This window comes from Streptomyces sp. NPDC042259, assembly GCF_055582085.1.
The window spans coordinates 975,914-1,030,577 of the sequence record NZ_JBVJDW010000001.1; the positions used below are offsets into that span (position 1 = coordinate 975,914).

At 70.2% G+C, this 54,664-nt stretch carries 58 protein-coding genes, 1 tRNA gene and 1 riboswitch (1 of these 60 only partly in view); of the genes, 21 read left to right on the plus strand and 38 right to left on the minus strand.

The genetic code is table 11. From position 1 onward, the window contains the following. The first annotated feature begins 340 nt into the window (after nt 1-340). Nucleotides 341-1,183: a signal peptidase I gene (gene lepB / locus ACZ6MA_RS04390; protein WP_469430930.1), complete on the plus strand. Its 843-nt coding sequence runs from the start codon at nt 341-343 to the stop codon at nt 1,181-1,183. A 95-nt stretch (nt 1,184-1,278) separates the two neighbouring features. Here the strand turns inward: lepB and ACZ6MA_RS04395 are convergent, their stop codons facing one another. The 10 genes from ACZ6MA_RS04395 to ACZ6MA_RS04440 form a co-directional block, all read right to left on the minus strand. Then, on the minus strand, nt 1,279-2,727 hold the full coding sequence (locus ACZ6MA_RS04395; RefSeq protein WP_469430932.1) for an MFS transporter: 1,449 nt from the start codon (nt 2,725-2,727) through the stop codon (nt 1,279-1,281). 306 nt (nt 2,728-3,033) lie between these two features. Then, nucleotides 3,034-3,447, minus strand: coding sequence for a hypothetical protein (locus ACZ6MA_RS04400; RefSeq protein WP_469430933.1), 414 nt, complete (start codon nt 3,445-3,447; stop codon nt 3,034-3,036). After that, nucleotides 3,396-3,620: a 50S ribosomal protein L28 gene (rpmB, locus tag ACZ6MA_RS04405; protein ID WP_469430935.1), complete on the minus strand. Its 225-nt coding sequence runs from the start codon at nt 3,618-3,620 to the stop codon at nt 3,396-3,398. The genes ACZ6MA_RS04400 and rpmB overlap by 52 nt, the downstream gene beginning before the upstream one ends. A gap of 404 nt (nt 3,621-4,024) precedes the next feature. Further along, complete coding sequence (locus ACZ6MA_RS04410) at nt 4,025-4,630, minus strand: response regulator (RefSeq protein WP_469430937.1); 606 nt, start codon at nt 4,628-4,630, stop codon at nt 4,025-4,027. A 38-nt stretch (nt 4,631-4,668) separates the two neighbouring features. Beyond that, on the minus strand, nt 4,669-6,117 hold the full coding sequence (locus tag ACZ6MA_RS04415; RefSeq protein ID WP_469430938.1) for an MFS transporter: 1,449 nt from the start codon (nt 6,115-6,117) through the stop codon (nt 4,669-4,671). Nucleotides 6,118-6,430: 313 nt separating this feature from the next. Then, the gene (locus ACZ6MA_RS04420) at nt 6,431-7,675 is read right to left on the minus strand and encodes a HEAT repeat domain-containing protein (protein WP_469430940.1); all 1,245 of its coding nucleotides are present in this window, start codon (nt 7,673-7,675) and stop codon (nt 6,431-6,433) included. A gap of 66 nt (nt 7,676-7,741) precedes the next feature. Continuing rightward, nucleotides 7,742-8,380 (minus strand): LysE family translocator, encoded by a 639-nt coding sequence (locus ACZ6MA_RS04425; RefSeq protein WP_469430942.1) that lies wholly within the window; start codon nt 8,378-8,380, stop codon nt 7,742-7,744. Between the two features lie 394 nt (nt 8,381-8,774). Continuing rightward, entirely contained in the window at nt 8,775-10,733 is a 1,959-nt protein-coding gene (locus ACZ6MA_RS04430; RefSeq protein WP_469430943.1) for a polyprenyl synthetase family protein, read from the minus strand. A 45-nt stretch (nt 10,734-10,778) separates the two neighbouring features. Continuing rightward, nucleotides 10,779-11,159: a DUF6114 domain-containing protein gene (locus ACZ6MA_RS04435; protein ID WP_469430945.1), complete on the minus strand. Its 381-nt coding sequence runs from the start codon at nt 11,157-11,159 to the stop codon at nt 10,779-10,781. Next, a complete protein-coding gene (locus tag ACZ6MA_RS04440) occupies nt 11,156-11,779 on the minus strand; it encodes a DUF6230 family protein (protein ID WP_469430946.1) in 624 nt (207 codons plus the stop codon). The genes ACZ6MA_RS04435 and ACZ6MA_RS04440 overlap by 4 nt, the downstream gene beginning before the upstream one ends. Nucleotides 11,780-12,069: 290 nt before the next feature. Here ACZ6MA_RS04440 and ACZ6MA_RS04445 point away from each other — a divergent pair, with 290 nt between their 5' ends. The 6 genes from ACZ6MA_RS04445 to ACZ6MA_RS04470 all read left to right on the plus strand — a co-directional run bounded on the left by ACZ6MA_RS04445 (nt 12,070) and on the right by ACZ6MA_RS04470 (nt 16,618). Beyond that, the gene (locus tag ACZ6MA_RS04445; RefSeq protein ID WP_390154288.1) at nt 12,070-12,267 is read left to right on the plus strand and encodes a DUF3311 domain-containing protein; all 198 of its coding nucleotides are present in this window, start codon (nt 12,070-12,072) and stop codon (nt 12,265-12,267) included. Continuing rightward, nucleotides 12,264-13,772: a sodium:solute symporter family protein gene (locus ACZ6MA_RS04450; RefSeq protein ID WP_469430948.1), complete on the plus strand. Its 1,509-nt coding sequence runs from the start codon at nt 12,264-12,266 to the stop codon at nt 13,770-13,772. Before ACZ6MA_RS04445 ends, ACZ6MA_RS04450 begins: the two co-directional genes overlap by 4 nt. A gap of 51 nt (nt 13,773-13,823) precedes the next feature. After that, the gene (locus tag ACZ6MA_RS04455; protein WP_469430950.1) at nt 13,824-14,147 is read left to right on the plus strand and encodes a DUF6412 domain-containing protein; all 324 of its coding nucleotides are present in this window, start codon (nt 13,824-13,826) and stop codon (nt 14,145-14,147) included. Between the two features lie 106 nt (nt 14,148-14,253). Beyond that, nucleotides 14,254-14,994: a YidC/Oxa1 family membrane protein insertase gene (locus tag ACZ6MA_RS04460; RefSeq protein ID WP_469430951.1), complete on the plus strand. Its 741-nt coding sequence runs from the start codon at nt 14,254-14,256 to the stop codon at nt 14,992-14,994. Between the two features lie 151 nt (nt 14,995-15,145). Then, nucleotides 15,146-16,003 (plus strand): fumarylacetoacetate hydrolase family protein, encoded by an 858-nt coding sequence (locus tag ACZ6MA_RS04465; RefSeq protein ID WP_469430952.1) that lies wholly within the window; start codon nt 15,146-15,148, stop codon nt 16,001-16,003. Between the two features lie 186 nt (nt 16,004-16,189). Continuing rightward, the gene (locus ACZ6MA_RS04470; RefSeq protein ID WP_469430953.1) at nt 16,190-16,618 is read left to right on the plus strand and encodes a hypothetical protein; all 429 of its coding nucleotides are present in this window, start codon (nt 16,190-16,192) and stop codon (nt 16,616-16,618) included. 25 nt (nt 16,619-16,643) lie between these two features. Here the strand turns inward: ACZ6MA_RS04470 and ACZ6MA_RS04475 are convergent, their stop codons facing one another. Together ACZ6MA_RS04475 and ACZ6MA_RS04480 are read right to left on the minus strand one after the other, a co-directional pair. Next, nucleotides 16,644-18,359 carry an ABC transporter ATP-binding protein gene (locus ACZ6MA_RS04475; protein WP_469430954.1) on the minus strand — a complete coding sequence of 572 codons (1,716 nt, stop codon included), beginning with the start codon at nt 18,357-18,359 and terminating at the stop codon, nt 16,644-16,646. After that, on the minus strand, nt 18,356-20,194 hold the full coding sequence (locus ACZ6MA_RS04480; protein ID WP_469430955.1) for an ABC transporter ATP-binding protein: 1,839 nt from the start codon (nt 20,192-20,194) through the stop codon (nt 18,356-18,358). Before ACZ6MA_RS04480 ends, ACZ6MA_RS04475 begins: the two co-directional genes overlap by 4 nt. Before the next feature lie 226 nt (nt 20,195-20,420). On the opposite strand from ACZ6MA_RS04480, the gene ACZ6MA_RS04485 reads away from it, so the two are divergent. Beyond that, nucleotides 20,421-20,636 (plus strand): hypothetical protein, encoded by a 216-nt coding sequence (locus ACZ6MA_RS04485; RefSeq protein WP_469430957.1) that lies wholly within the window; start codon nt 20,421-20,423, stop codon nt 20,634-20,636. Between the two features lie 28 nt (nt 20,637-20,664). Continuing rightward, nucleotides 20,665-21,438 (plus strand): helix-turn-helix domain-containing protein, encoded by a 774-nt coding sequence (locus ACZ6MA_RS04490; protein ID WP_469430958.1) that lies wholly within the window; start codon nt 20,665-20,667, stop codon nt 21,436-21,438. Here the strand turns inward: ACZ6MA_RS04490 and ACZ6MA_RS04495 are convergent. From ACZ6MA_RS04495 to ACZ6MA_RS04505, 3 genes are all read right to left on the minus strand, one after another. After that, complete coding sequence (locus tag ACZ6MA_RS04495; RefSeq protein WP_469430960.1) at nt 21,391-22,053, minus strand: class I SAM-dependent methyltransferase; 663 nt, start codon at nt 22,051-22,053, stop codon at nt 21,391-21,393. The two genes, ACZ6MA_RS04490 and ACZ6MA_RS04495, sit on opposite strands and share 48 nt — an antisense overlap. Before the next feature lie 92 nt (nt 22,054-22,145). After that, a complete protein-coding gene (locus ACZ6MA_RS04500) occupies nt 22,146-22,364 on the minus strand; it encodes a DUF397 domain-containing protein (protein ID WP_469430961.1) in 219 nt (72 codons plus the stop codon). Beyond that, nucleotides 22,351-23,238 carry a helix-turn-helix domain-containing protein gene (locus ACZ6MA_RS04505; RefSeq protein ID WP_469430962.1) on the minus strand — a complete coding sequence of 296 codons (888 nt, stop codon included), beginning with the start codon at nt 23,236-23,238 and terminating at the stop codon, nt 22,351-22,353. The genes ACZ6MA_RS04500 and ACZ6MA_RS04505 overlap by 14 nt, the downstream gene beginning before the upstream one ends. Nucleotides 23,239-23,400: 162 nt before the next feature. Between ACZ6MA_RS04505 and ACZ6MA_RS04510 the strand changes: the two genes are divergently transcribed. Continuing rightward, nucleotides 23,401-23,721 (plus strand): hypothetical protein, encoded by a 321-nt coding sequence (locus ACZ6MA_RS04510; protein ID WP_469430963.1) that lies wholly within the window; start codon nt 23,401-23,403, stop codon nt 23,719-23,721. Further along, nucleotides 23,718-24,005, plus strand: coding sequence for a DUF6255 family natural product biosynthesis protein (locus tag ACZ6MA_RS04515; protein WP_469430964.1), 288 nt, complete (start codon nt 23,718-23,720; stop codon nt 24,003-24,005). Before ACZ6MA_RS04510 ends, ACZ6MA_RS04515 begins: the two co-directional genes overlap by 4 nt. A 717-nt stretch (nt 24,006-24,722) precedes the next feature. Here the strand turns inward: ACZ6MA_RS04515 and ACZ6MA_RS04520 are convergent. Beyond that, complete coding sequence (locus ACZ6MA_RS04520; protein WP_469431202.1) at nt 24,723-25,130, minus strand: peptidase inhibitor family I36 protein; 408 nt, start codon at nt 25,128-25,130, stop codon at nt 24,723-24,725. A gap of 347 nt (nt 25,131-25,477) precedes the next feature. Beyond that, nucleotides 25,478-26,761: a DUF445 domain-containing protein gene (locus ACZ6MA_RS04525; protein WP_469431204.1), complete on the minus strand. Its 1,284-nt coding sequence runs from the start codon at nt 26,759-26,761 to the stop codon at nt 25,478-25,480. Between the two features lie 344 nt (nt 26,762-27,105). Between ACZ6MA_RS04525 and ACZ6MA_RS04530 the strand changes: the two genes are divergently transcribed. Further along, nucleotides 27,106-28,431, plus strand: coding sequence for an SGNH/GDSL hydrolase family protein (locus ACZ6MA_RS04530; protein ID WP_469430965.1), 1,326 nt, complete (start codon nt 27,106-27,108; stop codon nt 28,429-28,431). Nucleotides 28,432-28,511: 80 nt separating this feature from the next. On the opposite strand, the gene ACZ6MA_RS04535 is transcribed toward ACZ6MA_RS04530, so the two are convergent. From ACZ6MA_RS04535 to ACZ6MA_RS04550, 4 genes are all read right to left on the minus strand, one after another. Beyond that, entirely contained in the window at nt 28,512-29,222 is a 711-nt protein-coding gene (locus tag ACZ6MA_RS04535; RefSeq protein WP_469430966.1) for a DUF1707 SHOCT-like domain-containing protein, read from the minus strand. 23 nt (nt 29,223-29,245) lie between these two features. Continuing rightward, nucleotides 29,246-30,223, minus strand: a complete 978-nt coding sequence (locus ACZ6MA_RS04540; protein ID WP_469430967.1) for an ABC transporter ATP-binding protein — start codon at nt 30,221-30,223, stop codon at nt 29,246-29,248. 8 nt (nt 30,224-30,231) lie between these two features. After that, a complete protein-coding gene (locus tag ACZ6MA_RS04545; protein ID WP_469431205.1) occupies nt 30,232-30,996 on the minus strand; it encodes an ABC transporter permease in 765 nt (254 codons plus the stop codon). Between the two features lie 85 nt (nt 30,997-31,081). Next, on the minus strand, nt 31,082-31,882 hold the full coding sequence (locus ACZ6MA_RS04550) for an ABC transporter permease (protein ID WP_469430968.1): 801 nt from the start codon (nt 31,880-31,882) through the stop codon (nt 31,082-31,084). 282 nt (nt 31,883-32,164) lie between these two features. Between ACZ6MA_RS04550 and ACZ6MA_RS04555 the strand changes: the two genes are divergently transcribed. Then, nucleotides 32,165-34,471, plus strand: coding sequence for a transglycosylase domain-containing protein (locus tag ACZ6MA_RS04555; RefSeq protein ID WP_469430969.1), 2,307 nt, complete (start codon nt 32,165-32,167; stop codon nt 34,469-34,471). Nucleotides 34,472-34,517: 46 nt separating this feature from the next. Here the strand turns inward: ACZ6MA_RS04555 and ACZ6MA_RS04560 are convergent, their stop codons facing one another. The 3 genes from ACZ6MA_RS04560 to ACZ6MA_RS04570 form a co-directional block, all read right to left on the minus strand. Next, on the minus strand, nt 34,518-34,838 hold the full coding sequence (locus ACZ6MA_RS04560; RefSeq protein ID WP_469430970.1) for a DMT family transporter: 321 nt from the start codon (nt 34,836-34,838) through the stop codon (nt 34,518-34,520). 32 nt (nt 34,839-34,870) lie between these two features. Then, nucleotides 34,871-34,934, minus strand: a riboswitch (guanidine-III (ykkC-III) riboswitch). A gap of 35 nt (nt 34,935-34,969) precedes the next feature. Then, nucleotides 34,970-35,272: a GroES family chaperonin gene (locus ACZ6MA_RS04565; protein ID WP_049719557.1), complete on the minus strand. Its 303-nt coding sequence runs from the start codon at nt 35,270-35,272 to the stop codon at nt 34,970-34,972. Nucleotides 35,273-35,442: 170 nt separating this feature from the next. Next, the gene (locus ACZ6MA_RS04570) at nt 35,443-35,763 is read right to left on the minus strand and encodes a DUF3618 domain-containing protein (protein WP_469430971.1); all 321 of its coding nucleotides are present in this window, start codon (nt 35,761-35,763) and stop codon (nt 35,443-35,445) included. A 162-nt stretch (nt 35,764-35,925) separates the two neighbouring features. Between ACZ6MA_RS04570 and bcp the strand changes: the two genes are divergently transcribed. Further along, the gene (bcp, locus tag ACZ6MA_RS04575; RefSeq protein ID WP_469430972.1) at nt 35,926-36,393 is read left to right on the plus strand and encodes a thioredoxin-dependent thiol peroxidase; all 468 of its coding nucleotides are present in this window, start codon (nt 35,926-35,928) and stop codon (nt 36,391-36,393) included. 225 nt (nt 36,394-36,618) lie between these two features. On the opposite strand, the gene ACZ6MA_RS04580 is transcribed toward bcp, so the two are convergent. Next, on the minus strand, nt 36,619-37,857 hold the full coding sequence (locus ACZ6MA_RS04580) for a sensor histidine kinase (RefSeq protein ID WP_469431207.1): 1,239 nt from the start codon (nt 37,855-37,857) through the stop codon (nt 36,619-36,621). Further along, nucleotides 37,857-38,387: a hypothetical protein gene (locus ACZ6MA_RS04585; protein WP_469430973.1), complete on the minus strand. Its 531-nt coding sequence runs from the start codon at nt 38,385-38,387 to the stop codon at nt 37,857-37,859. The genes ACZ6MA_RS04580 and ACZ6MA_RS04585 overlap by 1 nt, the downstream gene beginning before the upstream one ends. A 257-nt stretch (nt 38,388-38,644) precedes the next feature. Between ACZ6MA_RS04585 and ACZ6MA_RS04590 the strand changes: the two genes are divergently transcribed. From ACZ6MA_RS04590 to ACZ6MA_RS04605, 4 genes are all read left to right on the plus strand, one after another. After that, nucleotides 38,645-40,159, plus strand: a complete 1,515-nt coding sequence (locus ACZ6MA_RS04590; RefSeq protein ID WP_469430974.1) for an MFS transporter — start codon at nt 38,645-38,647, stop codon at nt 40,157-40,159. Nucleotides 40,160-40,253: 94 nt separating this feature from the next. Next, nucleotides 40,254-40,937 carry an HNH endonuclease signature motif containing protein gene (locus ACZ6MA_RS04595; RefSeq protein WP_469430976.1) on the plus strand — a complete coding sequence of 228 codons (684 nt, stop codon included), beginning with the start codon at nt 40,254-40,256 and terminating at the stop codon, nt 40,935-40,937. Continuing rightward, nucleotides 40,934-41,599: an HNH endonuclease gene (locus tag ACZ6MA_RS04600; RefSeq protein WP_469430977.1), complete on the plus strand. Its 666-nt coding sequence runs from the start codon at nt 40,934-40,936 to the stop codon at nt 41,597-41,599. Before ACZ6MA_RS04595 ends, ACZ6MA_RS04600 begins: the two co-directional genes overlap by 4 nt. A 49-nt stretch (nt 41,600-41,648) precedes the next feature. Further along, a tRNA-Leu gene (locus ACZ6MA_RS04605) sits at nt 41,649-41,731 on the plus strand. Nucleotides 41,732-41,795: 64 nt separating this feature from the next. Here the strand turns inward: ACZ6MA_RS04605 and rdgB are convergent. The 4 genes from rdgB to ACZ6MA_RS04625 form a co-directional block, all read right to left on the minus strand. Then, nucleotides 41,796-42,398 carry an RdgB/HAM1 family non-canonical purine NTP pyrophosphatase gene (gene rdgB, locus ACZ6MA_RS04610; protein WP_469430978.1) on the minus strand — a complete coding sequence of 201 codons (603 nt, stop codon included), beginning with the start codon at nt 42,396-42,398 and terminating at the stop codon, nt 41,796-41,798. Between the two features lie 47 nt (nt 42,399-42,445). After that, entirely contained in the window at nt 42,446-42,856 is a 411-nt protein-coding gene (locus tag ACZ6MA_RS04615) for a hypothetical protein (RefSeq protein ID WP_469430980.1), read from the minus strand. A gap of 125 nt (nt 42,857-42,981) precedes the next feature. Continuing rightward, entirely contained in the window at nt 42,982-43,713 is a 732-nt protein-coding gene (rph, locus tag ACZ6MA_RS04620) for a ribonuclease PH (RefSeq protein WP_469430982.1), read from the minus strand. Between the two features lie 84 nt (nt 43,714-43,797). After that, nucleotides 43,798-44,031: a PTS sugar transporter subunit IIB gene (locus ACZ6MA_RS04625; protein ID WP_469430983.1), complete on the minus strand. Its 234-nt coding sequence runs from the start codon at nt 44,029-44,031 to the stop codon at nt 43,798-43,800. A 225-nt stretch (nt 44,032-44,256) separates the two neighbouring features. Between ACZ6MA_RS04625 and ACZ6MA_RS04630 the strand changes: the two genes are divergently transcribed. Together ACZ6MA_RS04630 and ACZ6MA_RS04635 are read left to right on the plus strand one after the other, a co-directional pair. Continuing rightward, on the plus strand, nt 44,257-45,591 hold the full coding sequence (locus ACZ6MA_RS04630; RefSeq protein ID WP_469430984.1) for a PTS transporter subunit EIIC: 1,335 nt from the start codon (nt 44,257-44,259) through the stop codon (nt 45,589-45,591). 230 nt (nt 45,592-45,821) lie between these two features. Beyond that, on the plus strand, nt 45,822-47,114 hold the full coding sequence (locus ACZ6MA_RS04635; RefSeq protein ID WP_469430985.1) for a PTS transporter subunit EIIC: 1,293 nt from the start codon (nt 45,822-45,824) through the stop codon (nt 47,112-47,114). Between the two features lie 176 nt (nt 47,115-47,290). On the opposite strand, the gene ACZ6MA_RS04640 is transcribed toward ACZ6MA_RS04635, so the two are convergent. The 8 genes from ACZ6MA_RS04640 to clpS all read right to left on the minus strand — a co-directional run bounded on the left by ACZ6MA_RS04640 (nt 47,291) and on the right by clpS (nt 53,479). Beyond that, complete coding sequence (locus ACZ6MA_RS04640; protein ID WP_469431209.1) at nt 47,291-48,043, minus strand: MBL fold metallo-hydrolase; 753 nt, start codon at nt 48,041-48,043, stop codon at nt 47,291-47,293. Between the two features lie 559 nt (nt 48,044-48,602). Further along, nucleotides 48,603-49,553 carry a PLP-dependent cysteine synthase family protein gene (locus ACZ6MA_RS04645; protein WP_469430987.1) on the minus strand — a complete coding sequence of 317 codons (951 nt, stop codon included), beginning with the start codon at nt 49,551-49,553 and terminating at the stop codon, nt 48,603-48,605. Between the two features lie 5 nt (nt 49,554-49,558). Continuing rightward, nucleotides 49,559-49,846 (minus strand): MoaD/ThiS family protein, encoded by a 288-nt coding sequence (locus ACZ6MA_RS04650; RefSeq protein ID WP_469430988.1) that lies wholly within the window; start codon nt 49,844-49,846, stop codon nt 49,559-49,561. Between the two features lie 83 nt (nt 49,847-49,929). Beyond that, entirely contained in the window at nt 49,930-50,043 is a 114-nt protein-coding gene (locus ACZ6MA_RS04655; protein WP_311775264.1) for a putative leader peptide, read from the minus strand. A gap of 104 nt (nt 50,044-50,147) precedes the next feature. Continuing rightward, nucleotides 50,148-50,570, minus strand: a complete 423-nt coding sequence (locus ACZ6MA_RS04660; RefSeq protein WP_469430989.1) for a M67 family metallopeptidase — start codon at nt 50,568-50,570, stop codon at nt 50,148-50,150. Between the two features lie 78 nt (nt 50,571-50,648). Continuing rightward, on the minus strand, nt 50,649-52,130 hold the full coding sequence (locus tag ACZ6MA_RS04665) for an amino acid permease (RefSeq protein WP_469430991.1): 1,482 nt from the start codon (nt 52,128-52,130) through the stop codon (nt 50,649-50,651). Nucleotides 52,131-52,577: 447 nt separating this feature from the next. Then, entirely contained in the window at nt 52,578-53,177 is a 600-nt protein-coding gene (locus ACZ6MA_RS04670; RefSeq protein ID WP_469430992.1) for a DUF2017 domain-containing protein, read from the minus strand. After that, nucleotides 53,177-53,479 carry an ATP-dependent Clp protease adapter ClpS gene (clpS, locus tag ACZ6MA_RS04675; RefSeq protein WP_469430993.1) on the minus strand — a complete coding sequence of 101 codons (303 nt, stop codon included), beginning with the start codon at nt 53,477-53,479 and terminating at the stop codon, nt 53,177-53,179. Before clpS ends, ACZ6MA_RS04670 begins: the two co-directional genes overlap by 1 nt. Before the next feature lie 337 nt (nt 53,480-53,816). Here clpS and ACZ6MA_RS04680 point away from each other — a divergent pair, with 337 nt between their 5' ends. Further along, on the plus strand, nt 53,817-54,664 hold the 5' portion of the coding sequence (locus ACZ6MA_RS04680; protein ID WP_469430994.1) for a nicotinate phosphoribosyltransferase. The gene runs 493 nt beyond the window's last position; the window shows 848 of its 1,341 coding nt (coding positions 1-848); its start codon is at nt 53,817-53,819; the stop codon falls past the right edge of the window.

The window sequence follows — 54,664 nt, forward strand, 5'->3', positions numbered from 1 at the left end:
GTCGGGCGGAGTTCCGCATTTCAGACCGTTAACTCCCCGTGGTTTCCGTCACTTGGGCGAAGACCGTCACCGCACGAGGCGTGCACCACGCAATGTAGCCAACTCCTCGATCATCACCCAAAGTAACGGCTTGAATTCGCCCATGGCGGCGAGGGGCCGGGCGCCCGCGTCCGGTCGCGGTGACCGGCGTTCACGGCCCGTGCCGCCGGAAGTCGCAGGTCACCTAGGATCGGTTTCCGACGATCCGACTCCCTAGCTCGTGGAACTCCCGCTCGTTGTGGGAGTGGCGGGCCCGCGCCGGACACGGAGCGGGCGGGGAAGCACGAGTGAGGAGCAGAGCGTGGGGGACGTGGCGGTCGAAGCACGGCCGGAGCACGACGGGCCCGAGGACGGTCCGACGGCGTCGGACCGGCGCGGCACGAAGCCGAAGAGGAAGCAGCGGCCCCTCTGGAAGGAACTGCCGATCCTCATCGGGGTCGCCCTGGTGCTCGCCCTGCTGATCAAGACGTTCCTGGTGCAGGCGTTCTCGATCCCCTCGGACTCCATGCAGAACACCTTGCAGCGGGGCGACCGGGTGCTCGTGGACAAGCTGACCCCGTGGTTCGGCTCGGAGCCCGAGCGCGGCGAGGTCATCGTCTTCCACGACCCGGACGACTGGCTGAAGTACGAGCCGACCCCGCAGCCCAACGCCGTCCAGAAGGCGCTCAGCTTCGTCGGGCTGATGCCGTCCGCCGAGGAGAAGGACCTGATCAAGCGGGTCATCGGGGTCGGTGGCGACACGGTGGAGTGCCAGGGCACGGGCCCGGTCAAGGTCAACGGCAAGGCGCTCGTCGAGCCGTACGTCTTCGCGGGCAACACGGCCTGCACCCCGGCCGGGAACGGCCAGTTCAAGGTCAAGGTGCCCAAGGGCAAGCTCTGGGTGATGGGGGACCACCGCCAGGAATCGGCGGACTCCCGCTTCCACCGCAACGGCCCCGGCGGGGGCATGGTCCCGGTCGACAGCGTGGTGGGCCGCGCGGTGGTCGTCGCCTGGCCGGTCGACCGCTGGGCGACACTGCCGGTGGCGGACACGTTCGACCAGCGGGGCATCAACACGGCGGCCGCCACGGCCCCCGGCGCGCTCGCCCTCGTGGGCACGCTGCCTTTGGTATGGCTGCGTAGGCGCTCCCGCGCGGGGGTTTAACGGACTCATCATCCGTCGGCCGGGGGTTCGCCCGACGCCCCCGGAGATGGCAGCGGCCCCACCCCTGGTGATGGGGTGGGGCCGCCGGGTGTGGGTCAGGTGTGCTGTGCCGGCTTGGGCAGCCGGAACATCAGAGCCCACATCACCGCGAGGGCCGCGATGACGTACCAGATGCTGCCCGCGAAGGCACTGGTCACGGTGGTGCCGTGGCTGCCCGCGGGGGCGTGGGTGAAGAACACCACGGAGGCCAGCGCGATGCCCATGGCGGTGCCGAGCTGCATCGCGGTGTTGAACAACCCGGCCGCGGAGCCCGCGTCCTCGTGGCCGACCTGGCTGAGGGTGAGGCCCGCCAGGCCGGCGCCGATCATGCCGAAGCCGAATCCGAGCAGGACCATCGGAGCGACGGCGGCCGCGAACGGTGTACCGGTTCCCTGGCCGCTCACCAGCAGCTGGTAGCCGGCCAGGGTGGCGGCGACCAGGAGGGCGCCCGTCTGGGGCACCCGCCGCATATGGCGCGCGGCCCACTTCGAAGCGAGCATGGCACCGGCCATGCCGCCGATCGAGATGGCGACGGAGGCCGGAGCGAACTGCCCCGGGGACAGGCCGAGCCCGTCCTGCATGAACAGGGTCCACGTCAGCAGGAACACGCCGGAGACCAGGCCGAAGACCAGCTGGGCGGCGAGCCCGCCGGTGAAGGCCTTGCCCTGGAACAGGGAGAGCGCCATCAGCGCGGAGCCGCCCTTGGCGGTCCTGGCCCGCTGCTGGGCCACGAAAGCGGCCAGCACGAGGGCGCCCGCGACCAGCATGGCGAAGCTCCAGGCCGGCCAGTGCCGCTCGCCGCCCACGGTGAGCGGGTAGGCGATCAGCAGTACACCCGTGCTGGAGAGCACCATGCCCAGCGGGTCCAGACGCCGTGCCCGCTCTTCACGGGACTCGGCGATGAACCGGAGGCCGAGCAGCACCGTGGCCAGGCCGATGGGCAGGTTGATCAGGAAGATCGGCCGCCAGCCCAGTCCGGCGACGTCGGCAGCGGTCAGGACGGCACCCAGGACGGGGCCGAGTACACCACCGAGCGACATGATCATGCCGTACAGGCCGAACGCCTTCGCCCGGGATTCCCCGTCGAAGGTGACGTGGATGGTCGCCAGGACCTGCGGCACCATGGCCGCCGCCGCGGCGCCCTGGAGGGCTCGCGCGGCGATCAGCACGGCCGGGCTGGTGGCGATGCCGCACAACAGCGAGGCGAGGGTGAACACCGCGGTCCCGGCGAGGAAGATCCGCTTGCGGCCGTAGAGGTCACCCAGGCGCCCGCCGGTGATCAGGGCCAGCGCGAAGGCGAGGGTGTAGGCGGCGGGGATCCACTGCACCGCGGCGCTGGAGGCGCCGGTGTCGGCCTGGATCGACGGCAGTGCGGTGTAGACGATCGAGCCGTCGAGCGCGTTCATCAGCTCGGCGACCAGCACCACGATCAGCGTGATCATGGCGGTACGGCCCGGCCCGGCGCCAAGGCGCGGTCGGACGGAGGTGGAGGTGTCGGTAGACACGGAAACGAAGATTCCTGTTCGTGTGGAAGTGGGACACGGGCAAGCCTGGGCGTGCCCGTGTCGCCGCAAGCGAGACAGGAGCGGAAAAGGGCATGACGAAACCCAGGCCATCGGGTACACCGCGGTGGAGGTATCGCCGGAAACGCCGCCAAGGGGCGGACAACCGGCAACAGCGCCTCACAATGAGCGGTTACAGGGCCTGGGAGATACGTCATCACCTCGAAACGCGGAACAGAACAGTGGAAGCGCGAGCGCGCTTCGCAATCCATTCCAGAGTAGAGGAGGCTTCATCCTGAGCAAACCCATTTATTTCGACCGCCCTGCCCCGGCGGTCTGGGGCCGCAAACGACTGAGCAGTCGTTTACTGTGCCGCCCGTAGTCCGGATCATTGAGAGCGGCGGCAACGAAATCCGTAGGCCGCAGCCGACGGTCGAGGCGTGCCTCCAGGCAGCCGATACACAGGACGCTTTCCTCGCCGGCGCCGACGCGCTCCCATACGCTGTCGAGCACGGTGTACCACTCGTCCGGCCCGTCAAGGGGTGCGGTCAGCAGCCCGCAATCGTGACAGGGAAACTCATCCCGCTCGGCACGGCGAGGCCACCTGCCGACGACCGCGGCAAGGATGCGAAAGCTGCCCTTGAGGTGGCCGAAGCGACGGCCCGAAAGGCTTACGCCGAGACCCGGCGCTCCACCTTGCCCTTTTTGATGCACGAAGTGCACACCTTCATACGTACGGGCGTGCCGTCCTTGACCGCCCTGACCGGTTGGATGTTGGGGTTGAAGCGGCGGCTCGACCGCCCCTTGACGTGGCGGACTTGGGCACGGAGCCCCGCGCGCGCGACGCGCCTCCCGAAACTGGGCTGCTTGCCGCATACATCACATCGACTGGACATCGTGTCTCCCGGTTCTGCGACGGATGCCGTCGCCCTGTGCTCCCTTGACTGACCATGCGCGTGAAGAGCGGGCCTGACTGGCACTCAGCGGAAATCGCCGGCCATGGAGTCAAGGGCTCGTCTTCCTGGCATTCAGCACCGGCCAAGAGAAGGCCGTGCTGGAGGCGCCGGGCCGGCCAGCGGCCCGGCGCCGAGTTCAGATTCTTCCAGAACCGCTCGGAATGCGATCCACCGATTTGCTCTCCACATTTCCCCACGGGAGTGCGCTGACCTGCGGGTATATGAAATGAGGCGGCATCAGGGGACAGCACGGGAACTCATGCGGAGAGGCAAAGTGCATCGTTCTCCGTGCAGATTGCACGCCTCGATCGCGTGGTGCCCTGTTCGGGCGCCGGAGCCCTCCGTCAGATCCAGCCGTGCGTGGCGGCGGTACGTATCGCCTCGATGCGGTTGCGTGCTCCGGTCTTTCGGTTGATGGCGGCGAGATTGTTGCGGACCGTTCCCGGTGAGAGATGCAGCGTCCCGGCGATTTCCTGGGGTGTGTGTCCTTGCGCGGCCAGGCGGAGGATCTCGATGTCGCGTTCGCTGAGCGGGTTGTCGGGGGCGTGCAGGGCGTCGGCGACGATTCGCGGGTCCAGGACCCGTTCGCCGCGGGCTGCCGTGCGAACGGTGTCGGCCAGCTCTCTGACGGACGCGCCTTTGCTCACGAACCCTTCCACCCCCGTCTTGAGGGCGGTCCGCAGGACACCGGGGCGATCAGGAGCGGTCAGGATGATGACGCGGCAGGCGGGCAGGGCGGCTTTGAGCTGTGCCGCGGCCGAGATCCCGTCCAGTCCGGGCAGATCGGCGTCCAGCAGCGCCACGTTCGGGCGGGTGCGCAGGGCGCTCGGCAGGACGTCGTCGCCCCGCCGTACCTGCGCGACCACGTGCACACCGGGTTCGGACGCGAGGACGGCGGAGAGCGCCTCGCGGGTCAGTCGCAGACCATCTGCGACCAGCACTCGGATCATGGGGTGGTAGTTCCTCGTCAAGGACCTTGGGAAAGGTTTCAGCCCGTTCGCCGGCGTCCGGGCAGCAGGAGCATGAGAGCCCACATCGCCAGCAGGGCGCCGATGACGTACCAGAGGGTTCCGGTGAACGCCGTGGTGACGGTGGTCCCCCGGCTGCCGGCCGGGCAGCGGGCGAAGAACACCACGGAGGTCAGTGCCGTCCCCAGGGCGATCCCGAGCTGGGTCGAGGTGTTGAACAGCCCGGACGCGGAGCCGGCGGAGCCGTGGTCGGCCTGCCCCAGAGTCAGGTCGGCCAGAGCCGCCCCGATCAGGCCGAGACCGAGCCCGGCCACCAGCATCGGAGCGACGGTCCACCCCAACGGCAGACCGGTGCCCCGCTCCGCGATCAGCCACGCATAGCCGCCCAGCGTGGCGGCGGCCAGCAACGCCCCGGCCTGCGGCGCGCGTCGTCCCTGACGGGTGGCCAGGCTCATCGCCAGCCAGGCCCCGGCCATTTCCCCCAGAGAGGCCATCACGAAGCCCAGCGCCGCCCGGCCAGGAGACAGGGCGAGGCCGTCCTGCAGGAACAACGTCCACGCCAGGAAGAACACGCCCGACAACAAACCGAAGACGAGCTGAGCGGCCAGACCACCGCGGAAGGCCCTGCTCGCGAACAGTGCCGGCACGACCAGCGGGGCGGCCCCCCGCGTACTCCTGGCCCTCTGCTGGAACACGAACACCGCCAGGACCGCCAGGCCCGTCGCCGGCATGAACAGGCTCCAGGCGGGCCAGTGGCGTTCCGCGCCGACCGTCAGCGGACAGGCGATCAGCAACAGGCCCAGGCTGGACAGCACCATGCCCAGGGGGTCGAGGCGCCGGGCGTCGCGCTCCCGGGATTCGGGGACGCAGCGCAGGCCGAGGAGTACGGCCGCCAGACCGATGGGCAGGTTGATCAGAAAGATCGGCCGCCAGCCGAGGCCGAAGAGATCGGCGCCGGTGATGACGCCTCCCAGGACCGGCCCCAGGACGCTGCCCAGTGACATGACCGTGCCGTACAGACCGAACGCCCTGGCCCTGGAGCCCTCGTCGAAGGTGACGTGCAAGGTCGCCAGGACCTGCGGAACCATCGCCGCCGCGGCGCCGCCCTGGACGACGCGGGCCGCGATCAGCAGGGCCGGGGTGCCGGCGAGACCGCAGATCACGGATGCGGCGGTGAAGGCGCCGGTGCCCAGCAGGAAGACCCGCTTGCGGCCGTAGAGGTCACCCAGGCGCCCGCCGGTGATCAGCCCGAGGGCGAAGGTCAGCGCGTAGGCGGCGTGGATCCACTGCACCGCGGCGCTGGAGGCGCCGGTGCCGGCCTGGATCGAAGGAAGGGCGGTGTAGACGATCGAGCCGTCGAGCGCGTTCATCAGCTCGGCGGCCAGCACCACGATCAAGGTGATGGTGCGGGCCCGGCCCGGCCCGGCGGCGGGGCACGGCCGGACGGAGGGAGAAGTGTCGGTAGACACGGAAACCAAGATTCCTGTCCGCGTAGGGGAGGGAAAAGGGCAGGCCTGGGCATGCCCGTACGCCTACAGCGCGACAGGAGCGAAAGGTATGACGAAGCCCAGGCCATCTGGTACACCGCCGTCGAGGCATGCCTCGGCAGCCCGCCACGGCAGGCAACCGGAAAGAGCCTCAGAACGAGCGGCTACAGGGCCTGGGAGATATGCCATCACCTCAAAACACATCGTCGGACCCCCGAACGGGCACGACAGAGCTGCAACAGGCTAGAAAACACCGGGACAGTCCCGCAACCGAATATTCGGCCCACGACGCGGTTCAATCGGCGGGGCCCAGCGCTCGGTGGTGGTACCAGACGGCATGGAAGGCCCCGAAGTAGGGCGAGCCGTGTTCGACGGGGCCGAGGGCGCGTAGTACCCGGTCGGCCCGTGTGTCGTCGCGCAGGAACAGGGGGATCGCCGCCGCGACCCGTACCGCCTCGTCCTCGTCGTTCAGGCAGGTGGCAAGCGCTTCCGAGGAGCCGGGGTGATCCTTGGGCGCGGCGCCGAGCACCCTGCATGCCGTCTCGCGTACCCGGGCATCGGGGTCCCGGGTACACGTCATCATGACGGCCAGCGCCTCGGGGTTCCCCTTCGTGCCCGTCCAATGAAGGCCGGAGAGGGCCCGGCACCGGACCTCCGGGTCGTGGTGCCGGGTGAGCGCCGGCAGGGGCTGCTCGGCCCGGGGGTCCATGGCCTCGGCCAGGCCGGCGGTCAGTGCCCGCATCACCCGTGGGTCCTCCTCGCGTGCCGCCCAGGGGAGGAAGAGATCGACGAGCGGCCTGTCGAAGGGACTGTCGTCGCTTTCGTCGAAGAGGTTGACGAGCCGGAGCACCTCGGCACCGCAGTACCGTTCCAGCGGGTTCGGGCGGTCGCGCAGGGCGGCGGCCTCCGCCCAGACGGTGGGGGCGTGGCGCCCCTGGAGCGTGAGCGTCGTCGCGGACCACACCGGCTGATCGACGTCCGGCTCGCCCAGGGCGCGGCCCATCAACTCGGTGAAGGACGGCGTGATCCCGTATTTCGGCTCGAGCTCGGTGAGGATCGCGGTGTGCCCGTTGCGGACGGTCAGCCCACCGAGTGACAGTTCCTCGCAGACGTTCCCCCACCCGTCCACAGCCGCCTTGCGTACGACCGGCTCCGCCGTACCGCTCCTGCGGCGCAGCTCCGCTTCCGCGCCTGTGAGGTGCCAGTGCCGCGCCAGTTCCAGGGCGTTGCGCCCCTCGGCGTCAGTGATCCACAGATCCGCTCCGGCGCTGACGAGCACGGATACGATCTCGCAGGCGCCACGGTCGACGGCACGCAGCAGGGGCGTACGGCCGTCGGCGCCGGGGCGATTCAGCTGGACCGGCCGGTGCGCCATCTTCAGCTCTTCGATGACCGGAAGGTCGAAGTCGTCCACGGCCAGGCACAGTGCCGGAGTGCCGTGCCCGTCGACGGCGTCGGGGTCGACGCCCCCCGCCAGCAGCGCCGCCACCGCCTTGGCGTCCCCGCCCCGGACCGCGGTGATGAGCGGATCCTCACCCATGAATTCCCTACCCGCCTTTTCCTTTTCCTCAGCCGGTCGCGCTCTCGCGATGCCGCCGCGTTCCGTTCAGTCGCCGAGGGCGAGTTTCAGGCCGAAGCCCGCGATGACCGTGCCGGTGACGCGGTCGAGGACGCGGCGCGCTGCGGGGCGTTGGAGCCAGCCGCGCAGGGCCCGGGCGAAGGCGATCAGGGTCATCGACCAGACCAGGCCGAGCAGTATGTGCACGCAGGTCAGCAGGAGACCGGTCGTGAAGTGCGGGGCGCCGGCCGGGATGAACTGCGGCAGGACCGCGACGTAGAAGACGCCCACCTTGGGGTTGAGGAGGTTGGTGAGCGTGCCCTGGCGCCAGCCCTCGTACAGGGTCCCGGCCTCGTCCAAGGCCGGCGCTTCGTCCGCCCCCTCGGCCCGCATGCCGCGCCAGGCGTCGATCAGCATGCGCGCACCCATCCACAGCAGATACACCGCGCCCGCCCAGCGCAGGATCTCGTACGCCACCTGAGATGCCGTCAACAGCGCGGTCACACCGAGCGAGGTGAGCGCGCCCCACACCAAAATGCCGGTCTGGATGCCGAGCACCACGCCCCAGGCCCGCCGGCGGCGGCCGAGCGCCGCCGTGCGCAGAACGAGGGCGGTATCAAGGCCGGGGGTGAGGGTGAGGAGCCCCACGACCAGGGCGAAGGACCATAGCGCTGTGCTTATCGTCATGAATGTTCACCATAACCATGCCCGAATTCGGGCAGGATCACCGGGGTCGATCTCAGCCTCCTCGCTTTCTCGACCTCAAGCAATGTTGATGTTGGAAAGTGGTCACCACACCACGTCCCGGGGGGCGCATAGGCCCCGGGGGCGCACCGTCGGCCCGCACCAGCCGCCGGAACCGCCGCCGAGGCCGCGGCGGGTCATGTGCACGGCCTTCCTCAGGCAGAGCCCGCACCACTGCTGCGCGGCGGTGTCCTCAATCGCCGGACGGGCTGCCGGTACCAGCCCGTCCGGCGATTGAGGACGCGCCCGCAGGGCACCCGCCGCCGCAGGCGGCACGGACGGCCCGCGGCCGAAGATCCGCGGGCAGGTTCTGGTTCCATCCGCCCCGCCCCCGAGTTCAACTGATCCGCTGCGCGGCCCGGCAGGCCACGTGACGCAACCGCTCGCGGTAGGGGGAGTCGGGCAGCCGGTCCAGGTGGCCTTGGGCTCGTTCCGTGTACGCGACGGCCAGGTCCCGGGCCCGCGCCAGCGCATCCGTGCTCTGGAGCAGTCGCCGCACCCCGGGCAGGGCGCGCTCGCCATCGGCGTCGTTCCACAACGCGTGCAGCTCGGCTCGCTGGGAGGGCGAGGCATGGGCGTGGGCGAGCAGGAGCGGCAGCGTGGGGCGACGGTTGCGCAGGTCACTGGCCGCGTCCTTGCCGGCTGCCAGGGAGGTGCTGTCGTAGGGCAGGAGATCGTCCCGGATCTGGAAGGCCATGCCGAGAGCCAGCCCGTACTCGCTCAGCGCCCGGACCTGGTCGTCGCCGCCTTCGACGAGATACGCGCCGAGGCGGCAGGCGAAGGCGAAGAGCACAGCCGTTTTGAGTCTGATCATCTCCAGGTAGCTGTCGACCTCGCAGGCCAGGTCATCCGAGATGTTCAGTTCAAGCGCCGCGCCGCGCGCCAGGTCCTCCCCCATGCGCCCCGCTTCGGCGAAGGCCTGGGCGACGCGCTCGGCGCCGACCCCGCGCTCGCGGCAGCGGGAGAGTCCCTGGAGGGCCTTCATGACGAGACCGTTGGCGGCGAGGAGCGCGAGGTCCGCGCCGAAGCGGTAGGGGGCCGAGTCCCGGCCGCGCCGCTGGTGGTCGCCATCGATGATGTCGTCGTGGATCAGGCTCGCGACATGCACGAGTTCGGTGCTGACCGCGGCGGACAGCACCATGTCGGTGCGCCCGCCGACGGCCCCGGCGGCTTCCACGGTCAGCACCGGCCGCAGCAGCTTTCCGACCGGCAGGAGGGCGTGGCTCTGGATCGGCGCGAGAAGCGTGTCGTCCGCCCCTTCGCAGCAGCGCCTCAGTTCGGCGCTGATCGCCCGGTGCGAGGCCCAACTGCGGACGTCGTCGAGTTGTTCCGGCACGGCGGTGGCGGAGGGGCAGGCGGGGGCCATCTCGACACGGGGAGGGGGGACCGCCTCGAACACGGACCGCAGTGAGGAGACCGCCAGCCGTTTCAGGGAAGCCGGGCGGGGCTGGGGGCGCCGCCGCAAGGTGGCGGGCAGATCCTCGGTGACGGCCCGCAAATGCAGCCGGTACAGGGACTGCATGGCTTCGATCGCGGCTTTGCCATAGGGAGGCAGCTCCGCCGAGACGGTGTCGGCGCTGGACAGCAGAGCGGCGGCGCGGTCGGCTTCCCAGCGCAGTGCCCGCAGCACCGCCGGGGTCGGCTTGCGGTTGAGGAAATCCGACCGGTCCGCCGCGCAGTTGTCCAGCGTCTCCGTCGAGATTCCCAGCCAGCCGCGCGCCACGTCTTCCGAGATGTCCCGCAGGTTGTCCACCCTGTCCAGGCCCTCGCCGAAGGACAACACCGCGTGTTCGAAGGCGGGATCACCGGCCGGGCCGCCCAACAGCGGACAGCCCAGCAGGACGGGCGCGCCCACGGCGCTGCGGGCGAATTCCGACAGTTCCGCCTCGGTCGCGAACTCGCTCCTGCCGATGTCCCCCCGGGTCGTCGCGACGAACCTCTCCAGGGCCGGGACGGGCAAGGCGAACGTGACGATACTGTGCACGATCGCGGCCCGCACGGGGTGCGCCGAATATCCCGAGCGTACTTCCGTCAGAAGTTCCTGGGTCTCTTCGGAGAAGCGCGCGAGGCTGCCCTTTCGGTGGTCCGCCAAGTCGTCCACCCAGCGCACCACGGCTCCCACGGCGGCCATCGCGGGCCGGTATTGCGGCGGCAGGAACGCCCCGGCCATGGCCATGGCCCAGTCCGTCTTCAACGCCAGCTTGAAGCAGGCCCGGTACGATTTCCGCAATCCGGCGTCCTTGACGCCTGCCAGATCGAGGCATTCGTCGAACTTGCCCAGTTCCCAACGCGCCAAGGCATGACCTTTCTTGGGAGATGGTTTTCTTACGATGCCTTGCTGCTACGTGGCCTTGCCGCTACGTGGTTCGGGCGTCCAGGCCACGGTGATCGCTCCACCGGACGCCAGCAAGAGGAATCCGAGGAACAGGCCGCCCATATTGGCCGCGACCAGGCTGACCAGGGACAGCACGAGTGCGAGGACTCCCGGGAAAACCCGCCTCTCGGGGGCTTGCCAGGTGGCGAACCCGGACACGAGACACAGACTTCCCAGCAGCCACGCGGAGGCGCCGGCGGTTCCCGAGAACGGCAGCATGCCCAGGCCGTCCCAGGTGGTCAGCACGATTTCGACGCCGCCGAGGCACATCGACAAGCCGCCCCAGAAAGGGCGCGTGCGATACCAGGGCAGCCAGCGGGAGCGAGCGGTCGGCCACAGATCGTTCATAGTCGTTCACCGGAACCCCGGAGCGGGCTGGACGGGCAGCCTTGACGGCCGTGGACGAAGTCCGCGTGGAATCCCTTCGCGGCCAGACTCCCCGCGGAGAACGCCCGCGGTTGGACCCGGACCTTGAACGCGTGAAAAGAACCCGCGGTAAGCCGGAAGGGCTCTGCCGGATCCCGCGCGGTTTCCAGGCCGATCGGGGAAAGGGAAACACGTGACGAAGAAAGGGCGGAGGCCTCGATGGTGAACTTCGAGGCGGACAGCGTGTCGGCGTACAGACGGGCGGTGGTGACTCCGACAACCGGCAGCTCCACCACGGAGGTCACACAGACATCGTCGGCCCGAAAATCCTGGAAGAGCGACATGAGAGCCGCATCGGAATGCTTTCCCGACGACAGCCCCGGGTTGATCGACAAGCCGGAAACGCTGATCTTCTCCGCACTGATGACCATCGGCACCCGCCCCGCGAAGGCGAACTGGAGCGCGCTCGCGCTGCCGGTGGCCAGCAGGACACCGGCCGCCCCGAGAACACCCGCCATCAGCACTGCGCAGCGCCGTCGCCGGACATGCCCGGACGGCGCCGACGGGATATCCTTCGGTGTGCTTGGCGGGTCGCGACGCAAGGGCAACTCCCTTATTTCTGTGGTCGTTCACCGGTTCCGCAGAGCCAGGAAGAAGAAAACCGGAATCAAGTCGTTTACCGACCGGCACTGAATGGCGTCCATCTCTACACGCTGTGCCTGACGCACCTCGAAACGCACGGCGGGCGGATAGCGTTTACACCCGAAGGGGTGAGCGTTTCTACCGCCGACCGGTCCCCTGCCGAAGGGGCTTTTGAGCACGCGCCCGCCGCCTCGGGTGGCACAGCCGACCGGTAACCAAAGGCCGCCGGACACGGCTTATGGTCGACCCCGTGCTGAAACGTCCCGCCTTGCTCTGGCTGCTGGCCCCCTACGCGCTCTTCCTCGGCGCGCTCCCCCTCGTCGACCGCGTCCACCCGACGGTGGCCGGTCTCCCCTTCCTCTTCTTCTGGCTGCTTCTGGCGACCCTCCTGACTCCGGCGGCCGTCTTCCTGGCCTGGCGCGGGGACCGGAAGCGGGGCCGGGTGTGAACGCCACCGTCGCGACGTCGGTCTTCGGCGTCTTCATGGTCCTCACCGTCGCCCTCGGGCTCTTCGCCGTCCGGGGCCGGGGCTCGGGCGGCGGGCTCACCGAGTGGTCGGTGGGCGGTCGCAGCATGGGCACGGTCTTCATCTGGGTGCTGATGGCGGGCGAGGGCTACACGAGCTTCAGCTACCTCGGCGCGGCGGGCTGGGGCTACAACCACGGCGCGCCCGTCCTCTACGTCATCGCGTACATGTCCTGCGGTTACGCGATCGGTTACGTGGTCGGGCCGATGCTCTGGTCCTACGCCCGCGAACACGGCCTGGTCTCCATCACCGACATGGTCGCCCACCGCTACGGCCGGCCGTGGCTCGGCACGGCCGTCGCGATCCTGGCGACGGTGTGCCTGCTGCCGTACATCCAGCTGCAGATCACCGGCATGGGCGTGGTCGTCTCGACGATCTCGTACGGGGCGATCAGTCTGAACTGGGCGTACTTCATCGCCTTCGCCGTCACCACGGGCTTCGTGGTGGTGAGCGGGCTGCGCGGCAGCGCCTGGGTGTCGGTGCTCAAGGACGTGCTGGTCATCGGCACCCTGGGCTTCCTCGCGATCTACGTTCCCCTGCACTACTTCGACGGCTACGGGCCGTTCCTGGACCGCCTCGTGGCGGAGAAGCCGGACTGGCTGACCTTGACCGGGCACGGCGGCAGCGGCCTGGGCGGCAGCTGGTTCGTCACGACGAGCTTCCTCAACTCCCTGACCGTGGTCATCTTCCCGACGACCGTGGCGGGCTACCTCGGCGCGCGCAGCGCCGACGGGCTGCGCCGCAACGCGATGCTGCTGCCGTTCTACAACGTGCTGCTGTTCGTGCCGATGCTGCTGGGCATGGCCGCGATCTTCGTGGTGCCGGGGCTGGCCGGGCCGGGGTCGAACCTGGCGCTGTTCAAGCTGGTGGTGGACTCGCTGCCCGCGTGGGCGGTCGGTGTGATCGGGGTCGCGGCGGCCCTGTCGTCGATCGTGCCGATGGCGGTGTTCATGCTGGTCATCGGGACGATGTGGGGCAAGAGCGTGCTGGGCGTCATGCCCGGCCTGGCGGGCCGCCCGGACCGGCAGAAGACGGGCGCCCAGGTGGTGGTCGTGGCGGCGGGCGCTCTGGCTCTGCTGCTCACCTACACCGCGCCCAATACGTTGGTGCGGCTGTCGCTCATCTCGTACGAGGGCATGGCGCAGCTCGTTCCCATGATTCTGCTGGGTCTGGTGTGGCGGAAGCTGACGCTCTGGGGAGCGGTGAGCGGCCTGGTGGCGGGCGGTGCGCTGGTCTGCGCGCTGGTCTTCACCGGGAACGATCCGCTGTGGGGGGTGAACGCGGGGGCGGTCGCCCTCGGGTTGAACCTGGTGGTCGCGCTGGCGGTCTCCTGGCTGGGCCCGAAGACGGTGGACGAACGGCCGGACTCCGAGGTGCTGGCCACGGATCCGGGTCCGGAGGTGCCGGTTGTCAGTGGCACCGTCTAGCATCGGAACGAACGACTGAACGAACGGCCTGCGGGGAGGGGTGAGCACGTCATGCGTTACGCCATTGCCGAGAACAGGCGGCTCGTCCTGCGGACGTATCTGAGCGCGCTCCTCTTCGTGCTGGCCGAACTGCTGCTCGCGCAGAGCGGCTTGGTGAGCGTCGTGGCCCTGGCCGCGACGACCGCCGTGGCGGCGGCGTTGCTGGCCTGCGCCCTGCTCGCCGCCCGCGTCAAGGGCCCGCTCACGCCGACCCGCATACGCACCGCGATACGGGACCGGGAGCTGCGTACGGCGTTCCTCTCCCAACGCGATCCCGATGCCCAGGGCCGCCCCCGGCCCCGAGCGCCCGGCCGTCCCCTCCCGACGGCCGCGTAGGCGCTCCGCTTCCTTGCCACTGCCGCATTGAGCCGGGCCCGCGCGGCTCGTCACGCCGAAACCCCTTCCGTTTCCGGCACGACGAGACCCCGTGGAGGGCTCACCCATGTCCGTTTTCGCATTCCTCGGCACCCTGCTGTCCCGGCTCGCCGACGTCATCGACCCGCTCTTCGGTGCTTCGGCGACGGCCGCCGCGATCGTCCTGTTCACCCTGGGCGTCCGGCTCGCCCTGCACCCGCTGGCCAGGTCGGCGGCGCGTGGAGAGCGGGCACGGGCCGAACTCGCCCCCGAGCTGGCGAAGCTGCGCCGCAAGCACAAGAACAGCCCGGAGAGGCTGCACAAGGCGGCAACCGAGATGTACGCCGAAGCCGGCTCGTCGCCGTGGGCGGGCTGCCTGCCGTCCCTGGTGCAACTGCCCGTCTTCTACGTGATGTACCACCTCTTCACCACCGGCTCCGGCGGCGACGGCCTGCTCGATCACACCCTGCTGGGTGCCCGGCTCGGCGGCCGGTGGGCGGACGCGCTCGGCCACGGCGGGGCCTTCGGCCCGCAGGGCCTGGTGTACCTGGGCCTGTTCGCCCTCATCGCGGCCGTGGCGACGTGGACGTACACCCGTGGCCGCAAGGCGGCGGCCACGATGCCCGTTCCGGGCTCCGAGCAGGTGCCGGGCATGACGAGCCTGACCAAGCTCCTGCCGCTGCTCACCTTCGGCACGCTGGTCACCGCCGCGATCGTGCCGCTGGCGGCCGGTCTCTACCTGGCGGCCACCACGGCCTGGACGGCGGCCGAGCGGGCGTATCTGACGCCCCTTCGGACCCCGAGGGCGGCGGCCACGGTCCGCGTGTGAGGATCCCCGTGCGGGTCCGGCTGCCGGACACGGACTTGCGGAGGCAGCCGCCGTTCTTGCACGATCGGCCAGTTCGCTCGATGGCCGTCCCCCATCGGCCGGTCCGGACGAGACCGTCCGGGCCGACCCTTCGACCGTGGGAGTCGTACGGATGAAGCTGTTGCGTGTGGGACCGGCGGGTGCGGAACGCCCGGCGCTGCTGGACGAGGAAGGAACACTGCGCGATCTGTCGGCCCTGGTGGCGGACATCGACGCCGGACTGTTCGCGGACGAGTCGGCGCTCAGGCACGTGCGGGCCGCCGTCGGCGCCCGCGTCCTGCCGGCGCTCGACCCGTCCGGCCTGCGGATCGGCCCGCCCGTCGGCCGCATCGGGAAGATCGTCTGCGTGGGGCTCAACTACCACGCCCATGCCGCCGAACTCCGGGTGAAGGTCCCCACCGAGCCGGTCCTCTTCCTCAAGGCCCCGGACACGGTCGTCGGCCCGGACGACACGGTGCTCGTGCCACGGGGCAGCGTGAAGACCGACTGGGAGGTCGAACTCGCCGTCGTCATCGGCCGGACGGCCCGCTACCTGGACACGGACGAGCAGGCGCTCGCCTCGATAGCCGGGTACGCGCTGGCGAACGACGTCTCGGAGCGGGCGTTCCAGATGGAGCGCGGCGGCCAGTGGGACAAGGGCAAGAACTGCGAGACGTTCAATCCGCTGGGCCCGTGGCTGGTGACCGCCGACGAGATCCCCGACCCGCAGGACCTGCGGCTGCGCCTGTGGGTCAACGGCCGGCTGCGGCAGGACGGCAGCACGGCGGACCAGATCTTCCCGGTCGCGCGGATCGTGCGGTACGTCAGCCAGTACATGACCCTCCACCCCGGTGACGTCGTCAACACCGGCACCCCGGCGGGAGTGGCGATGGGCCAACCGGAGCCCAAGCCGTATCTGCGGGCCGGTGACGTGATGGAACTGGAGATCGACGGCCTGGGGCGGCAGCGGCAGGTACTCAAGGACGCGTGAGCGTCCGCCCCCAGGGCGCTTCGGTGCGGACCACCGCTTGCGGCGGCGAGCGGGAGCGTCCGCAAGCGCCGGACGGGCTCGCTGTGCCTTGTCCTCAATCGCCGGAAAGGCTCGATTTGAGCCCGTCCGGGGGAACGGGGCGTGTGCTGCCGGATCCCGCTCGCCCGTCCATGCATATTTTCGTACATGCGCAAGGAACAGGGCGGAAGGTTCCGTACGGCCGGTCTGGCGGTCCTGGCGACCGCGCTCGGCGGCGTGCTGCTCATGTGCGCACTCGCCGCCCTGAGCGCGACCGCCGCGTCGCGCCCCGGCCCGTGCGTGGTCCGGTGCGCGACGTCGCCCCCACCGGCCGCGGAGGCGTCGGGCACCCCGTCGGCACCCCCGGCCGGCCCTTCGCCGAGCGCGAAGCCGTTGCCCCGGCCCATGCCGCCCCTGCCCCGCCCGATGCCGCCGCCGAGCGTGCGCCCGCACGCGGGCCCGGTCGCGGGCGACGGCCACGAACTGGCCCACAGCGGCCCGCCGATGAGCGGGTCGATGGCGTTCGGCGGCGCGCTGGTCCTGCTGGGAGCGGGGCTGGCCCTGGTCGTTCTCTACCGGTCGCGGTACGAGGGGTGATCCGGCCCGGGGGCCGTGTTCCGGCTCATTCGTTCGCCGCCGGTGCCGGGGAGGCGTTCCAGAAGTCGGCGTAGCGGCCACCGCGGCGCAGCAACGCGTCATGGCTGCCCTCCTCGGCGATCCGCCCACCCTCGACGAAGACGATGTGATCGGCGCGTCGGACGGTCTTCAACCGATGCGCCACCATCACCACCGTCCGGCCCGCCATCAGGCGCTCGATTCCGTCGTGGACGGCCGCCTCGTTCACCGGGTCCAGCGCGGAGGTCACCTCGTCCAGCAGCACGACGGGCGCGTTCTTCAGCAGCGCTCGCGCGATCGAGACACGCTGGCGCTCACCACCGGACAGCAGGGCGCCGCCCTCGCCGACGTTCGTCGACCATCCGGCGGGCAGCCGCTCGATCACCTCGTCCAACCGTGCCGCGGTCGCCGCCGACCGCACCTCGGCCTCGTCGGCGTCGGGCCGGCCGAGCCGCACGTTCTCCTCGATCGTGCCGTCGAAGAGATAGACGTCCTGGAAGACGATGGCGATCCGCGCCATCAACTCCTCCGTGCTGATCGCGCGCACGTCCACGCCCCCCACGCGCACCGTGCCCGCGTCCACGTCGTAGAACCGTGCGAGCAACTGCAGCAAGGTGCTCTTGCCGGCACCCGACGGTCCGACGACGGCAAGCCGCTGTCCCGCCGGCACGGTCAACGACACGTCGTCGATCACTGTGCGGTCGCCATGCCGGAAGGTGACGGAGTCGAATCGCAGGTCATGGCCCGCCGGCCGGACCGGGTCGGCGGCTTCCGGCAGCGGCTCGGTGCGCAGTACCGCGTCGAGTCTCGCCAGCTCGGAGCGCGCACCGCGGAGTTTGCCACCGATGTCCGACAGCGACAGCAGCGGATCCGCGCAGCGGGCGGCCAGCACCAGGATCGTCAGAAGCTCCGCCGCACCGATGTTCCCGCCGAGCGCGAGGAAGGCACCCAGGGACAGCAACACGGTGAACATCGCCTGCACCGCGAGCGTCAGGCCCACCGCACCGGGCAGTGCCGACAGCGTGCCACGGCGGGACGCGCGCTCGACGTCCCGCAGCGAGTCGTCGAGCAACCGGAAGCGTTCGGCCGTCCGGCCGCCGGCGCGCAGTACCGGCTGGAGCTGCAGGTACTCGATGACCCGCCCGGTGGCCTCCTGGTCGCGTTCGGCGCGCTCCCCATCGGCGGCGGCCATCGAGCGTCCCGTCCGGATCTGGATCGCCGCCACGACCGGTACGGCGGCCAGCGCGGCCAGCCCCATCTGCCAGTGGAAGGCGAGCATCACGACGACGATCGTCAGGGGAGTCACACAGGCGGAAATGAACGGTGCCAGCAGATGCGCGATCACGCTCATCGCCTGCAGGACACCCCGACTGGCCAGGACGGACACTTCCCCGAGGCGGCCCGCGCCGTACCAGCCGAGGGGCAATCGGGCCAGGTGCTCGCCGAGACGGTGGTACACGCCACGCAACATCTGGGCCCCGACGCGGAAACCGAAGAGATCACTGATGTAGCGCAGGACCGCGTAGACCGCGAACACGCCTCCGAACGCGATCAGCCAGGGCCAGGCATCTTCGGGTGTGCTCCCGAACAGGGCCCGCAGCACGGGAACCAACAGTGCGTAGGACAGGCCCTCGACCACCGCGGTCGCCGTCATCAGGGCCACGGTGCGACGCAACGGCTGGGCGTACTCGCGCCCCAGCACGCGCAGCAGCATGCGGATCATCGGGACTCGTCTCCTCGCGGTACGCCGACGCGGGCTTCGATCTCATCGGCCGTCGCCGATCGGTGCGATTGCCAGAACGCGGCGAACTTCCCGTTTCGCGCCAGCAGTTCGGCGGGGCCGCCCCGCTCGACGATCGACCCGTTCTCCAGCATCACGACGGTGTCGGCGTCGGCGCCCGTCTCCAGGCGATGAGCGATGACCAGCAGGGTCCGGTCGCCCCGCAGCGTCACCAGGGCCCGGTGCACGGCCTGTTCGGTCTGCGGATCCGCGAAGGCGGTCGCTTCGTCGAGCACCAGGACGGGCGCGTCGGCGAGCAGTGCGCGGGCGATCGCGAGCCGCTGCGCCTCGCCGCCCGAGAGGCCGGCGTCCTCACCGATCACCGAATCGTAGCCGCGGGGCAGGGCGAGGATCCGGTCGTGGATGTGCGCCAGCCGGGCGGCGCGCACGATGTCATCGAGACCGGCGTCCGGCACCGCCAGCGCGATGTTGTCCGCGACCGACGCGCGCAGCAGACGAACGTCCTGGAAGACGAACGAGACCATGCGATGAAGCTCCTGGCTGCCGAGTTCGCGCAGATCGACACCGCCCAGGACCACGGAGCCCCGGGTCGGGTCGAAGAACCGCGGCAGCAGCCGGACCAGCGTGGATTTACCGCTGCCCGAGGGCCCGACGATCGCGGTGACCGTCCCCGGTTCGAGCACCAGGTCGATCCCGCGCAGCACCTCGTGATCGTCTTCGTAACCGAAGCGGACGTCACGCAGTTCCACGCGGTGGCCTTGCGGTGCGACCGGGTGCGCGGGTTCGGGCAGCGGCGGCACCCCGAGCACGTCCCGGATCCGGCCGACGGCGAGCCGGGCGGCCCGCAGCTCGTCGAAGCCGTGCCCGAGAGCCGCCACCGGAGCGGTCAGGCCCAGTCCGAGCAGCAGGAAGGGCAGCAGATCGGCCGGGGCCAGGCCACCGTCCGTGATCAGCAACGCGCCGCCGATCAGCACGACCAGCAGTACGAACGGTGGCGACAGCACCAGCTGCATCCCGGCGGCGGGTTTGGAGATGCCGCGCACCCACTGGCGGAAGACGCCGACGAAATCGTCCGCGGCGGTGCGGAACCTGCGGTGGGAGCGCTGGGCCCCACCGAACGCCTTGACGGTCGCGATGCCCTGGACGAACTCGACGACCGCACTGGACACGCGTCCCATGGCCGCGTCGAACTCTCCTTGCTCGCGCTCCCTGGCCGGGGTCATCATCAGCGGGACCATCGCCATGGCCAGCAGCACCGGTATCAGCGAGATCAGCGAGAGCCGCCAGTCGATGGTGAACAAGTAGACCAGCGACACCGCCGGCACCACGAAGGCGGAGACGAGTTCGCCGGGGGTGTGGGCGATGAACGGGTGCACCGCACTCACGTCCTCCCCCACCACCTTCGCCAGCTCGCCGGTCCGGCGCCGGGAGAACCAGCCGATCGGTGCGCGCCCCAGCCGCGCCGCCAGTTGCCGGCGCAGCGCCAGTTGCACCTGGCCGTCGACGATGTGCCCGATCCCGGATGACGCGGCCGTGAACAGCAGTCGGATGAACATGCCGACCGCACCCGCGGCCACGAGGATCCAGACGCGATCGTGATCGACCGAACCGGGCGCCAGCAGAGTGCGCCCCAATTCGACGACCGCCAGCAGCGGCGCCAGACCCGCGAGAGCGCCGATCACCTGAAGGATCACGACGGCCGCGAAACTCCGGACATAGGGGCGCAGCAGCCCCGTCAGGCTCTGTCCCGCGGCGGCACCGGCGTCCTGTGGTGGTGCGGGCCGCTCCCTCGCCTGGGCAAGGTCGGTGGTCGTCATCGCTCTCCCGTCTTCGTCGATCTCGTCGCGACCAGGCCCGTGGAGGAGGTGATGGCGGTATTCCGCGGGCCCCGCGCCGACGGAAGGAACGGGACGAATGCTTCGAGTTCGGGGTCCATGACGGCCATCCTTGTGGTCGGATCCCGTGAGTTCAGCCGACATCCGTCGCGCATCGGACCCTGATCACGCACCGCTCGGCGCGCCCGTGGCCACCTATCCTTGCGCCATGGAGGGACTGGCCGTTCGGCTGTCGGGACCGGATGCGCATGCCGAAGGCGCGATGCGCGTCGTCGCGTTCCACGACACGCTGATGCGTCGGCGGATGGATCTCCCCGCGCTCACCCGGGCCTCGGCGGGCCCGGCCGAGTGCGTGACCGGAATTGAAACGTCCGCGCCACCGTCACCCGCGTCCACCACGGTCCCGGTCACGCTCGATGGCTGAGCCGTGCGGGCCCGGCACCATCAACGAGGTGAGAGCCCAGGCGGAGGCGGAGGACGAGTCGGCGCCGCGAGCCGCCATCGGGGTCGGCTACGCGCTGTACCGGGGGCCGTCGGCAGCCGGCCCCTTCCACCGGCACGCCGCCTTCCAGGTCGCCATCGCGGTCGGCGTCGGGGGCGGGTCCGGGGGCGGCGGCGAGTTGGCCATGGTGGGCTCCGACGACACCCACCATCGCGGCGCCGTACTGATCGTGCCCCCGATGGTGCGACACCGGATGCTCCCGGCAGGGGGCCAGCTCACATTCTTCGTGGACCCCCACTGCGCGTTCGCCGACCGGTTGCGCCGCCGCTGCGGCCCCGGCATCACGGCCGCCCCCGAGCTGCGCGAACTCGGCGAGGGGGACGTCCGCCGGGCGGGCGCACGCCCCTCGGACCAGCTCGACCCCCGGCTGCTGGCCGCGATGGGCACACTGGCGGACCGGGACGTCTCGATGCCGGACCTGGCCGCGGACGTCGGTCTGTCACCCCAGCGGCTGCGCGCCCTGGCCCGGGACCAGCTCGGCCTGCCGCTCGTGCGCTGGCGGCTGTGGCTACGTCTGCGGCGGGCCGCCGAGGCACTGCGCGAGGGCCGGTCACCGGCCGACGCGGCGGTCGTCGGCGGCTTCGCCGACCAGGCGCACTTCACCCGGCGGATGAGGGAGATGACGGGCCTCACCCCGGCCGCCGTCCTGCCCGTGCTGCACCCGGCCGGTCACCCGTCACGCCCGGCGCGCGACGTACACCGAGATGGAACCGCTGAGCGTTGAGACCACCTCGGCCTCGCGCACGCCGCTGAACCCGGCTTCGGAGATCAGCCGGGGCAGGACCCCTTCGGCGTTGGGCCGGGTGTCCTCGACGCCGTCGGCGAGCTGCACGACACGGAATGCCAGGCGCATCGCCCGGGTGCGCTGCAGCCCGTAGTCGGCGATCACCAGTTTCCCGCCGGGCCGCAGCACCGCGTGCATCGAAGCGAGGACGGCCCGCTTCATGTCCAACGGGCACTGGTGCAGCACGAGGCTGGAGACCGCCGTGTCCACCGAGCCGGCCCCGAGGATTCCCGCCACCTCGTCGCCCATGCCGACCCGCCACTCCACGGCGGTACCGGCGGTGCCCGCCGTGCCGGCCTTGCGGCGCGCGATGGCCAGCACGTCGGAGTCGGGGTCGACGCCGATGACCCGTGCCCGGGGTTCCACGCGGTTCAGCAACAGCGCCAGCGAGCCGGTGCCGCAGCCCACGTCGACGATCTCGTCCTCGGGCCGGGGCGCCACGTGCATGGCCAGCAGAGAGCGCCACAGGCGCTCGCGCAGCAGGGCGGCCACGGGGTCGTAGAGACGCGTGGGCGCGAAGCGGCCCGCCGCCGGGGTGAAGGTGCGTTCGGTCATGCCGTCAGTCTCCGGCGGCTGCCGCCGCCCGGTCTTGAACAAACCGCTCACGTCCACGCGCACGCGTGGTGGGTACGAAGCGTTGGCTGCCCCTACGGAACGCGGAGGTCGCCTGCTCCGACGGCTCGGGTGAACGACCGGTACGCGTCGGGTCCGCACCGGAGTATGGGGCCGTCGGGGTTCTTCGAATCGCGTATCCCTATGGGGGCATCTATGCCTCTCTCGGGGAGGGCGATCTCAACGCAGTTGTCGCCACCGGAGCTGTAGGTGCTCCTCTTGAACGGGAGCGCACCTCGGTCAATGGTCATCATCGATACCCTCCTCGATCAGTTTTCTGATGAAGTCGCGAGATCCGTCCATGTCCAAGGCGCGAGCTCGCAGGTGATTGAACGCCAGGTCGTACCGCCCGACATGAGCGTCTTCCTCCAGGTAGATGGAGGTCGTCAGCGGCTCCAACGCAACGACAGGTTCTCCCGCATCGAAGCGGAAAAGCGTGTAGGAGCCGTCGATTCCAGTGTGCGCCCCTACACGGAACGGGAGAACCTGCAATTCAATGTTCGGCTGCTCCGACACCTTGAGCAGGTGTGCGAGCTGCGCTCGAAGAGTGTCCGGCCCGCCTACCTCCCGCCTCAGGCAGGCCTCATCGAGGACGCACCACATCGACAGTGGGGTCCCGGCGGCCTCGCCCTCCTGCGGATGAGCCAGCACCTGTTGGCGCTTCATGCGAAGCTCGGTAAACGTCCTCACTTCGCGCATGGTGTTCCACTTGCTGCTGCCGTCGATGACGGCATGGGCGTAGTCCGCCGTCTGCAACAAGCCCGGAACAACCAGCGCCGCGTAGACATCGGCGTGCGTGGCAATTTCTTCCAGCTCGATGAAGTCGGCGAAAGGGGCACGGATCGCGTCCCCGTACTGTGAAAACAGGTTCCTCTGGCGGCTGGTCGCAGCGAACTTCGCGATCTTCTTGGTCTCCGCGATCTGGGCCGCGTCAGTGATCCCGTAGACCTCGAAGAACCTGTCGAGGTCCGGGCGCTGCTTCCCGTTCTCAATCTTGCTCAGAGTGGGTGCGCCGGACAGACCCAGCAGCTTGGCCGCGTCCGGGAGGTTCAACCCGGACCTGCCCCGCATCGTCTTCAAGATTGCCCCGAGCCGTCGGCGCATCAGCGTAGGTGTCGCATCGGACACTTGATCACCTCCCGTTGCCGCGACTCTATCGACACCAACTCGGCCGTCTGCCACCAGCGTTCACCCACAGGGGTCAACCATGAAGCGCAAGGTTGCGCTTCAACCTTGGTGGAGCCCATCGTGGAGAGCGCAACGAACCGGCATAGGGAAGGTGCGGAGTCGATGACATACAGGGTCGGCGCGTTCGTAGTGGACACCCGCGAGGGACGACTCGTACAAGTACTCGGACATGTCGGCGACCGCGTACAGGTCAGAGCGCCCGGCGGCGGCCTGGAATGGGAAGTCCCGGCGGGAGCCCTACGGTTGGCGACGAGCGAGGAGCGGGCGGCGGCACGTGCGAAAGGTTCGAGCCTGATGAACTGCGCCGAGTGCACGGAACTCGAAGCCGCCCGGCGGCGGGCCGTCGCGGGCGGCGACGACGAGAAGGCCGGTGACGCCCTGGTCGCCGTACGTTCGCACCGACGCAGGGCGCACGCGCTGTGAAGGGCGCGGGTTGCGGCCGGCCCAGAGGCTGCGGACACCGGTCGGGCTGGACGCAGGCCCGTGGCGAGGCGCGCTGTAACGACTGCGGAACCCGGCGGTTCACGGACTACGGGGCCTTGCGCCCGGCGGAGTTGGCACCACCCATCAGGCCGTCCCCACGGGACGCCCGCGCAGCGGACCGGTCGGCGGCACGGCACGTGGCCCACATCGCGCGGCGCGGCATCCGCTGGGGCACCACCTGCGTGGGAACGGCGCGCTGGGCGGCACCCGCCTCGACCGTCTGATCCGTGACGGCACGGGTGCCGCCGTCCCGCCGGAGCGGCAGCCTCCGGGGAAACACCGCCCGTCACGTCCTCGGCCACGCCACTGCCCCAGGGTGGCCGAGGTTCGGTGCGGTCGCGACGTCGTACCCGGTTCGAGTCGCCCGGGGCCAGGGCCAGCGTTTCGCTATCGAAAAGGACTCTTCCGACCCTCGTGTCCACTTCACGCTCTTACCTGCCGGCGTCTGCGGCCGCCCTGATAGCCGGTGCGACGCTCGGAGTTCTCGCCCCGCTCTTTGAACCGGTCGAGGCCCCTGCGGGCCACGTGCTCCACCTGGTCTTGGCGGCAGGTTGGTTCTGGGCGGCGCTGGCCTTTTGCGTGGGTCTCGCATGCGGATCCAGGTTCAGGTCCGTCACCTTGGCCCCGCTGTCGCTCGCTGCAGGCGTGATCGCTTACTACGCGACCAAACTGCGGCAGGGAGGTTACCGGTCGGCGGTGAACCTGGAGGACCCTTCGCAGGGAACTCGGAACTGTTGATTCCGTTGATAGCCGTGGTCGAGACCTCAGTGAGGCTCACTGCCGAAGCCTCGCTTCAGGGGTCGGTTACCGGCACGACGTGGAGTGTCACCCGCGTCGTCGCGGTGGCTGCCGTCGTCGTTCTGGCCGGCCGGGCAGCCGTGGCTCGGCGGTCTCGGTCATCCGCCCGGCAGCGGCGAAAGCAGTGACCCGAAGCGCTCGGTTCAGCCCCCTTCGCCAGGCGGCGTACCGCAGCTCGGGCCGCCCGGTCCGTCGAACTGCACCGAGCTGAAGAAGTCCTGGTAGGTGGGGAAGAAGTTCCCCTTGCCGGTCGGGCCCGAAGACGTCACGGCCGTGCAGCCGGAGTAGTTCGTGTCGGACCAGAGGTAGACGGTCGAAGCCGTCCGGTTCCAGTCCGACTTGGCCCGGTCGTTCATGCCGAGCGCGGCCAGGTCCGGAGTGTTCGACCGCAGCCTGATCATGTCGCCGGTGCCGTCGAGGCCCGAGAACATGCAGTAGTACCCATCGGGACACCGGTCGTACCCGTCGGCCGCGTGAGCCGTGGAAACCGGCACCGTGGCAGCGGTCGCGGCGGCCACCGACACAAGCAGCGCGGACAACTTGTTTCTCATCGACACGCGTTGACTCCTTGGCTGATGTCATGAACTCACTGGAGACAACGGTAGAAGTCGGGCGCACCGCCGTGCCCCCGGCCACATGAGTCCTCCACCGAACGACCATGAGACCCACCTGTGCGGGGCGCGGTAGCGGGGGCGAAGGCCCGGACCGTGCGGGCGGTACCGGCTGGGCTCAGCGACACCCAGCCCGTCCGGCGATTGAGGACGCGCCCGCAGGGCGCTCGCCGCCGCAGGCGGCACCAGCGGCACCGGCAGCACCAACGGCACCGGCCGGCCCGCGCGGCCGCAACGCCGAAAAGTCGAAAGGTCGAAAGGGCGACCCGCGCGGCAAGCGCACCGGCTCACGCCCCCAGCAAGCGCGACACCGTGAAGATGGCCAGGCCCGCCAGTGCCCCCACCACCGTGCCGTTGATCCTGATGAACTGCAGGTCCCGGCCGATGTGGGCCTCGATCTTGCGGGTGGTCTGGTCGGCGTCCCAGCTCGCCACCGTGTCCGTGATCAGCAGCGTGATCTCGTCCCGGTACGTCGTCACGACGTAGACGGCCGCGTCCTCCAGCCAGCCGTCGATCTTCGCGCGGAGCCGGTCGTCGCTCGTCATGCGCGCGCCCAGGGAGAGGATCGAGGCGCGGACCCGCATCCGCAGTTCGCTGCGCTCGTCCTCGGCCGCCGCGACCGTCATCGCCCGTACCGAGCCCCACGCGGAGGCGATCAGGTCCTGTACCTCCGCCCGGCCGAGCACCTCGGACTTCAGCCGTTCGACCCGCTCGCGGGTGTCGGGGTCGGACCGCAGTTCCCGGGCGAAGTCCGCGAGGAAGCGGTCGACGGCGCCGCGCGCCGGGTGGTCCGGCATGTCGCGGGTCTCGGTCACGAAGCGCAGCAGTTCCTTGTAGACCCGCTCGCCGACCTTGCGGTCCACGAAGCGCGGCGTCCAGCCGGGGGCGCCGCCGGTGACGGCGTCCATCACCGAGTCGCTGTGCTCGACGAGCCAGTCGTGCGCGCGGACGCACACCAGGTCCACGACCCGGTGGTGGCCGCCGTCCTCGACGATCTTCTCCAGCATCGCGCCGAGGCCCGGGGCGATCTCCTGGGCGTCGGCCCGCCGGTTGATGGCCTCGCCGACGACGGCCTGGACGTCGGCGTCGCGCAGGACGGTCAGCGCGCCGCGCAGCGCCGTGGCCAGCTCGGCGCTGACCCGGTCGGCGTGTTCCGGATCGGCGAGCCAGGTGCCCAGCCGGGAGCCGATGCCGACCGCGCGCAGCCGGCCGCGCACGATGTCGCCGGAGAGGAAGTTCTCCCCGACGAACTCGCCCAGCGACACGCCCAGCTGGTCCTTCTTCGTCGGGATGATGGCGGTGTGCGGGATGGGCAGGCCCATCGGGCGCCGGAAGAGCGCGGTGACGGCGAACCAGTCGGCGAGCGCGCCGACCATGCCCGCCTCGGCGGCGGCCGCCACATAGGCCGCCCAGCCGCCCGCGCCGGAGGAGTGCGCCCACTTCGCGAGGGCGTAGACCAGGGCGACGAGGGCCAGCAGCCCGGTCGCCGTGGCCTTCATCCGGCGCACGCCGCGCCGTTTCTCCTCGTCCGCCGCGCTGTAGGTGAACCCGCCGGGGCGCGCGGGCGTCACCCTTTCGGCGGCGGCCGACTCCCCCGCCGCCGACTCCTCCGCATTGGACTGAATCACGCGTACCACCCGTTCCGGCCGTCGTCATGTGCATTGTCCCTACCCGGGGTACTCGGGGAACGGACCCGGAGTTCCCGGCGTCTGACACGTCGCATGTGACGTGTCCCGGTTCCCGCGCCCTTGCGCCGCTCAGCACACCCGCACCGCACCGTGGGATCATGGTGGGGCGATCGGACCGCGAGGGCGCTGTCACTGATCAGTGCCCGTCCCGTCCCGTGGTTCCGACCCCCCCCGGAGCCCTCCGGAGCCCGCCGCTCCGCGATACCCCTGCCAGGAGAAATCCGCCCATGAACAGGCCTCCCCTGCCCCGCGGTACGGCCTACGCCGTGCTCGCCGCGCTGGCGGCCCTCGTGATCCTCGTCTCGACCGCGATATTCCTCGGGGTCGGCGGGCCCGAGGGCCGCTCCGTGGCCAAGGTGCCCGAGCCCGGCCGGGCCGACGCGCCGGCCGCCTCCGGAGCGTGGACCGGCTCCTGGTCCACCTCGCCGTCGTCCGCCGAGCCGAACACGCCGAACGGTTACGCCGGACAGTCGATCCGCAACGTCGTGCACACCACCATCGGCGGCACCGGCGCGCGCGTCCAGCTCTCCAACCTCTACGGCACCCGGCCGCTGGCCCTCACCCATGTCTCCCTCGCGCTCGCCGCCGGGCCCGGAACCGCCGGCGCGGCGCCCGGCAGCATGCGCCGGCTGACGTTCGGCGCACGGCCCACGGTGACGATCCCCGCCGGGCACGCCGTCATCAGCGACCCCGTCCGGCTCGCCGTCCCGCAGGCCACCGATCTGCTCGTCACCACGTACTCACCGACCCCCTCGGGCCCGGTCACCCACCACCCGCACGCCCGCCAGACCTCCTACCTGGCGCACGGGGACCGGGTAGAGACTTCCGACGGTTCGCTCTACCCGACGAGGACCAAGTACTGGCGCTACGTCACCGCCGTGGACGTCTGGAGCGAGACCGCGAAGGGGGCCGTCGCCGTGATCGGCGACTCGATCACCGACGGCGTCACCTCCACCCCGAACGCCAACCGCCGCTGGACGGACTTCCTCGCGGCCCGGCTGCGCACCGAGCCGGGCGCACCCGCCTACGGCGTGCTCAACCAGGGCATCAGCGGCAACCGCGTGCTGCTCGGCAGTTCGGCCACCGTGCCCGCGAACAACCCCAGCGCCCTCGACCGCTTCGACCGCGACGTCCTGAGCCGCACGGGCGTACGAGTGGTGGTCATGGAGCTGGGGATCAACGACATCCTCCGGCTCCCGCAGCAGACCGACCCCGGCCGGATCACGACGGGCCTGCGCGCACTGGTCGAGCGGGCACACGCGCGCGGGCTGCGCGTCGTCGGGGCGACGCTGACGCCCTTCGGCGGCCACCGGGGCGGCAAGCCCGTCCAGGAGGCCGTGCGCCAGGCCGTCAACGAGCGGATCCGGTCCGGGCACGTCTTCGACGACGTCGTGGACCTCGACGCGGCCCTGCGCGACCCGGCGGCCCCGGAGCGGCTGCTGCCGCTGTACGACTCGGGCGACCACCTCCACCCCAGCGACGCCGGCTACCGGGCCATGGCGCAGGCCGTCGACCTCGAAACCCTCAAGGGCCAGGCCTCCGCCACCCTGTGAGCACCCAACGCGCGTACGGCCCGGTGCACACCGCCACCAGGCCGTACGGGGTCACCAGGCCGTAGGGGTACCGGGCCCGCTCACTCCAGCCGCTTGCGCGGCTCGCCGCCGCCCGGCCGGTCCCGCGGCTCGCCCTCCAGGCGCTCTTGCCGCAGCTCCTCGCGCAGCCGCTCGCGCTCGGCCCGCGCCGGCTTGCGTTCGACGCCGACACCGCCCCAGACGGCCAAGCCGGTGACCTTCACCCGCGGGGAGCCGGGAGCGGCCACATCGCCGCCCCGGTCGCCGAAACCGCCCATGATGCCGACGCCGGAGACCTCGATGTCGAGGTCCGGCGGCGCGGTGACCTGCATTCCGCCCATGATCGCGAAGCAGCGGATGACCACCTCGCGGTCCTCGAACCGCGCGTCCCGCAGATCGATCTCGCCACCGCCCCACAGACAGAACGCCGTGAACACGCGCGGCACGGTCCAGCGGCCCTTGCGCGCGAAGCCGCCCATGATGCCGACGGCCCCCTTGGAGGTCGGCGCACCGCCGATCCGCTCCGCCCAGCTCGCGTCCGCCACCGGCGCCGACGGCACACCGGGGACGAGTACGGACGCCGCCCCGGGCGCCGGGAGATCCCGTACCAGCGGGGCCAATTCGCCGTGCGTACGGGCCTTGTACGCCGCGTCCAGCCGCTGTTCGAACTCCGCCATGTCCAGCCGCCCCTCGGCGACGGCCTCCCGCAGGGCCTCCGCGACCCGCTCGCGCTCGGCGTCGGACGCCCGCATGTCCGGAAGCTCGCTCATCATGACGAACAGCCTAGCGAGCCCGGCTACGACGCCGGGCGCTCCGCGTACATCTTCGCGATGACGGCCTCGATGTCCGGCTCCCGCACCGACAGATCGACCAACGGGTACCGCTCGGCCACCGCGGCCACGATCGGCGCCGCACTGCGGTCCGCCGCGAATGCCAGCCACTGGCGCGGCCCTTCGACCCTGACCGTGCGCGCCCCGGGCACCCCCTCGATCGGCGGCAGCTCCCGTTCCAGGTCCACCACGAGCGTCCGCTCGCTCTCCCCGGCCGCGTGCAGCCCCTCCAGGGCGCCGTCGTAGACCAGCCGCCCGTGATCGATCACCATCACCCGCTCGCACAACTGCTCGATGTCGGTCAGGTCGTGCGTGGTGAGCAGCACGGTCGTGCCCCGCTCGGTGTTCACCTGCCGCAGGAACTCCCGGACCTTCGCCTTGCTGATCACGTCAAGACCGATGGTCGGCTCGTCGAGGTAGAGCACCTCGGGGTCGTGCAGCAGGGCGGCGGCGATGTCGCCCCGCATCCGCTGGCCCAGGGAGAGCTGCCGCACGGGCACGTCCAGGAGCGCGCCCAGGTCGAGGAGGTCCACGCAGCGCTCCAGGTTGGCGCGGTAACGGGCCTCGGGCACGCGGTACATGCGGCGCACCAGCGCGTAGGAGTCACGCAGCGGCAGATCCCACCAGAGTGTGGTGCGCTGCCCGAAGACCACCCCGATCCGGCGGGCGAGCCGGGTGCGCTCACGGGCGGGGTCGACGCCCGCCACCCGCAGCCGGCCCGCGCTGGGCACGAGGATGCCCGTCAGCATCTTGATCGTGGTGGACTTCCCGGCGCCGTTGGGGCCGATGTAGCCGACCATCTGCCCGCGCGGCACGGTGAAGCCGATACCGTCCACCGCCCGCACCTGCTGCCGCTCGCGCCGCAGGAAGCCCGTCCTGCGCCGGACGTCGAAGACCTTCTCGACACCCTCCAGCTCGATGAATGCGTCATCGCGGTCACCCATGGTCGCGCTCAACTCCCCGTACTCCGATAGTTCCTGAGGCCCGCCCGCCACGCCATCCCCGAGAGCGCGATCAGCGCCACCGCGACCAACGGGCCGCAGAAGTCCGCCCACCCCGGCAGCCCCAACGGGTCCTCGCGATCCAACAGCCGCAGCACCGGAAGCCAGTTGACGAAGGCGAGCGGGACGACGAACGTCACCCCGCGCACCAGCTCCCGCGAGAACACCGTCGGCGGGTACTGCAGAAGGGTCGAACCGCCGTAGGTGAAGGAGTTCTGGGCCTCCGACGCGTCGCTCGCCCAGAACTGGAAGGCGGCCCCCGCGACGAAGACGGCCGCGAAGATCCCCGCCCCGCTGATCACCATCACCGGTACGAGCACCACGTCCACCGGCGTCCACGCGATGTCCGCCCGGGCGAGCCCCCACCCCAGCACCACCAGGCCCTGGGTGATCCGCCCGAGCCGGCGCAGCGCGAAACGGTCGGCGGCGATCTGCACCAGCACCGGCACCGGGCGCACCAGCAGCATGTCGAGCGTCCCGTCGCGCACCCGCCGTCCGACGCGCTCGGCGTTGCCGAGCAGGAGGTCGGCGAGGCCGAACGAGGCACTGGTGGCCCCGTAGAACAGCGCGATCTCCGGCAGCGAGAACCCGCCGAGGGCGTCGATGTGCGAGAACATCAGCAGGATCGCGACGAAATCGAGCCCGCTGCCGACGAAGTTGCCCACCGTCATCAGCACGAAGGACGCACGGTAGGCCATCGTCGAGCGCACCCACATCGCGACGATCAGCCCGTAGGCCCGTAAGCCGTGCGCGAGCCCGGCCAGCGGGCCGTCGGCCTCCCGGAGCGGGGCTTCGGCGGTCTCAGCCACCCTGCACCACCACCTTGGTCGTGGCCACCGACTGCAGACCACGGCCGGCGGCGAGCAGCGCCGCCGCCCAGCCCGCCTGGAACGCCAGCGCCCCGGCCAGGCCGGGGCCGCTGTGCCGCCCGAGCAGGACGTCGACCGGCACCTGAAGCATCGCCGCCCAGGGCAGCAGCCGCACGATCTCGCCGAAGGAACCGGGGAAGACCATCAGCGGCAGCAGCAGGCCGGTGAAGAAGGCGCTCAGCAGGACGGCGATCATGCTGACCCCGGCGCCGTCGAGCAGCCAGAAGGCACACAATCCCACCAGGTAGCGCAGCGCGAAGCTGACGAGGAGGGCGAGGAGCACCGAGAGCGCGAAGGCCAGCCACGGGCCGGGACCGGGGGGCAGCGCCAGGTCGAAGGCCAGGGCCCCGACGGCGAGCGGCCCGATACCGCGCCCGAGCAGGTGGAAGGCCGCCCGGCCCAGATCACCGGCGAGGCACCACATCTGGAGATCGGCGGGACGGTAGAGGTCGACGGCGATGTCGCCGGAGCGGATGCGCTCCTGCAGCTCCTCGTGGAAACCGCCGCCCATCAGGGCCACCCCGGCCAGCAGCGCCTGCGTGACCCAGACGAAGGTCAGGGCCTGGGCCAGGTCGTAGCCGCCCAGGTGCGGGCGTTCGTCCCACAGCGCGATGAACGTATAGGCGACGATGAAGCCGAAGACCGTATTGGTGAAGACCCCGGCCGCGGTAGCGGCCCGGTACGTGGCGTACCGGCGGAAGCCGCTGACCGCCACGGCCACGTACAGGCGCATCCCCGTGTCACCTCTCGTCGTTGAACCTCGTTAGTCCGTTGACCCCAAAGCGCAGGAGCTTAGCCGTACGGCTCCGGCCCGGACCACGGGTTTTTTCACTCCCCGGAGTGATCGGCCTGACCCAAACGGCTCTTTACAGCTGCCGCGGGTGCGCCACGCCGCTTCGGCACGGACCGCATGGTGCGAGAGTGCTTTCCGGGGCAGACGACTACATCGGTACGGCCCGACAACACCGTTCGCCGCGGCTGAACCCCCGACGACGGCCGAGGAGTCCCTACAGACATGAGCGACGAGCAGTCACAGCAGCGGCCGCCGGGCGGCGGTGCCGCGCCGGCGGACCGGGCGGCCTGGGGCCGGGCCACCCGGCCGGGGCAGCCGGGCCGGCCGCGCGGCGCCGGACCCCGCCGCCCCAAGCGCACCGGCTGGCGCCGGGCGGTGCCCACCTGGCGCATGCTGCTCGGTGGCGTTCTGCTGATCATCCTGCTGATCGCGGGCGGGGTGATCGCGGGGTATCTGCTGGTCGACATCCCCCCGGCCAACAAGGCCGCCGTCGCCGAGAGCAACGTCTTCCTCTATGCCGACGGCACCCAGCTCGCCCGCGACGGCGAGGTCAACCGGGAGAGCGTCGCACTGACCAAGGTGTCGAAGAACGTGCAGCACGCCGTGCTCGCCGCCGAGGACCGCGACTTCTACTCCGAATCCGCCGTCAACCCCGAGGCGATGGTCCGCGCCGCCTGGAACACCGTCACCGGCAAGGGCAAGCAGTCCGGCTCCACCATCACCCAGCAGTACGTCAAGAACTATTACCTCGGCCAGGAACAGACCATCACCCGCAAGGTCAAGGAATTCTTCATCGCGATCAAACTCGACCGCGAAGTGACGAAGGACGACATCCTTGAGGGCTATCTGAACACCAGCTACTTCGGCCGGAACGCCTACGGCATCCAGGCCGCCTCCCAGGCCTACTACGGCAAGGACTCCGACAAGCTCGACACCGCCGAGGGCGCCTACCTCGCCACGCTCCTCAACGCCCCCAGCTCCTTCGACGTCGGCGCCCACCCGGAGAACAAGCAACGCGCCGTGGGCCGCTGGAACTACGTCCTCGACGGCATGGTCAAGAAGAAGTGGCTGACCCCCGCCGAGCGCGCCGCGATGAAGTTCCCGCCACCCGGCAAGTCCAGGGCCCGCAACGGCATGTCGGGCCAGCGCGGCTATCTCGTCGAAGCCGTCAAGGACTACCTCACCGGCAACAAGATCGTCGACGAGCAGACCCTCGCCGCCGGCGGCTACCGCATCACCACCACCATCAACCGCAAGAAACAGGACGCCTTCGTCACGGCCGTACAGCGGCAGCTGATGGACGAACTCAGCCCCGACCGCAAGGTCGACAGCTACGTACGCGCCGGCGGTGCCTCCATCGACCCCCGCTCGGGCAAGGTCGTCGCCCTCTACGGCGGCGTCGACTACACCAAGCAGTACGTCAACAACGCCACCCGCCGCGACTACCAAGTCGGCTCCACCTTCAAGCCGTTCGTCTTCACCTCCGCGGTGCAGAACGACTCCACCACCCAAAGCGGCCGCCCGATCACCCCGAACACGGTCTACGACGGCACCGACGGCCGCCAGGTCCGGGGACCGAACGGACCCGTCGGCTACCACCCGGCGAACGAGGACGGCCGGTCCTACGGCCGCGTCACCGTCACCAAGGCCACCGACCTGTCCGTCAACGCCGTCTACGCGCAGATGGCCCAGGACGTCGGCCCCGACAAGGTCAAGGACACCGCCGTCGCCCTCGGCATCCCCGCGAAGACCCCCGACCTGACCGCCACCCCCTCCATCGCCCTCGGCGTCGCCACCGCGAGCGTCCTGGACATGACCCAGGCCTACGCGACCCTCGCCAACCACGGCAGGCACGGCCCGTACTCACTGGTCCAAAAGCTCGCCAAGGGCGGCGAGAACGTCCGGCTGCCCGCCAACGACACCAAGCGGGCCGTCCCCCGCGAAGCCGCCGACACCACCACCTCCGTCCTCCAGAGCGTGGTCGACAACGGCACCGGCGCCGCGGCCCAGATGGCCGGGCGGCCCGCGGCGGGCAAGACCGGCACGGCCGAGGAGGACAAGGCCGCCTGGTTCGCGGGCTACACCCCCGACCTCGCCACCGTCGTCGCCGTCATGGGCCAGGACCCCGACAGCGCCGAACAGAAACCCCTCTACGGGGCGACCGGCCTCTCCCGCATCAACGGCGGCGGCTACCCCGCCGAGATCTGGGCCGCGTACACCGCCGACGCGCTGGAGGGCACCCCCGTCAAGGAGTTCGACCTGGAGACGGCCGGCGGCGGCACCCCGCTGATGGAAACACCCGAGTCCTCACCGCCACCCGCCACCTCCAGCGCCCCGCCGACCTCGTCCGCCCCGCCGACGACCGGCCGCCCGAGCCCGCCGGGGCCACCGACGGACTTCCCGTCCCCGATCACGCCCCCGGGCCCGCCGACGGACTTCCCGTCTGTACCGATCATCCCGTTCGGGCCGAACGGGCGGCAGGACGACCGCGGCGGAGAGGACCGGGAATCACTGCTGGGGGACCTGTAGGACCGCGCGGCGGTGCCTGGCTCCCCGGCTACCGCCGGGAGGTGACCTAATGGCCGGAGGTCACCTTCAGCCCCACCACGGCCACCAGCAACAGCACGATGAAGAAGATCCGCGCGGCGGTCGCCGGTTCCCCCAGCACCACCATCCCGAGCACCGCCGCGCCGGCCGCGCCGATTCCGACCCAGACTCCGTAGGCCGTACCGATGGGCAGCGTCCTCGCGGCCCGCGCCAGCAGCAGCATGCTGGCCGCGATCCCCGCGACGGTGCACACGCTCGGCCACAACCGGGTGAAACCCTCGGTGAACTTCATACCGACCGACCAGCCGACCTCGAGCAGACCGGCGACGGCGAGCAGGATCCATGCCATGACGGCACCTCCGTGAAACGTGCTTCAACAGGGGTGCGTCGTCTTGTCATGACCCGGTACGGCGCGTCTCGTCGGGTTCTCCCGACCGTAGCAAACCAGACGGATCCCCGCAGGCGGGGATGACCCGGGGACTACAGGTACAGCCCCGTGGAGTCCTCGGCCCCTTCCAGGCGCTCCGCCGCCACCGCGTGCAGATCCCGCTCGCGCATCAGGACGTACGCGACCCCGCGCACCTCCACCTCGGCACGGTCCTCCGGGTCGTACAGCACCCGGTCACCCGGCTCCACGGTACGGACGCTCTGCCCGACCGCCACCACCTCGGCCCACGCCAGCCGACGGCCCACCGCCGCCGTCGCCGGAATGACGATGCCGCCGGTCGACCGGCGCTCGCCCTCGGGAATATCGGTCCGGACCAGCACCCGGTCGTGGAGCATCCGGATGGGCAGCTTGTCGTGGGTGGTGTTCGCGCTCACGCCATGACCGTACCTGGCCGCGCGGGATGCCGAGGCCATAGGTCGCGGATCGGCCGCACCCCCGCCGGCTCGTCGGCCGGCCGGGCAACGACGGGGCAGCGACCGTCCACGCCTCGCGACGACGGCGCGAGCTACGCCTTACGACGCCGCGAGGAAACGGTGAGCAGACCCACCACCCCCACGACGACCATCGCCACCGGCACGATCCGCTCCAGCCGCGGCGCGCCCTCCTCCGTCACGAACCGCGCCCGTACGTCCGAGACGATCCGGTTCGCGGCCACATAGGCCCGACCGGCGGTGTGGTCCACCTTCGAGGCCACCTTGGCCTTGGCGTCACCCATGATCGTCTTGGGGTGCATCCGCACCCCGATCTCGTCGAGCGTCACGGCGAGCTCGCTCCGCCTGCGGGCGATGTCCGCCTCGATCTGCGCAGGGGTCCTGGCTTCCGGCACCGCGCGGCCTCCGTCGTCTCGATAAGAGTGATTAAGACTGATGATGAACAGTCTGTCAGCTCCCCCGGCCCCGTGCCCCGCGGCACCCCCGATCGGGGCGCTGGCTAGTCTCGGGAGTCGACACGTCCTGGACACGGCGTACGAAAACCCTCGAGGAGAGTCATGAGCGAGCGACTGCAGCCCGGCGACACCGCCCCCGCCTTCACCCTGCCCGACGCGGACGGCAAGCAGGTCTCCCTCGCCGACCACAAGGGCCGCAAGGTCATCGTCTACTTCTACCCCGCCGCGCTGACCCCCGGCTGCACCAAGCAGGCCTGCGACTTCACCGACAACCTCGCCTTCCTGTCCGGCCACGGCTACGACGTCATCGGCGTCTCCCCCGACAAGCCGGAGAAGCTCGCCAAGTTCCGCGAGGCGGAATCCCTTGAGGTCACCCTCGTCGGTGACCCCGACAAGAAGGTCCTCGAGGCGTACGGCGCGTACGGCGAGAAGAAGCTCTACGGCAAGACCGTCACGGGCGTCATCCGCTCCACGGTCATCGTCGACGAGGAGGGCAAGGTCGAGCGCGCCCTCTACAACGTCAAGGCCACCGGTCACGTAGCGAAGATCATCAAGGACCTGGGGCTGTAGCCCTGGCGGCGGGCGCCCTGCCGGCCGGTTTTGCGGCCTCTCGCCTGGCCGGCGGTCTCTTCGGCTGCCGGCCGTCTGTGCCGCCTGCGGCGGCGGGCGCCCTGCGGGCGCGTCCTCAATCGCCGGACGGGCTCGATTCGAGCCCGTCCGGCGATTGAGGACACCGCCGCGCAGCGGTGGTGCGAGCGACCCGACGCGCGGAGCCGCGCCGCGCGGCGTCAATCGTCAGTCACCCGGAAGCGGATCCGCCTCCGGAAGGTCCAGGATGACCTGCGCACCACCACCCGGCGCCGTGCCGAATTCCAGCGACGCGCCCAGGACCACCGCCTGGCCCACCGCGATCGTCAGGCCCAGGCCGTGCCCGGTGCCACGCTCCGGTGCCGCCGTGCGGAACCGCCGCGGGCCCTGGTCCACCAGCTCCGGCGGGTACCCGTCACCGTGATCCCGCACCACGATCCGCGTCCCCTCCACCCGGACCTCGATCGGCGGCTTTCCGTGCTTCGCCGCGTTCCCCAGCACGTTCACCAGGATCCGCTCCACCCGACGGGCGTCCGTCGCCACGATCCGGCCCTCGCCGACCACCTCGACCGCCACGTCCTCCACACCACGCTGCCCACGCGCCCGCTTGACGATCCCGTGCACCAACGACGGCAGCTCCACCGCGTCCAACTGCGCACGCTCCCGCCCCGCGTCCAGCCGGGACACCTCCAGCAGGTCCTCCACCAGCACCCGCATCGTCTGCGCCCGCTCGCGCACCATCTCCACCGCACGCGGATGCGGCAACAACTCCGCCGACGCCACCAGCCCGGCCACCGGCGTCCGCAGCTCATGCGCCACGTCCGCCGTGAACTCCCGCTCCGCCTCCACCCGCGCCGCCAACGACGCCGCCATGTGATGCACGGACCGGCCCAGCTCCGCCACCTCGTCACGACCGCCCGTCGCCAGCGCCTCCGCGTCCGGCGCCGCACCCGCCGCGATCCGCCGCGCCGCCGCCGCACTGCGCCGCAACCGCCGCGACAGGCTCTGCGCCACGAACCACGCCACCACCGCCATCAGCACGACCGTCGCCACCCCGGCCACCACCAGGGCCTTGTCCAACGCCGTCTGCAACGGATCCCGGTCCGGATACGAAGCCGACACCGACAACACCTTGTCGTCACCGACCCCCGTCGCCGCCCACACCCGCGGATCCGCACCGCCGCTGATGTACGTCCCCGACTCGCCCCGCGCCACCGCCTGCGACAACGCGAACGGCAACGCCGAATCGTCGAGCTGCGCGCCCAGCGCCAGCGTCCCGTCCCGGTGGTAGACCTGAAGCGCCGAACTCAGCAGCTCGTCCTGGAACGCCATGGCCTGCCGGCCGCGCTCCAGGCCGGAGATGTGGTGCACCGCCACACCGAGGAACACGACCGCCAGCGCGGTGACGAAGGAGATCGCGAGGGCGATCCGGCCACGGATGCCCATCACGCGATCGAGAAGATTTCCGTCGGATCCCCGACCCGCGTGGCGCCCGTGTACTCCACCTCGAGCCCGGTGAACGCCATCTGCCCGTCCACCCGCTTCGGCCCGTAGAGCCGGAACTTCGCCGGATACGACGCCGACGCCGCACCGTTCGCCCCACCGGACACCTGCACCACCCCACGGCCGTCGGCACCCGCGGCGTCATAACTGAGCCACTTGATGCCGCTCGCCACCATCCCGGCGTTCGAACAGTTCAAAATGATGCTCTCCGGCCGCACGGCCGGGGTACCGACCCCGCACTCCCGCACGCCCGGCAACTGCCGCGGCGCCGCGTCCGCGATCTGGGTCGGCTCCTCCTCGGCCGCCCGCGCCTTCTGCGCCGCCGCCGTCTTCGGGGCCTTGCCCACCGTGCTCGTCCGCTCCGATGCCTCGCTGAACCACAACCCGCCGCAGACCAGCACGCCCACCACCGCCAGCGTCGCGACAACAGTGCGCAAAGTGGCCCAGCGAGGCGCGGCGGCGCGGTCGGTCATCGGGTTCTCTTCCTCGTTCCCGGGCGACGATTCGTCCCCTGTGGTGAGTGACGGTGAAATCACGCCGCGCGTTCCCTCCCGGCCCCATGAGCTGCCCCGCGCGTGACCAATCTCGCGAACGGGGCGGGGAACGGTTTGAGCCGCCGCCAATCGCGCAGAAGAGCTGTTCGTGCGTGTCCCGTACGAACAGCACTGCGCGGTTGCGCGGCCGACGGACGGAACCGACGCCGACGACCCGACCGAGAGGAAGCCGAGCCGTGCCCACCGGCAGCACCACCGAGGCCGACGCCGCACCCGACCGCGACCCCCAGGCGGTCAAGCGCCACAAAGCCCTCTTCCGGGCCGCCGCCCGCCGCAGGAACCCCCGCCTGCGCCGCACCGACATCACCGTCACGGACGAGAAGACCGTCAGACGCGCGGTGAAGGCCGCGGCCCTCGGCAACGCCATGGAATGGTTCGACTTCGGCATCTACAGCTACCTCGCCGTCACCATCGGCGATGTCTTCTTCCCCGCCGGGAACGACACGGTCCGGCTGCTGTCCTCGCTCGCGACCTTCGCCGTCGCCTTCCTCGTACGCCCCCTGGGCAGCCTCTTCTTCGGCCCCCTCGGCGACCGCGTCGGCCGCAAGCGCGTCCTGGCGCTGACCATGATCCTGATGGCGGTCGGCACGTTCGCCATCGGCCTCATCCCCTCGTACGCGACGATCGGCTTCTGGGCCCCGGTCCTGCTGATCTGCTTCCGGATGCTCCAGGGCTTCTCGACCGGCGGCGAGTACGGCGGCGCCGCCACGTTCATCGCCGAGTACGCGCCCGACAAGCGCCGCGGCTTCTTCGGCAGCTTCCTCGAATTCGGCACCCTGGCGGGCTACGTCGGCGCGGCCGGTCTCGTCACGCTCATGACCGCCACGCTCGGCGACGGCGCCATGGGCGACTGGGGCTGGCGCATCCCCTTCCTCGCCGCCGGCCCGCTCGGCCTCGTCGGCCTCTACCTGCGGCTGAAGCTGGAGGACACCCCGGCCTTCCAGAAACTGGAGGAGGAGAACGGCTCCGGCTCCGGGTCCGGCTCCGGTGAGCAGGTCACCAGCGAGACCACCGAACTGCGGCAGATCTTCGTCACCCACTGGTCGCGGCTGGCCCTGTGCGTCGTCCTCGCCGGTGCGTACGGCATCACCGACTACATGCTGCTGTCGTACATGCCGACCTATCTCACCGACCAGCTCGACTACGACGACACCCACGGCCTGCTGATCCTGATCGGCACGATGGCGCTGCTCATGACCGTCATCACCTTCGTGGGCCGCCTGAATGACCGCATAGGCCGAAAGCCCCTGCTGATGGCGGGCATGGGCGGCTTCTTCGTCCTGTCGGTCCCCGCGTTCTGGCTGCTGAAGCAGGGCAGTGCCGTCTCCGTGGCGGGCGGCATGCTGCTGCTCGGCCTCCCCCTGGTCTGCCTGCTGGGCACCATGTCCGCCGCCCTCCCCGCCCTCTTCCCCACCCACGTCCGCTACGGCTCGCTGTCCATCGGCTACAACCTCTCCACGTCCCTCTTCGGCGGTACGACGCCACTGGTCATCACGGGCTTGATCAGCGCCACGGGCAGCGACATGGTGCCCGCGTTCTACACGATGGCGGCGGCGCTGGTGGGCATGGTCGCGGTGGCCTGCATGAAGGAAACGGCCCGCCAGCCGCTGGAGGGTTCCCCGCCGTCGGTGGCGACGAAGGAGGAAGCGGCGGACATGGTCAACTCGGCGGCGCCGGAGCCGAAGTTCTGACATGTCGCACTGATGGCGTAACTGTCCGGTGATCCTCTCGTTGGTGAGTTCGAGGCCGCGAACGTTTGCGTGGCCTCGAATGGAGGGGAAAGCCATGCCGGTCAGCCCGTACACCAGGGAACGTCTGGCGGAGGCCGCGAGATCGTCGCGGACGCTGTCGGAGGCGTTGGAGAAACTCGGGGTCGACCCCAAGAGCTCGACACGGCGCTACGTCCACGGCCGTATGAAGCGCTTGGGTGTCGACACCTCGCATTTCCCACGAGAGGGGGCTCGTTGGACCAAGGAGATCCTCGAATCCGCAGTCGCCGCTTCGACGAACATGTGCGAGGTCTTACGCAATCTCGGACTGGAGACCGTAGGAGGTCATCACACTCACATCAGTCGGCGGATCCGAGCACTCGGCATCGACACCTCGCACTTCCCGCCACGCGGCGGTGTCCACGGAACGCGGAAGAAGCGACGCCACCGCACGCCCGAGGAACTCTTGGTCGTGCAGGACCCTGTCGGCGCTCGTCGCGAGCACAGCGATCGCCTCAAACGAGTCATGCTGGAACGCGGCGTCGCCAACCGCTGCGCTCTCTGCACCACCCACCCCATATGGCAGGGCCACCCGCTCCCACTCGAAGTGGATCACATCGATGGGAACTGGCGGAACAATCGCTTGGAGAATCTGCGACTCCTCTGCCCCAACTGCCACTCGACAACAGACACTTATCGGGGACGGGGCAAACGGCGACGAGCAGCTACCGCCTCCTCGGAGCGTGGAGACAGCCGATGAGCAGCAGTGTCCGCTACACCAAGGAACGGATGACCGAAGCAGCGCTGCAGTGCACAGACATCGACGACGTCATAGCCTTCTTCGGCACTCGCCCCTACGGCCACCTCCGCCGGTATCTGTTCCAGCGATTCGCGCACTTCGACATCGATGTGTCGCACTTCCGCCGCCGCGAGTACCGCAGGAGCGCCCCCCGGCCGCCAGAAGCCACTCTCCGCGAAGCGGTATCCGCATCGCTCTCGGTCGCCGACGCTCTGCGGCGTCTCGGTAGGCCGAACAGCAGCAGACAGCGCGATCTGGTGCGCCAGTGGATAGCCGACGAAGGCATCTCGACATCGCATTTTCTCGGGCAGGCGCACCAGCGCGGCAAAGCCGGGGCCACTCCCAGAAGGACTCCGGAGCAGGTGCTGGTCAAGCACAGCGGCACGCGACGCACGAAGACGGTGATGCTCCGCCGGGCGTTGCGCGAGGTCGGCGTACCCGAGGCTTGCGGGAACTGCGGCACTGGTCCCGTATGGCATGGGAAGCCCATGACATTGGAAGTCGACCACATCAGCGGCGACTGGGCCGACGACCGGCGGGAAAACCTCCGTCTACTCTGCCCCAACTGCCATGCCATCACCAGGACCTGGTGCCGAGGGGCGAGTCACCGAAGCAAGCCATAGGCCCCCGGATGCCCCGTCAGCCGCCAGCCGCTACCATGGCTGGCGGCTAGCGGTCGTGGCGGAATGGCCTACGCGCAACACTTAGGATGTTGTGGGAGAAATCCCTTGAGGGTTCGAATCCCTCCGGCCGCACACCTTTGATTCGAAGGCCCGGCTCGCGGAAGCGCGAGCCGGGCCTTCGACGTTCACCGCACCCTCACCCCAACAGCTCCCGAACCACCGGCACCAGCCCCCGGAACGCCTCCCCCCGGTGGCTGATCGCGTTCTTCTCCGCCGCCGTCAGTTCCGCGCAGGTGCGGGTCTCGCCCAGCGGCTGGAGGATCGGGTCGTAGCCGAAGCCGCCGGAGCCCGCCGGTGTGTGGCGGAGGGTGCCCTTCAGGCGGCCTTCGACCACGCGTTCCGTGCCGTCCGGCAGGGCCAGGGCCGCCGCGCAGGCGAAGTGGGCGCCCCGGTGTTCGTCGGCGATGTCGCCCAGTTGGGCGAGCAGCAGGTCGAGGTTGGCCTTGTCGTCGCCGTGGGTGCCGGCCCAGCGGGCGGAGAAGATGCCGGGGGCGCCGTTCAGGACGTCGACGCAGAGGCCGGAGTCGTCGGCGACGGCCGGCAGGCCCGTGGCGCGGGCCAGGGCGTGGGCCTTGAGGAGGGCGTTCTCGGCGAAGGTGACGCCGGTTTCCTTGACGTCGGGGACCTCCGGGTAGGCGTCGGCCCCGACGAGTTCGACGTCGAGGCCGGCGCCTTCGAGGATGGCGCGGAGTTCGGTGACCTTGTGGGCGTTGCGGGTGGCGAGGATCAGGCGCTTCATGGACCCGATTATCCGTCCCGGGCCGCTTCGGCCCGGGTCCGGCCGGGCTACTTGGACGTGCAGACCTTCGTCAGCTCGCCGGTCGCCTGCTTGACGGGTTCGAGGTCGGGGGTCTGTTTGCGGTCGACGGCCTTGCGGGCGTTGTCGACGGCTCCCTGGAAGTGGCCGACGACCTTGTCGAGGTCCGGATTGTCCGTCCGGTCCTTGATCTTCTTCACGTCCGCGTCCAGGGCGTCCAGGGCACGGTCGGCCTTGGCGGGGTCGTCGGCCGTGTCCCGTACCGCGCGCTGGAGGTCGTCGACGTCCTCCCCGATGCCGACGACGACGCGCGCGCAGTCGACGGCCTTCTCCGCCGCGCCGCACCCGGCGGCCAGCGGGACGGCCAGGGCGACGACGGCGAGAGCGGTGACGGCGGTGGTGCGGCGGTGGCGTACGAGCCTGGTGCGGCGTACGGACATGGGACGGTCCCTCCCCGTTGACGGCTACGGGCACACGGTCTTCGCGACCTTACGCCCGGATCTCTGTACTGCCGGGAACGCGCGCGCGGCGTCGAACGGTTGCTTCACTCCGCGGTCGTAGTGGGTTACAGGGTGGCGGCCAGGGCCTCGCGCTGTGCCGCGTCGAGGGCTCCGCAGCCGGCGACGGCGAGGTCGAGGAGGGCGTTGAGCTCGTCGCGGGCGAAGGGCTCGGCCTCGGCGGTGCCCTGGATCTCGACGAAGCGGCCGTCGCCGGTGCAGACGACGTTCATGTCGGTGTCGGCGCGGACGTCCTCCTCGTAGCAGAGGTCGAGCAGCGGGACGCCGCCGACGATGCCGACGCTGACGGCGGAGACGGTGCCGGTGAGCGGCTGCCGGCCGTGCTTGATGAGCTTCTTGCCCTGGGCCCAGGTGATGGCGTCGGCGAGGGCGACGTAGGCGCCGGTGATGGCCGCGGTGCGGGTGCCGCCGTCGGCCTGGAGGACGTCGCAGTCGAGGACGATCGTGTTCTCGCCGAGTGCCTTGTAGTCGATGACGGCGCGCAGCGAGCGGCCGATGAGGCGGGAGATCTCGTGGGTGCGGCCGCCGATCTTGCCGCGCACGGATTCGCGGTCGCCGCGGGTGTTGGTGGAGCGCGGCAGCATCGAGTATTCGGCGGTGACCCAGCCCTCGCCGCTGCCCTTGCGCCAGCGGGGTACGCCTTCGGTGACGCTGGCGGTGCAGAAGACCTTGGTGTCGCCGAAGGAGACGAGGACGGAGCCTTCGGCGTGCTTGCTCCAGCCACGCTGGATGGTGACCGGGCGGAGTTGTTCGGGGGTGCGGCCGTCGATGCGAGACATGGTGATGAGCCTATCGGCATCACGAAGGGCCCCGTTCCGGTTCGGTGTGAACCGGTGCGGGGCCCTTGGTGGAAGCTCAGTGGCTCACATCATGTCTTCGATCTCGCCGGCGATCGGGTCGGCGTCGGTGCCGATGACGACCTGGATGGCGGTGCCCATCTTCACGACGCCGTGCGCTCCGGCTGCCTTGAGGGCGGCCTCGTCGACCAGCTCGGGGTCCACGACCTCGGTGCGCAGTCGGGTGATGCAGCCCTCGACCTCTTCGATGTTGTCGAGGCCGCCGAGCCCGGCGACGATCTTCTCAGCCTTGGAAGCCATGTGCACTCCTGGTTGTCTCGGCCCTTCGGCGGTCTCGCCGACCGGCTTTCACACGGTAACCCACGTTCAGCCCAACTACGCGGGCGTATGTCCGCCATCTCACGAAAGATGGCGACCACCCGGCGGTGCGTTCCGGGAGTCCCGCAGCGCACCGTAAGTGGTCTACACCAGTATGCGGCACACACCGAGGGAGCTGTCGCCCGGGCGGCGGCCTGGAGGACGCAGATGAGTTCGAACGCGGCGGCGGTGCCGGAGGGGTCGAAGAAGCGGGCGCCGGGGAAGAAGTGGACACAGACGCTCTTTTCGAACCTCCAGAAGATGGGCCGCAGTCTTCAGCTGCCGATCGCCGTACTTCCCGCCGCGGGCATTTTGAACCGGCTCGGACAGCCCGATGTGTTCGGCAAGGACGGTCTGGGCTGGACCGATGTGGCCAAGGTGATGGCGGGCGCGGGCGGCGCACTGCTGGATTCGTCGCTGGGGCTGCCGCTGCTGTTCGCGGTGGGTGTGGCGATCGGCATGGCGAAGAAGGCGGACGGTTCGACGGCGCTGGCGGCGGTCGCGGGCTTTCTCGTCTATTACGCGGTGCTGCACCAGTTCCCCGACGACTGTCCCTCCGGGGCCAAGCACACTCCCATCGGCCTGCTGAACGGGGTGTGTGTCGCCCCGGGCGGGGAGCCGGCGGCGGCCGGGTACCAGAATCCGGGGGTGTTCGGCGGCATCGTGATGGGGCTGCTGGCGGCCTGGTTCTGGCAGCGGTACCACCGGGTGAAGCTGGTCGACTGGCTCGGCTTCTTCAACGGCCGGCGGCTCGTTCCGATCATCATGGCGTTCGTGGCGATCGTGTTCGCGGCGCTGTGCCTGTGGGTCTGGCCGCCGGTCGGTGACGCGCTGACGAGTTTCAGCAAGTGGCTGGTCGATCTGAGTTCCACGGGTGCGGGCATCTTCGGTGTGGCGAACCGGGCCCTGCTGGTGATCGGGCTGCATCAGTTCCTGAACGTCTTCGTGTGGTTCCAGTTCGGTGACTACACCAAGCCGGACGGCACGGTCGTGCACGGTGACATCAACCGGTTCCTGGCGGGCGACCCGACGGCGGGCCAGTTCACCTCGGGCTTCTTCCCGATCATGATGTTCGCCCTGCCGGCGGCGGCGCTGGCCATCACGCACTGCGCCAAGCCGCACCGCCGCAAGGTGGTCGGCGGCATGATGCTCTCGGTCGCCCTGACCTCGTTCGTCACGGGCATCACCGAGCCGATCGAGTACTCGTTCCTGTTCATCGCCCCGCTGCTGTACGCGGTGCACGCGCTGCTCACGGGCGTGTCGATGGCGATCACGTGGGAGCTGGGGGTGCACGACGGGTTCAGCTTCTCGGCGGGGCTGATCGACTACGTCATCAACTGGGGGCTGGCGACCAAGCCGTGGCTGATCATTCCGATCGGGCTGTGTTTCGCGGTCGTCTATTACGCGATCTTCCGCTTCGCGATCACGAAGTTCGATCTGCCGACCCCGGGCCGGGAGCCGGAGGAGGTAGCGGAGGAAATCGAGCAGGAGAACGTCAAATAGCGGAACACGAAGTGAGGGGAGCGTGACGCTGCGCCGACCCCTTGCCCGCCGGGCGGAACGGCCCCCGAGTCCACGGACGCGGGGGCCGTTCGGCGTGTGGCTCAGCCCATGGAAGTATGGATTCCTTTATGCCCGCTTCACGTGCTACAACAGGTCTAAACCACTGAGTGGTGTAGACCATAAGCGGGCCGACCCTCTTCCCGAGCGCCCGCCTCACCTGGAGGAATCCGATGAGTACGGCCACCAAGGCGGCGCCCGAAAAGGCGCAACCGGAGAAGAAGAAGCGCGGCGCCGGCGCGATGGCGATCGCCCAGCGCATCGGCCGCAGCCTCATGCTGCCGGTCGCGGTACTGCCCGCCGCCGCCCTGATGGTCCGGCTCGGCCAGGACGACATGCTCGGCAGGGAGTCGTTCCCGGCGTTCCTCAACAAGATCGCCGAGTTTATGTCCGCCGGCGGCGGCGCGATCCTCGACAACATGGCGCTGCTGTTCGCCGTCGGTGTCGCGATCGGCTACGCCAAGAAGTCCGACGGCTCCACCGCGCTGGCCGCCGTGGCCGGTTACCTGGTCTTCCAGAAGGTGCTGGGCACCTTCACCGACGGCAGCCTCCCCAAGAAGGAGGCCGTGGTCGACCACAAGGTCGCCCTGGTGGAGCAGGCCGTCGACGCCAAGGTCCTCGGCGGTGTGGTGATAGGCCTCGTCGTCGCCCTGATCTACCAGCGCTTCTACCGCACCAAGCTGCCCGACTGGGCGGGCTTCTTCGGTGGCCGCCGTCTGGTGCCGATCCTGTCGTCCTTCGCGGGTCTGCTCATCGGTGTGGCCTTCGGTTACATCTGGCCGGTGCTCGGCACGGGTCTGCACAACTTCGGCGAGTGGCTGGTCGGCTCGGGCGCCGTCGGCGCGGGCATCTTCGGTGTCGCCAACCGTGCGCTGATCCCGGTCGGCATGCACCACCTGCTCAACTCCTTCCCGTGGCTCCAGGCCGGTTCGTACGACGGCGCCAAGGGCACCGTCAACGGTGACATCGCCCGCTTCCTCGCCGGCGACCCGAACGCCGGACAGTTCATGACCGGCTTCTTCCCGATCATGATGTTCGCCCTCCCGGCCGCCTGCCTCGCGATCGTGCACTGCGCCCGTCCCGAGCGCCGCAAGGTCGTCGGCGGCATGATGTTCTCGCTCGCGCTCACCGCGTTCGTCACGGGTGTGACCGAGCCGATCGAGTTCACCTTCATGTTCGTCGCGCCGGTGCTGTACGCGATCCACGCGGTGCTGACCGGTGTCTCGATGGCCCTGACCTGGGCGCTCGGCATGAAGGACGGCTTCGGCTTCTCGGCCGGCGCGGTCGACTTCGTGCTGAACCTCGGTATCGCCACCAAGCCGTGGCTGCTCGTCGTGGTGGGTCTGTGCTTCGCGGCTCTCTACTACGTGGTCTTCCGCTTCGCGATCACGAAGTTCAACCTGCCGACGCCGGGCCGTGAGTCCGACGCCGAGCTGGCCGAGCTGGCGAAGGCCGAGGGCAAGTAGCCCGGCGGTCCCCTCCTGACGGACGAAGCCCCCCGCGACGCGCACGGTCGCCGGGGGCTTCGTCATGCCGGGTGGCTGGGCGCCGCCCACACCGGACGGGCTGGTTTCGTGTGTCCTCAATCGCCGGACGGGCTGATTTCAGCCAGCCCGGCGTTTGAGGACGGGCTCGCGGCCGACTACAGCTCGTACACCGCGCCGGCGCGCGCGAGCTCGGCCGGGCCGTCGTAGACCGAACGGGCGTCGCGGAGATTGGTGAGCGGGTCGGTCCACGGGGGGATGTGGGTGAGGACGAGCCGGGCGACGCGGGCGCGGGCGGCCTGTTCACCGGCCTCGCGGCCGTTGAGGTGGAGGTCGGGGATGTCCTCCTTGCCGTGCGTGAAGGACGCCTCGCACAGCAGGAGGTCCGTGTCCAGGGCGAGGTCGTGCAGGGCCTGGCAGGGGCCGGTGTCGCCGGAGTAGACGAGGGAGCGGTCGCCGTGTTCGACCCGGAAGGCGAACGCCTCGACCGGGTGACGGACCCGGTCGGTGCGGATCGTGAAGGGACCGAGGGTGAACTTGCCGGGGGTCAGCGTGCGGAAGTCGAAGACCTCGCGCATGCACGCGTCGTGCGGGACGTCGCCGTAGGCGGTGTTCAGCCGTTCCTCGGTGCCCTCCGGCCCGTAGACGGGGATGGCCGCGGCGCGGCCGCCGTCGTGGCGGTAGTAGCGGGCGACGAAGTAGCCGCACATGTCGATGCAGTGGTCCGGGTGCAGATGGGACAGCAGCACGGCGTCGAGGTCGTAGAGACCGGTGTGTCGCTGCAGCTCGCCGAGGGCGCCATTGCCCATGTCGAGGAGCAGCCGGAAGCCGTCGGCCTCGACGAGGTAGCTCGAGCAGGCCGATTCCGTGGACGGGAACGACCCCGAGCATCCGACGACGGTGAGCTTCATGCGGGCCTGAACCTCCGTGGGCTCGTTACGGGGGGCCATGCGGTGCGTCGAGCGTAAAGCGCGGGGCGGGTGGCCGCGCCTTCACGGGGGGACGTTGTGGGCGAAGTCACCGGTAAGGACCTCTCGCCTGGCCGGCGGGTCATCGGCTACGGACCTCTCGCCCGGCCGGCGGACCGTTGCCGCTCGCCTGGGCGGCGCCACCTTCGGCCTTGCGGGCCGTCTTGGCCGCCTCTCGCCTGGCCGGCGGGTCCTTCGGCCTGCGGGCCGTCTTGGCCGCCTGCGGCGGCAGGCGCCCTGCGGGCGCGTCCTCAAGCGCCGGACGGGCTAGTTTTGGCTGGGCTTGATCGCCAGAGCCCAGCCACATCAAGCCCGTCCGGCGCTTGAGGACTACCGCCGCGCAGCGGTGGTACACACGGCACGGCCCGCAGCGCCCGTCGGCGAGGACCGTCAACCAGCCCGTCCGGCGCTTGAGGACTACCGCCGCGCAGCGGTGGTGCGCACGGCACGGCCCGCGGTCGCGGACGCCACCGCGGAACCGCGCAAACGGCAGGCGCACGGCCTAAGCCCAGAGCTGGCCGTGCAACGTTTCGACGGCCGCCTCCGTCGTGGGTGCGGTGTACACGCCAGTGGAAAGGTATTTCCAGCCGCCGTCGGCGACGATGAAGGCGACGTCGGCGCGCTCCCCCGCCCGGGCGGCCTTGCGGGCCACGCCGATGGCGGCGTGCAGGACCGCGCCGGTGGAGATGCCCGCGAAGATGCCTTCCTCGGCGAGGAGTTCGCGGGTGCGGCGGACGGCGTCCTCGGAGCCCACGGAGTAGCGGGTGGTGAGGACGGATTCGTCGTACAGCTCGGGGACGAAGCCCTCGTCGAGGTTGCGCAGGCCGTAGACGACGTCGTCGTAGCGTGGTTCGGCGGCGACGATGCGGACGTCGGGGAGCTGTTCGCGCAGATAGCGGCCGACGCCCATGAGGGTGCCGGTCGTGCCGAGGCCGGCCACGAAGTGGGTGATCTCCGGGAGGTCCGCGAGGATCTCGGGGCCGGTGGTGGCGTAGTGGGCGCCGGCGTTGTCGGGGTTGCCGTACTGGTAGAGCATCACCCAGTCGGGGTGCTGCCCGGACAGTTCCTTGGCCATGCGTACGGCCGTGTTCGAGCCTCCGGCGGCGGGCGAGGGGATGATCTCCGCGCCCCACATGGCGAGCAGCTGGCGCCGCTCCTCGCTGGTGTTCTCCGGCATCACGCACACGATGCGGTAGCCCTTGAGGCGGGCGGCCATGGCGAGGGAGATGCCGGTGTTGCCGGAGGTGGGTTCCAGGATGGTGCATCCCGGGGTGAGGCGGCCGTCCTTCTCCGCCTGCTCGATCATGTGCAGGGCGGGGCGGTCCTTGATGGAGCCGGTGGGGTTGCGGTCCTCCAGCTTCGCCCAGATCCGGACGTCCGGGGACGGGGAGAGGCGCGGCAGCCGGACGAGCGGGGTGTTGCCCACCGCGGCCAGGGGGCTGTCGTAGCGCACGGGGGTCAGTCCCGGCCGCCGGCGACCGCCGGGAGGATGGTGACGCTGTCGCCGTCGGTGAGTCCGGTGGTGATGCCGGCGAGGAAGCGGACGTCCTCGTCGTTGAGGTAGACGTTGACGAAGCGGCGCAGCTCGCCGCCGGCGGCCTCGTCGACGAGGCGCTCGCGGATGCCGGGGTGGCGGCTGTCGAGGTCCTTGAAGAGCTCGTCGATCGTGGCGCCGCTGCCCTGGACGGCCTTCTCGCCGTCGGTGTAGGTGCGCAGGATGGTCGGGATGCGGACCTCGATGGCCATGGTTGTGCTCCTGTCGGAGTGCGGGGAAGTGCGGGGATGCTCGTGGTTCGCGCGGGGCGCGGGCGAAGCGGGCGCCGCGGCTCTCACTCGGCGGCGCCGCGCGGACACAGCGCGGCGGCGAGGCGGCACAGGTCGACGTGCCGCCGCGCCACGAGCAGGGTGCCCGGCGCCTTCTCGATCACGTCGTGGAAAACCATGGGCACATGGTATCGATTCCCCCTGCGCGGACCGGAAGTTCGTCCCGGGATGCGGACCGTCGCATCTTGTGGGCCGGATGGGGTCGGTGCGTGGGGTGTGCCGGTCAGTACGCGTCGACGACGCGTACGTCCTCCTCGGTCACCACGCCGTCCACGATGCGGTAGGAGCGGAACTGGAAGGGGCCCGCGTCGTCGGTGTCGGCGGTGGAGACGAGGACGTAGTGGGCGCCGGGTTCGCTCGCGAGGCCGATGTCGGTGCGGGAGGGGTAGGCCTCGGTGGCGGTGTGCGAGTGGTAGATGACGACGGGCTCCTCGTCGCGGTCGTCCATGTCGCGGTAGAGCTTGAGGAGGTCGGTGGAGTCGAACTCGTAGAACGTGGGCGAGCGGGCGGCGTTGAGCATCGGGACGAAGCGCTCGGGGCGGCCGCCGCCGGCCGGGCCGGCCACCACGCCGCACGCCTCGTCGGGGTGGTCGGCGCGGGCGTGCGCGACGATCTGGTCGTACAGGGCCTGGGTAATGGTCAGCATGTTCGTCAGGATATGCAGACGGGCCCGCCCGTACCGAGAGTGGTACGAACGGGCCCGGGTGCTTCGGACGGCGGTGCGTCAGTGGGTCTTCTCGACCTCGTCCGCGGGGACCGTGTAGTCCTTGCGGGCGAAGGCCTGCGGGTTGCGGGCCTTGAGGATGTAGTACGAGCCCACCATGATCGCGGCCCAGATGGGCGCGCAGTACAGGGAGATCCGGGAGTCCTTGTCGATGCCCATCAGCACGATCACCATGAAGATGAAGGCGAGCGCGAAGAGGCTGGTCCACGGCGCGCCGGGGGCCTTGAACGAGGACTGCGGCAGCTCGCCGCGATTGGCCTTGCGGCGGTAGATCAGCTGCGCCGCGAGGATCATGATCCACGCCCACATGCCCGAGATGGTCGCGAAGGAGACGACGTAGGTGAACGCCTCACCCGGCCACTGGTAGTTGATCCAGACGCCGACGAGCATCAGCGCGGCCGAGAAGGTCGTGCCGCGCAGCGGCAGGCCGTTCTTGGTGAGCTGGGCGAAGAACTTCGGGCCCTGGCCGTTGAGCGCGAGGTCGCGCAGCATGCGGCCGGTGGAGTACATGCCGGAGTTGCAGGAGGAGAGCGCCGCCGTCAGCACCACGAAGTTGACGATGCCGGCGCCGGCCGGCAGGCCGATCTTCGCGAAGGCCGCCACGAAGGGGCTGATGCCGGGCATGAACTCGGTCCACGGGACCACGGACAGGATGATGATCAGGGCGCCGATGTAGAAGACCGCGATCCGCCACGGGACGGTGTTGATCGCCTTGGGCAGGGTCTTCTTCGGGTCCTTGGCCTCGCCCGCGGTGACGCCGACCAGCTCGACGGCGAGGAAGGCGAACATCACGATCTGCAGCGTCATCAGCGTGGAGCGGATGCCGTGGGGGAAGAAGCCGTGGTGCGACCAGAGGTTGGAGAAGGTGGCGGTGTCACCGGCGTCGGAGAAGCCGAGGGTGATCACGCCGAGACCGATCAGGATCATGCCGATGATGGCGGTGACCTTGACCATGGAGAACCAGAACTCCAGCTCGCCGAAGAGCTTCACGGAGATCAGGTTGGCGAAGTAGAGGATGACCGTGAACCCGAGCGCGGACACCCATTGCGGGACGTCGCCGTGGGTCCAGTAGCTCATGTAGGTCGCCGCGGCGGTGACCTCGACGATGCCGGTGACGACCCAGAAGAGCCAGTACGTCCAGCCGGTCACGTACCCCCAGAAGGGGCCGAGGAACTCGCGTGCGTAGTCGGAGAAGGAGCCCGAGACCGGGCGGTACATGAGCAGCTCACCGAGCGCCCGCATGATGAAGAAGATGACGAGGCCGGCTATCGCGTAGGCCAGGATCAGGCTGGGCCCCGCCTTGTGAATGGCCGTGCCCGCGCCGAGAAACAGGCCGGTGCCGATGGCACCGCCGATGGCGATCATCTGGATCTGTCGGTTGCCCAGACCACGCTGGTAACCCTCGGAAGCGTCCTGTCCGCTTCCGTCCTGCCCTGCGGTCCCCGCGTCTGCGGTACGGTCCGCGACCTGCTCAGAGGTCATGGTGGTGCGCCTTTCTCCATACCGACCCGGTGCGTCCGGATCGGGTCCCGATCCCCCCGGATGGAGTTCCTGAAAAACGCCGACGGTCGGCCGGCTAAGCGCTCCCGCCGCGACATGGGTGGCGTCACGGAGGCAGGTCGTGAAGATTTATCACGCGCGGACCGGAGATCGTGCGGCGCGCTGTGACCGACACCACACGGAAAGTAGGACAAATGTAAATAGGGTCCACAAAGGTCGCCACTACGGTGACGGGATCGTTATGCGGGGTGGAGCGTCCGCTGAGCGGACATCATCCCCCAGATGCCGTTATCGCGGGCATCTCGCCCCCTGACCCGAGGGAACAGGGCCTTTCGGACCGGCGGTAATCAGCCGGGATCCCGTTCGGATCAAGCCCCGCCCGTGGCGGGGAGGACGGGCCGCGAGGCCGTCCTCCGCCGAGCGGGCCGGTTAGGCCATCAGTGACTCCACGAGCGTCTCCTGCAGACCGCCGAGCCACAGGTAGGCCATCACCATCGGCTTGCGCGGGTCCTCGTCCGGCAGCCGGAACAGCTCGTCGCTGTCGTTCTCGTCACCGATCTCCAGCCGGGTCCCGATGGCCAGGCGCAGATCGTTGAGCGCGCCGAGCCACTGCCGGCACTCGTCGGCCGACAGCCGCAGCACGGCGTCGCTGTCGCCGCCGCCGGTCAGGCTCAGCGAATCGAGCGAGCGCACGACGGCGAGGGCGTCGTCGCGCTTACGGGCGCGCAGGTCGTTCTCGGTGTACCGGCGGAACTCGGCGGCGTACGCGCGGGCCTGCCGGTCCTGCTCGGCGCCCGGAGCACCGTAGGCGTCGGGGAAGAGCCGGGCGAGCGCCGGATCGGCGGGCGGTTCGCTGGGGCCCTCGGCGAAGAGGCGGGCGAGCGGGTCCGCGTCCTGTGGTCCCTCGTCGGCGCCGGGCCCGATCAGCTCCATGAGCTGCACGGCCAGGCTGCGCAGGATGGAGACCTCGACCTCGTCCAGGGCCACGGCGGCCCCGCCGCCGGGGAGCGGCTCGAAATGCCCGGCCATCAGCGGTCCTGCGACAGGGTCGCCCAGAGGCCGTAGCCGTGCATCGCCTGCACGTCGCGCTCCATCTCCTCGCGGCTGCCGCTGGAGACCGTGGCGCGGCCCTTGTGGTGCACGTCGAGCATCAGTCGGTGTGCCTTGTCCTTGGAGTAGCCGAAGTACGCCTGGAAGACATACGTCACATAACTCATGAGGTTGACGGGGTCGTTGTGGACCAACGTGACCCAGGGGACGTCCGGTTCGGTCACCGCGAAGGGTGCCTCGCTGGACTCGGGACGTTCGATCTCGACCGGTGCGACGCTCACCACTGCTCCATCGTCAGATTCTCCGCACCCACGGCACGGCGGCGAGCCGGCTTCCGCGTCGGCCGCCGGCCGGCGGCCCCCTGTGCATCGCTCACGCCTTCTCCATCGTTCGCTTCTCCGCCCACGAGGCGAAGCAGCGGGCCGACCTCGACCGCCGCCCGGCGGCCTCGTGTGCGTCGCTCACGTATCCATGCTGCCACTCCCCCCTGCGCCACGCATAAACGGGTCCGCCCCCGGCGGGTTCCGGGATCGGCCGCCCCAGAAATCGTCACTCTGACGAGTAATGGAGGTAGCATCCCTGCCAGACGCCAGGATCGGAATTGCGAGGTAGGGCGAAGTGAACGCTGCGGACCTGGGGCTGCCGGTGGCTGTGCCGTCGACGTCCCTCTTCACCGACCGGTACGAACTCACCATGCTGCAGGCCGCGCTGCGGTCCGGCACCGCCGACCGCCGCTCGGTCTTCGAGGTCTTCACCCGGCGCCTGCCCGAGGGCCGCCGCTACGGCGTCGTCGCGGGCACCGGCCGGGTGCTGGACGCCGTGGAGAACTTCCGCTTCGACGCGGGCGTGCTGGCCTTCCTGGCCGAGCAGGGCATCGTGGACGGGCCCACGCTGGAGTGGCTCGCCGACTACCGCTTCCGCGGCGACGTCTGGGGCTACCCCGAGGGCGAGGTGTACTTCCCCGGCTCGCCGATCATGCGGGTCGAGGGCACCTTCGCCGAGGCGGTGCTGCTGGAGACCGTCATCCTGTCGATCCTCAACCACGACTCGGCGGTCGCCGCGGCGGCCTCCCGGATGTCGATCGCCGCGGGCGGACGGCCGCTGATCGAGATGGGCGCGCGGCGCACCCACGAGCTGGCGGCCGTGGCCGCGGCCCGTGCCGCGTACGTGGGCGGCTTCGCCACCACCTCCGACCTCGCGGCCGGGTTCCGCTACAACATCCCGACCGTCGGCACCAGTGCGCATGCCTTCACCCTGTTGCACGACAGCGAGCGGGACGCCTTCACCGCCCAGGTCGACTCGCTCGGCAGTGGCACGACCCTCCTGGTGGACACCTTCGATGTCACCGAGGCCGTGCGGATGGCCGTGGACATCGCGGGCCCCGAGCTGGGCGCGGTGCGCATCGACTCCGGTGACCTCCTGCTGCTCGCGCACCGGGTGCGGCAGCAGCTCGACGACCTGGGCGC

Excerpts from the sequence above, each read along its gene's own strand:
- ACZ6MA_RS04625 (WP_469430983.1), bottom strand. The coding sequence starts at position 44,031 with ATGGCTTCCAAGGCTGAGAAGATCGTCGCCGGGCTCGGCGGCCTCGAC.
- ACZ6MA_RS04545 (WP_469431205.1), bottom strand. The coding sequence starts at position 30,996 with ATGTGGGTGCGCTCGACGATGGCCTACCGTGCGTCCTTCGTGCTGATG.
- ACZ6MA_RS04480 (WP_469430955.1), bottom strand. The coding sequence starts at position 20,194 with ATGACGACCACCGACCTTGCCCAGGCGAGGGAGCGGCCCGCACCACCA.
- ACZ6MA_RS04495 (WP_469430960.1), bottom strand. The coding sequence starts at position 22,053 with ATGACCGAACGCACCTTCACCCCGGCGGCGGGCCGCTTCGCGCCCACG.
- ACZ6MA_RS04520 (WP_469431202.1), bottom strand. The coding sequence starts at position 25,130 with ATGAGAAACAAGTTGTCCGCGCTGCTTGTGTCGGTGGCCGCCGCGACC.
- ACZ6MA_RS04485 (WP_469430957.1), top strand. The coding sequence starts at position 20,421 with ATGGAGGGACTGGCCGTTCGGCTGTCGGGACCGGATGCGCATGCCGAA.
- bcp (WP_469430972.1), top strand. The coding sequence starts at position 35,926 with ATGAGCGAGCGACTGCAGCCCGGCGACACCGCCCCCGCCTTCACCCTG.
- ACZ6MA_RS04560 (WP_469430970.1), bottom strand. The coding sequence starts at position 34,838 with ATGGCATGGATCCTGCTCGCCGTCGCCGGTCTGCTCGAGGTCGGCTGG.
- ACZ6MA_RS04565 (WP_049719557.1), bottom strand. The coding sequence starts at position 35,272 with ATGCTCCACGACCGGGTGCTGGTCCGGACCGATATTCCCGAGGGCGAG.
- ACZ6MA_RS04470 (WP_469430953.1), top strand. The coding sequence starts at position 16,190 with ATGCGCAAGGAACAGGGCGGAAGGTTCCGTACGGCCGGTCTGGCGGTC.
- ACZ6MA_RS04600 (WP_469430977.1), top strand. The coding sequence starts at position 40,934 with ATGAGCAGCAGTGTCCGCTACACCAAGGAACGGATGACCGAAGCAGCG.
- ACZ6MA_RS04595 (WP_469430976.1), top strand. The coding sequence starts at position 40,254 with ATGCCGGTCAGCCCGTACACCAGGGAACGTCTGGCGGAGGCCGCGAGA.
- ACZ6MA_RS04585 (WP_469430973.1), bottom strand. The coding sequence starts at position 38,387 with ATGACCGACCGCGCCGCCGCGCCTCGCTGGGCCACTTTGCGCACTGTT.
- ACZ6MA_RS04550 (WP_469430968.1), bottom strand. The coding sequence starts at position 31,882 with ATGCGCCTGTACGTGGCCGTGGCGGTCAGCGGCTTCCGCCGGTACGCC.
- ACZ6MA_RS04655 (WP_311775264.1), bottom strand. The coding sequence starts at position 50,043 with ATGGTTTTCCACGACGTGATCGAGAAGGCGCCGGGCACCCTGCTCGTG.
- ACZ6MA_RS04530 (WP_469430965.1), top strand. The coding sequence starts at position 27,106 with ATGAACAGGCCTCCCCTGCCCCGCGGTACGGCCTACGCCGTGCTCGCC.
- ACZ6MA_RS04420 (WP_469430940.1), bottom strand. The coding sequence starts at position 7,675 with ATGGGTGAGGATCCGCTCATCACCGCGGTCCGGGGCGGGGACGCCAAG.
- ACZ6MA_RS04660 (WP_469430989.1), bottom strand. The coding sequence starts at position 50,570 with ATGCTGACCATTACCCAGGCCCTGTACGACCAGATCGTCGCGCACGCC.
- ACZ6MA_RS04640 (WP_469431209.1), bottom strand. The coding sequence starts at position 48,043 with ATGAAGCTCACCGTCGTCGGATGCTCGGGGTCGTTCCCGTCCACGGAA.
- ACZ6MA_RS04555 (WP_469430969.1), top strand. The coding sequence starts at position 32,165 with ATGAGCGACGAGCAGTCACAGCAGCGGCCGCCGGGCGGCGGTGCCGCG.
- ACZ6MA_RS04460 (WP_469430951.1), top strand. The coding sequence starts at position 14,254 with ATGTCCGTTTTCGCATTCCTCGGCACCCTGCTGTCCCGGCTCGCCGAC.
- rpmB (WP_469430935.1), bottom strand. The coding sequence starts at position 3,620 with ATGTCCAGTCGATGTGATGTATGCGGCAAGCAGCCCAGTTTCGGGAGG.
- ACZ6MA_RS04435 (WP_469430945.1), bottom strand. The coding sequence starts at position 11,159 with ATGAACGATCTGTGGCCGACCGCTCGCTCCCGCTGGCTGCCCTGGTAT.
- ACZ6MA_RS04535 (WP_469430966.1), bottom strand. The coding sequence starts at position 29,222 with ATGATGAGCGAGCTTCCGGACATGCGGGCGTCCGACGCCGAGCGCGAG.
- ACZ6MA_RS04465 (WP_469430952.1), top strand. The coding sequence starts at position 15,146 with ATGAAGCTGTTGCGTGTGGGACCGGCGGGTGCGGAACGCCCGGCGCTG.
- ACZ6MA_RS04510 (WP_469430963.1), top strand. The coding sequence starts at position 23,401 with ATGACATACAGGGTCGGCGCGTTCGTAGTGGACACCCGCGAGGGACGA.
- ACZ6MA_RS04455 (WP_469430950.1), top strand. The coding sequence starts at position 13,824 with ATGCGTTACGCCATTGCCGAGAACAGGCGGCTCGTCCTGCGGACGTAT.
- ACZ6MA_RS04540 (WP_469430967.1), bottom strand. The coding sequence starts at position 30,223 with ATGGGTGACCGCGATGACGCATTCATCGAGCTGGAGGGTGTCGAGAAG.
- rdgB (WP_469430978.1), bottom strand. The coding sequence starts at position 42,398 with ATGAAGCGCCTGATCCTCGCCACCCGCAACGCCCACAAGGTCACCGAA.
- ACZ6MA_RS04670 (WP_469430992.1), bottom strand. The coding sequence starts at position 53,177 with ATGGCCGGGCATTTCGAGCCGCTCCCCGGCGGCGGGGCCGCCGTGGCC.
- ACZ6MA_RS04630 (WP_469430984.1), top strand. The coding sequence starts at position 44,257 with ATGAGTTCGAACGCGGCGGCGGTGCCGGAGGGGTCGAAGAAGCGGGCG.
- ACZ6MA_RS04500 (WP_469430961.1), bottom strand. The coding sequence starts at position 22,364 with ATGATGACCATTGACCGAGGTGCGCTCCCGTTCAAGAGGAGCACCTAC.
- ACZ6MA_RS04635 (WP_469430985.1), top strand. The coding sequence starts at position 45,822 with ATGAGTACGGCCACCAAGGCGGCGCCCGAAAAGGCGCAACCGGAGAAG.
- ACZ6MA_RS04665 (WP_469430991.1), bottom strand. The coding sequence starts at position 52,130 with ATGACCTCTGAGCAGGTCGCGGACCGTACCGCAGACGCGGGGACCGCA.
- ACZ6MA_RS04615 (WP_469430980.1), bottom strand. The coding sequence starts at position 42,856 with ATGTCCGTACGCCGCACCAGGCTCGTACGCCACCGCCGCACCACCGCC.
- ACZ6MA_RS04650 (WP_469430988.1), bottom strand. The coding sequence starts at position 49,846 with ATGGCCATCGAGGTCCGCATCCCGACCATCCTGCGCACCTACACCGAC.
- ACZ6MA_RS04425 (WP_469430942.1), bottom strand. The coding sequence starts at position 8,380 with ATGACGATAAGCACAGCGCTATGGTCCTTCGCCCTGGTCGTGGGGCTC.
- rph (WP_469430982.1), bottom strand. The coding sequence starts at position 43,713 with ATGTCTCGCATCGACGGCCGCACCCCCGAACAACTCCGCCCGGTCACC.
- ACZ6MA_RS04410 (WP_469430937.1), bottom strand. The coding sequence starts at position 4,630 with ATGATCCGAGTGCTGGTCGCAGATGGTCTGCGACTGACCCGCGAGGCG.
- ACZ6MA_RS04580 (WP_469431207.1), bottom strand. The coding sequence starts at position 37,857 with ATGGGCATCCGTGGCCGGATCGCCCTCGCGATCTCCTTCGTCACCGCG.
- ACZ6MA_RS04475 (WP_469430954.1), bottom strand. The coding sequence starts at position 18,359 with ATGATCCGCATGCTGCTGCGCGTGCTGGGGCGCGAGTACGCCCAGCCG.